General features: G+C 46.0%; 57 protein-coding genes and 1 pseudogene (2 of these 58 cut by a window edge). 46 read left to right on the forward strand and 12 right to left on the reverse strand.

Annotated features, from left to right (window positions below):
• Positions 1 to 1712: the 3' portion of a thiol reductant ABC exporter subunit CydC gene (gene cydC / locus LOS79_RS25325; protein ID WP_315413282.1), read on the forward strand. It extends 196 nt beyond the left edge of the window; 1712 of the gene's 1908 nt are visible here — the last part of the coding sequence; its start codon lies beyond the left edge, outside the window; it ends in the stop codon at positions 1710 to 1712.
• Positions 1713 to 2351: 639 nt separating this feature from the next.
• Here cydC and LOS79_RS25330 read toward each other — a convergent pair.
• Complete coding sequence (locus LOS79_RS25330; RefSeq protein ID WP_315413283.1) at positions 2352 to 3689, reverse strand: DUF2252 domain-containing protein; 1338 nt, start codon at positions 3687 to 3689, stop codon at positions 2352 to 2354.
• Between the two features lie 232 nt (positions 3690 to 3921).
• Here LOS79_RS25330 and LOS79_RS25335 point away from each other — a divergent pair, with 232 nt between their 5' ends.
• Positions 3922 to 5712 carry a M3 family oligoendopeptidase gene (locus LOS79_RS25335; protein ID WP_315413285.1) on the forward strand — a complete coding sequence of 597 codons (1791 nt, stop codon included), beginning with the start codon at positions 3922 to 3924 and terminating at the stop codon, positions 5710 to 5712.
• Positions 5713 to 5815: 103 nt separating this feature from the next.
• On the forward strand, positions 5816 to 5983 hold the full coding sequence (locus tag LOS79_RS25340) for a CxxH/CxxC protein (RefSeq protein WP_082452016.1): 168 nt from the start codon (positions 5816 to 5818) through the stop codon (positions 5981 to 5983).
• A 79-nt stretch (positions 5984 to 6062) separates the two neighbouring features.
• Here LOS79_RS25340 and LOS79_RS25345 read toward each other — a convergent pair whose 3' ends face one another.
• Complete coding sequence (locus LOS79_RS25345) at positions 6063 to 7475, reverse strand: MFS transporter (RefSeq protein ID WP_315413288.1); 1413 nt, start codon at positions 7473 to 7475, stop codon at positions 6063 to 6065.
• Between the two features lie 470 nt (positions 7476 to 7945).
• Between LOS79_RS25345 and LOS79_RS25350 the strand changes: the two genes are divergently transcribed.
• From LOS79_RS25350 to LOS79_RS25380, 7 genes are all read left to right on the forward strand, one after another.
• The gene (locus LOS79_RS25350; protein WP_315413290.1) at positions 7946 to 8305 is read left to right on the forward strand and encodes an ArsR/SmtB family transcription factor; all 360 of its coding nucleotides are present in this window, start codon (positions 7946 to 7948) and stop codon (positions 8303 to 8305) included.
• Between the two features lie 178 nt (positions 8306 to 8483).
• Positions 8484 to 8963, forward strand: a complete 480-nt coding sequence (gene rlmH, locus LOS79_RS25355) for a 23S rRNA (pseudouridine(1915)-N(3))-methyltransferase RlmH (protein ID WP_315413291.1) — start codon at positions 8484 to 8486, stop codon at positions 8961 to 8963.
• A gap of 232 nt (positions 8964 to 9195) precedes the next feature.
• The gene (locus LOS79_RS25360; RefSeq protein ID WP_315413293.1) at positions 9196 to 10413 is read left to right on the forward strand and encodes a hypothetical protein; all 1218 of its coding nucleotides are present in this window, start codon (positions 9196 to 9198) and stop codon (positions 10411 to 10413) included.
• The gene (locus LOS79_RS25365; RefSeq protein ID WP_315413294.1) at positions 10406 to 12184 is read left to right on the forward strand and encodes an ATP-binding protein; all 1779 of its coding nucleotides are present in this window, start codon (positions 10406 to 10408) and stop codon (positions 12182 to 12184) included. Before LOS79_RS25360 ends, LOS79_RS25365 begins: the two co-directional genes overlap by 8 nt.
• 242 nt (positions 12185 to 12426) lie before the next feature.
• Complete coding sequence (locus LOS79_RS25370) at positions 12427 to 14265, forward strand: DUF4365 domain-containing protein (RefSeq protein WP_315413295.1); 1839 nt, start codon at positions 12427 to 12429, stop codon at positions 14263 to 14265.
• Positions 14266 to 14736: 471 nt separating this feature from the next.
• A complete protein-coding gene (locus LOS79_RS25375) occupies positions 14737 to 15066 on the forward strand; it encodes a hypothetical protein (RefSeq protein WP_315413297.1) in 330 nt (109 codons plus the stop codon).
• Positions 15067 to 15788: 722 nt separating this feature from the next.
• On the forward strand, positions 15789 to 17540 hold the full coding sequence (locus tag LOS79_RS25380; protein ID WP_315413298.1) for an AIPR family protein: 1752 nt from the start codon (positions 15789 to 15791) through the stop codon (positions 17538 to 17540).
• 669 nt (positions 17541 to 18209) lie between these two features.
• Here LOS79_RS25380 and LOS79_RS25385 read toward each other — a convergent pair.
• Positions 18210 to 18467, reverse strand: a complete 258-nt coding sequence (locus LOS79_RS25385) for a helix-turn-helix domain-containing protein (RefSeq protein ID WP_315413300.1) — start codon at positions 18465 to 18467, stop codon at positions 18210 to 18212.
• A gap of 215 nt (positions 18468 to 18682) precedes the next feature.
• Here LOS79_RS25385 and LOS79_RS25390 point away from each other — a divergent pair, with 215 nt between their 5' ends.
• The 8 genes from LOS79_RS25390 (at position 18683) to LOS79_RS25425 (ending at position 25922) form a co-directional block, all read left to right on the forward strand.
• The gene (locus LOS79_RS25390) at positions 18683 to 19489 is read left to right on the forward strand and encodes a DNA-binding protein (protein ID WP_315413301.1); all 807 of its coding nucleotides are present in this window, start codon (positions 18683 to 18685) and stop codon (positions 19487 to 19489) included.
• A gap of 153 nt (positions 19490 to 19642) precedes the next feature.
• The gene (locus tag LOS79_RS25395) at positions 19643 to 20407 is read left to right on the forward strand and encodes a helix-turn-helix domain-containing protein (protein ID WP_315413303.1); all 765 of its coding nucleotides are present in this window, start codon (positions 19643 to 19645) and stop codon (positions 20405 to 20407) included.
• A 29-nt stretch (positions 20408 to 20436) separates the two neighbouring features.
• Positions 20437 to 21135, forward strand: coding sequence for a transglutaminase-like domain-containing protein (locus LOS79_RS25400; RefSeq protein ID WP_397386813.1), 699 nt, complete (start codon positions 20437 to 20439; stop codon positions 21133 to 21135).
• Positions 21136 to 21250: 115 nt separating this feature from the next.
• The gene (locus LOS79_RS25405) at positions 21251 to 23515 is read left to right on the forward strand and encodes a U32 family peptidase (protein WP_315413305.1); all 2265 of its coding nucleotides are present in this window, start codon (positions 21251 to 21253) and stop codon (positions 23513 to 23515) included.
• A 52-nt stretch (positions 23516 to 23567) separates the two neighbouring features.
• Positions 23568 to 23855 carry a hypothetical protein gene (locus LOS79_RS25410; protein ID WP_315413306.1) on the forward strand — a complete coding sequence of 96 codons (288 nt, stop codon included), beginning with the start codon at positions 23568 to 23570 and terminating at the stop codon, positions 23853 to 23855.
• Positions 23856 to 24283: 428 nt separating this feature from the next.
• Positions 24284 to 25036: a creatininase family protein gene (locus LOS79_RS25415; protein WP_315413308.1), complete on the forward strand. Its 753-nt coding sequence runs from the start codon at positions 24284 to 24286 to the stop codon at positions 25034 to 25036.
• The gene (locus LOS79_RS25420) at positions 25037 to 25360 is read left to right on the forward strand and encodes a DUF2834 domain-containing protein (RefSeq protein ID WP_315413310.1); all 324 of its coding nucleotides are present in this window, start codon (positions 25037 to 25039) and stop codon (positions 25358 to 25360) included.
• A 193-nt stretch (positions 25361 to 25553) separates the two neighbouring features.
• A complete protein-coding gene (locus LOS79_RS25425; protein ID WP_315413311.1) occupies positions 25554 to 25922 on the forward strand; it encodes an SMI1/KNR4 family protein in 369 nt (122 codons plus the stop codon).
• 447 nt (positions 25923 to 26369) lie between these two features.
• On the opposite strand, the gene LOS79_RS25430 is transcribed toward LOS79_RS25425, so the two are convergent.
• On the reverse strand, positions 26370 to 26996 hold the full coding sequence (locus LOS79_RS25430) for a pentapeptide repeat-containing protein (RefSeq protein ID WP_315413312.1): 627 nt from the start codon (positions 26994 to 26996) through the stop codon (positions 26370 to 26372).
• A gap of 99 nt (positions 26997 to 27095) precedes the next feature.
• On the opposite strand from LOS79_RS25430, the gene LOS79_RS25435 reads away from it, so the two are divergent.
• From LOS79_RS25435 to LOS79_RS25480, 10 genes and pseudogenes are all read left to right on the forward strand, one after another.
• Positions 27096 to 27668 (forward strand): hypothetical protein, encoded by a 573-nt coding sequence (locus LOS79_RS25435; protein WP_315413314.1) that lies wholly within the window; start codon positions 27096 to 27098, stop codon positions 27666 to 27668.
• A gap of 27 nt (positions 27669 to 27695) precedes the next feature.
• Positions 27696 to 28361, forward strand: coding sequence for a hypothetical protein (locus LOS79_RS25440; protein WP_315413316.1), 666 nt, complete (start codon positions 27696 to 27698; stop codon positions 28359 to 28361).
• On the forward strand, positions 28327 to 29334 hold the full coding sequence (locus tag LOS79_RS25445; protein ID WP_315413318.1) for a hypothetical protein: 1008 nt from the start codon (positions 28327 to 28329) through the stop codon (positions 29332 to 29334). The genes LOS79_RS25440 and LOS79_RS25445 overlap by 35 nt, the downstream gene beginning before the upstream one ends.
• A gap of 99 nt (positions 29335 to 29433) precedes the next feature.
• A complete protein-coding gene (locus LOS79_RS25450) occupies positions 29434 to 29778 on the forward strand; it encodes an Imm44 family immunity protein (RefSeq protein WP_315413320.1) in 345 nt (114 codons plus the stop codon).
• Between the two features lie 33 nt (positions 29779 to 29811).
• Positions 29812 to 30270 (forward strand): SMI1/KNR4 family protein, encoded by a 459-nt coding sequence (locus LOS79_RS25455; RefSeq protein ID WP_315413322.1) that lies wholly within the window; start codon positions 29812 to 29814, stop codon positions 30268 to 30270.
• Positions 30271 to 30393: 123 nt separating this feature from the next.
• Positions 30394 to 31314: a helix-turn-helix transcriptional regulator gene (locus LOS79_RS25460; RefSeq protein ID WP_315413324.1), complete on the forward strand. Its 921-nt coding sequence runs from the start codon at positions 30394 to 30396 to the stop codon at positions 31312 to 31314.
• A 94-nt stretch (positions 31315 to 31408) separates the two neighbouring features.
• A pseudogene (locus tag LOS79_RS25465) lies at positions 31409 to 32302 on the forward strand (DUF2785 domain-containing protein).
• A gap of 21 nt (positions 32303 to 32323) precedes the next feature.
• Positions 32324 to 32992 (forward strand): type 1 glutamine amidotransferase family protein, encoded by a 669-nt coding sequence (locus LOS79_RS25470; protein ID WP_315413326.1) that lies wholly within the window; start codon positions 32324 to 32326, stop codon positions 32990 to 32992.
• A 296-nt stretch (positions 32993 to 33288) separates the two neighbouring features.
• Entirely contained in the window at positions 33289 to 34074 is a 786-nt protein-coding gene (locus LOS79_RS25475) for a MerR family transcriptional regulator (protein WP_315413327.1), read from the forward strand.
• Positions 34075 to 34155: 81 nt separating this feature from the next.
• Positions 34156 to 34878 carry a CPBP family intramembrane glutamic endopeptidase gene (locus tag LOS79_RS25480; protein ID WP_315413329.1) on the forward strand — a complete coding sequence of 241 codons (723 nt, stop codon included), beginning with the start codon at positions 34156 to 34158 and terminating at the stop codon, positions 34876 to 34878.
• Positions 34879 to 34981: 103 nt separating this feature from the next.
• On the opposite strand, the gene LOS79_RS25485 is transcribed toward LOS79_RS25480, so the two are convergent.
• Entirely contained in the window at positions 34982 to 35461 is a 480-nt protein-coding gene (locus LOS79_RS25485; RefSeq protein WP_315413330.1) for a pyridoxamine 5'-phosphate oxidase family protein, read from the reverse strand.
• 81 nt (positions 35462 to 35542) lie between these two features.
• A complete protein-coding gene (locus LOS79_RS25490; RefSeq protein WP_315413331.1) occupies positions 35543 to 35782 on the reverse strand; it encodes a hypothetical protein in 240 nt (79 codons plus the stop codon).
• Positions 35783 to 36019: 237 nt separating this feature from the next.
• On the opposite strand from LOS79_RS25490, the gene LOS79_RS25495 reads away from it, so the two are divergent.
• Positions 36020 to 36967: a helix-turn-helix transcriptional regulator gene (locus LOS79_RS25495; protein ID WP_315413332.1), complete on the forward strand. Its 948-nt coding sequence runs from the start codon at positions 36020 to 36022 to the stop codon at positions 36965 to 36967.
• Between the two features lie 64 nt (positions 36968 to 37031).
• Positions 37032 to 37577, forward strand: a complete 546-nt coding sequence (locus LOS79_RS25500; RefSeq protein WP_315422452.1) for a DinB family protein — start codon at positions 37032 to 37034, stop codon at positions 37575 to 37577.
• Between the two features lie 74 nt (positions 37578 to 37651).
• Here LOS79_RS25500 and LOS79_RS25505 read toward each other — a convergent pair whose 3' ends face one another.
• Positions 37652 to 39346, reverse strand: a complete 1695-nt coding sequence (locus tag LOS79_RS25505) for an ABC1 kinase family protein (protein ID WP_315413333.1) — start codon at positions 39344 to 39346, stop codon at positions 37652 to 37654.
• A 181-nt stretch (positions 39347 to 39527) separates the two neighbouring features.
• On the opposite strand from LOS79_RS25505, the gene LOS79_RS25510 reads away from it, so the two are divergent.
• Entirely contained in the window at positions 39528 to 39926 is a 399-nt protein-coding gene (locus tag LOS79_RS25510) for a GNAT family N-acetyltransferase (protein ID WP_315413335.1), read from the forward strand.
• A 131-nt stretch (positions 39927 to 40057) separates the two neighbouring features.
• On the opposite strand, the gene LOS79_RS25515 is transcribed toward LOS79_RS25510, so the two are convergent.
• On the reverse strand, positions 40058 to 40798 hold the full coding sequence (locus tag LOS79_RS25515; protein WP_397386691.1) for a DUF421 domain-containing protein: 741 nt from the start codon (positions 40796 to 40798) through the stop codon (positions 40058 to 40060).
• 192 nt (positions 40799 to 40990) lie between these two features.
• Positions 40991 to 41395 (reverse strand): DUF3997 domain-containing protein, encoded by a 405-nt coding sequence (locus LOS79_RS25520; RefSeq protein WP_315413337.1) that lies wholly within the window; start codon positions 41393 to 41395, stop codon positions 40991 to 40993.
• A gap of 301 nt (positions 41396 to 41696) precedes the next feature.
• On the opposite strand from LOS79_RS25520, the gene LOS79_RS25525 reads away from it, so the two are divergent.
• From LOS79_RS25525 to LOS79_RS25535, 3 genes are all read left to right on the forward strand, one after another.
• Positions 41697 to 43736: an ABC transporter substrate-binding protein gene (locus LOS79_RS25525; RefSeq protein WP_315413338.1), complete on the forward strand. Its 2040-nt coding sequence runs from the start codon at positions 41697 to 41699 to the stop codon at positions 43734 to 43736.
• 156 nt (positions 43737 to 43892) lie between these two features.
• The gene (locus tag LOS79_RS25530) at positions 43893 to 45014 is read left to right on the forward strand and encodes a YgdI/YgdR family lipoprotein (protein WP_315413339.1); all 1122 of its coding nucleotides are present in this window, start codon (positions 43893 to 43895) and stop codon (positions 45012 to 45014) included.
• Between the two features lie 185 nt (positions 45015 to 45199).
• Positions 45200 to 46723, forward strand: a complete 1524-nt coding sequence (locus LOS79_RS25535) for a malate:quinone oxidoreductase (protein WP_315413340.1) — start codon at positions 45200 to 45202, stop codon at positions 46721 to 46723.
• 54 nt (positions 46724 to 46777) lie between these two features.
• On the opposite strand, the gene LOS79_RS25540 is transcribed toward LOS79_RS25535, so the two are convergent.
• A complete protein-coding gene (locus LOS79_RS25540) occupies positions 46778 to 47146 on the reverse strand; it encodes a DUF1304 domain-containing protein (protein ID WP_315413341.1) in 369 nt (122 codons plus the stop codon).
• Between the two features lie 206 nt (positions 47147 to 47352).
• Here LOS79_RS25540 and LOS79_RS25545 point away from each other — a divergent pair, with 206 nt between their 5' ends.
• From LOS79_RS25545 to LOS79_RS25580, 8 genes are all read left to right on the forward strand, one after another.
• Positions 47353 to 48615 carry an acyltransferase family protein gene (locus tag LOS79_RS25545; protein WP_315413342.1) on the forward strand — a complete coding sequence of 421 codons (1263 nt, stop codon included), beginning with the start codon at positions 47353 to 47355 and terminating at the stop codon, positions 48613 to 48615.
• A complete protein-coding gene (locus LOS79_RS25550; protein WP_315413343.1) occupies positions 48612 to 49157 on the forward strand; it encodes a P-loop nucleotide/nucleoside kinase family protein in 546 nt (181 codons plus the stop codon). The genes LOS79_RS25545 and LOS79_RS25550 overlap by 4 nt, the downstream gene beginning before the upstream one ends.
• Before the next feature lie 85 nt (positions 49158 to 49242).
• Positions 49243 to 49638, forward strand: a complete 396-nt coding sequence (locus LOS79_RS25555) for a collagen-like protein (RefSeq protein ID WP_315413345.1) — start codon at positions 49243 to 49245, stop codon at positions 49636 to 49638.
• 288 nt (positions 49639 to 49926) lie between these two features.
• Positions 49927 to 50817, forward strand: a complete 891-nt coding sequence (locus LOS79_RS25560) for a DegV family protein (protein ID WP_315413347.1) — start codon at positions 49927 to 49929, stop codon at positions 50815 to 50817.
• Positions 50818 to 51040: 223 nt separating this feature from the next.
• Complete coding sequence (locus LOS79_RS25565; protein ID WP_315413349.1) at positions 51041 to 52330, forward strand: helix-turn-helix domain-containing protein; 1290 nt, start codon at positions 51041 to 51043, stop codon at positions 52328 to 52330.
• A gap of 89 nt (positions 52331 to 52419) precedes the next feature.
• On the forward strand, positions 52420 to 52926 hold the full coding sequence (locus LOS79_RS25570; RefSeq protein ID WP_315422454.1) for an ABC transporter substrate-binding protein: 507 nt from the start codon (positions 52420 to 52422) through the stop codon (positions 52924 to 52926).
• Positions 52927 to 53075: 149 nt separating this feature from the next.
• Positions 53076 to 53633, forward strand: a complete 558-nt coding sequence (locus LOS79_RS25575) for an RNA polymerase sigma factor (protein WP_315413351.1) — start codon at positions 53076 to 53078, stop codon at positions 53631 to 53633.
• A complete protein-coding gene (locus tag LOS79_RS25580; protein ID WP_315413352.1) occupies positions 53630 to 54574 on the forward strand; it encodes a hypothetical protein in 945 nt (314 codons plus the stop codon). The genes LOS79_RS25575 and LOS79_RS25580 overlap by 4 nt, the downstream gene beginning before the upstream one ends.
• 127 nt (positions 54575 to 54701) lie before the next feature.
• Here LOS79_RS25580 and LOS79_RS25585 read toward each other — a convergent pair whose 3' ends face one another.
• Positions 54702 to 55349 carry a glycosyltransferase gene (locus tag LOS79_RS25585; RefSeq protein ID WP_315413353.1) on the reverse strand — a complete coding sequence of 216 codons (648 nt, stop codon included), beginning with the start codon at positions 55347 to 55349 and terminating at the stop codon, positions 54702 to 54704.
• A gap of 164 nt (positions 55350 to 55513) precedes the next feature.
• Between LOS79_RS25585 and LOS79_RS25590 the strand changes: the two genes are divergently transcribed.
• A complete protein-coding gene (locus LOS79_RS25590; protein WP_315413354.1) occupies positions 55514 to 56020 on the forward strand; it encodes a hypothetical protein in 507 nt (168 codons plus the stop codon).
• Here the strand turns inward: LOS79_RS25590 and LOS79_RS25595 are convergent.
• On the reverse strand, positions 56013 to 56462 hold the full coding sequence (locus LOS79_RS25595; protein ID WP_315413355.1) for a VOC family protein: 450 nt from the start codon (positions 56460 to 56462) through the stop codon (positions 56013 to 56015). The two genes, LOS79_RS25590 and LOS79_RS25595, sit on opposite strands and share 8 nt — an antisense overlap.
• Before the next feature lie 146 nt (positions 56463 to 56608).
• Between LOS79_RS25595 and LOS79_RS25600 the strand changes: the two genes are divergently transcribed.
• From LOS79_RS25600 to LOS79_RS25610, 3 genes are all read left to right on the forward strand, one after another.
• Entirely contained in the window at positions 56609 to 57043 is a 435-nt protein-coding gene (locus tag LOS79_RS25600) for an Lrp/AsnC family transcriptional regulator (RefSeq protein ID WP_315413356.1), read from the forward strand.
• Between the two features lie 118 nt (positions 57044 to 57161).
• Positions 57162 to 57479 (forward strand): DUF6442 family protein, encoded by a 318-nt coding sequence (locus LOS79_RS25605; protein WP_315413358.1) that lies wholly within the window; start codon positions 57162 to 57164, stop codon positions 57477 to 57479.
• A 1-nt stretch (position 57480) separates the two neighbouring features.
• Positions 57481 to 57671 carry the 5' portion of a helix-turn-helix transcriptional regulator gene (locus LOS79_RS25610; RefSeq protein WP_315413359.1) on the forward strand. It continues 16 nt past the right edge of the window, so only the first 191 of its 207 coding nucleotides appear in the window; the start codon lies at positions 57481 to 57483; the stop codon falls past the right edge of the window.

Below are 57671 nucleotides of genomic sequence, written 5' to 3' on the forward strand. Positions count from 1 at the left end.
TCGGGACAAGCCGGGCCGTCATCCATTATGTAGAGCGGCTGGTAGGACATGATACCATTCTGCGCATTCTCTCGAAGATGCGGGTCCGGCTGTACAATATTCTGGAGCCGCAGGCGTTGTTCTTATCTTCACGCTTTCGTACCGGGGATATTCTCGGCATGCTGGCTGATGATATTGAATATTTGCAGAATGTATACCTCCGTACTGTCTTTCCGAGTATTATTGCGCTCTTAATCTATGCTGCTGCAGTGATCTCGCTGGGCACATTTGACCTGGCGTTCGCCCTGCTCATGGGGCTGTACATGCTCGTACTGGTTGTTGTTCTGCCGCTGATCTCGCTGCTGTTCACCCAGAAGCGCCAGCGGCTGGTGAAGCAGGAGCGCAACCGGCTGTATCAAAAGCTGACCGATGCCGTGCTCGGCCTCGGTGACTGGGTGATCAGCGGACGGCAGAGCCAGTTCGTGGACACGTATGAGGCCGACGAGCAGGCGGTTGCCCGCACAGACGGTGCGCTGCGGCGCTGGGCCCGGCTGCGGATGTTCATCGGCCAGGCCGTAGTTGGCTTTGGCGTATTGTCCATGCTCTACTGGGCAGGCGGCCAATATGCTGACGGAGCGATTGCCGGAACGCTGATTGCCGCGTTCGTGCTGGTGGTGTTCCCCGTAGCGGATGCCTTCCTGCCGGTATCGGAGGCCGTAGAGAAAATTCCGCAATACCGGAATTCGCTTGAGCGTCTGGAGGGCGTGGGCGCTGCGGAAGGGGCAGGCGGAATTGCGGCAGCCGGAGGGAATACTGGAGCTGGCGGGAAAGCAGGGGACGCGGGAAAAGCGGAGACTGCCGGAGTTAGAGGAGCAGCAGGAGCTGCTGGGAATGCAGAGGCTGGCGGGGAAGCAGGAGCTGCGGGAGATGCAGAAACAGCGGCTCAGGCGGCCGCTGCGGTCTTGGCGATCCAGGCCAGCGGCCAGGCGCAGATTGAGCTGAAGTCGGCGGCCTACCGCTATGCGGCGGGAGACGACTGGTCTGTTCAGGATCTGACGCTGCATATCCCGCAGGGGCGGAAGATTGCTGTTATCGGCCGCAGCGGAGCCGGCAAATCGACGCTGCTCAAGCTGGTGCAGGGCGTAATTACGCCCACCAGCGGCTCAGCTACGATTAACGGGATCGATGCTGCGGCTTACGGTGAGCGGATTCCGCAGCTCATCGCCGTACTCAACCAGAGCCCGCATCTGTTCGACACCACAGTGGCGAACAACATCAGGCTCGGGGACCCGGCCGCCTCGGAGGAGGCGGTCAAGGGGGCAGCAGCGCTCGCGAAGCTGGATGCGCTGATCTCTTCGCTGCCGGAGGGCTATAACACTCCGGTGCGCGAGGCCGGGCAGCGCTTCTCCGGCGGTGAGCGGCAGCGGATGGCCCTTGCGCGTATTCTGCTGCAGAATACGCCGGTGGTTGTGCTCGATGAGCCGACGGTCGGCCTCGACCCGCGCACGGAGCGCGAGCTGCTGGCCACCATGTTCGGTGCGATGGCGGGCAAGACGCTGATCTGGGTTACGCATCATCTGGTCGGTGCGGAGCAGATGGACGAAGTGATTTTCATGGAGAACGGCCGGGTGGAGATGCGCGGTACCCATGCTGAGCTGATGGAGCGGGAGCCGCGTTACCGCAAGCTGTATGAGCTCGACCGGCCAAGCCAGTTCATGGATGCAGCCAAGTAGAGTAAATATAGGCATCTGTTCCGGCTGCCAGGGGGGATACTCCATGGGAGTGAGGGCGTATCCCCGCCAGTCAGGTCTGCCAACGGACACAGCAGCTCTTATTTCTCGCCAAAACCAACTTTCTGCAGGCTAACGGACTCCAGCGCACTTATTTGGAGATTAAGCCCTCTTATACGCATGCTTGAGGGTAAATAAGTGCGCTACGGTCCGTTAACCGGCTAAATAGCTCATTTTCGCTAAAATAACGGCGCTGTGGTCCGTAAGGATCGGAAGAGTAACATAATTCATTTGAAAGCAAGAAAGGCTTAGATCCAGTAAGCAGCAAGCGTACAGTTAGATCTTAAGTTCAGGGTGTGCGCTAATTAAAGAAGCTCTTTCCGTCCGGTTCCGGGCAGAAAGAGCTTTTTTAAATGACGAAGCCGGAAACCGGCTAATAGCTGTATTCTGTGCATTTAAACCGGTGAAGGGGCGAAAATGGCAGCTGATAACTGTAGTTCATACAACTAAATCGGCCCGAAGTCTTTCAAATGCTCTGTATTGCGACGATTAATTGCACGAAATACAACTAAACAGCTCCGGCGCAGGAAATCAGACATTTTAGTTGTACGAAGTGCAGTTATGTGCGGTAGATGGGTTCACTTATATACTATACCGCTCAGAAACCCACTCTGTGAACATAGCGTAGTCCTTCTCCACCTGTCCGGCATAGCCATAAGCCCACTCTGCAAGGTAACGGGCGAAGGCTGCGGAGTCAGCACCCATGGCTTTGGCAATTTCCTGCTCGCTGTGATAATCGAGAATACCCAGGTCGACGTCGGCATCGGCGCGGGCATGCATTTTGGCGGTCAGGCTGCCCATCTGCCGGAGAACCACGGCCAGCTCATCGGAACTGGTAAGGTTTTCTGATTTAAGGCTTTTTTTATAGGGGGAACGCTCCCGGATATAGAATTCCCGGCCGTCCAGCGTCAGGAAGCCAAGATAAGGGTCAGCCTTGTGGTGCATCGCCTGCTGGGTGGCGGATACCCGCTTGCCCTGATGGGCAAAGGATTGCCAGAATGATTCGGAGTAGGGCAGGAAATAAGCCGGAACGGGAACCCGCACTTCTTTTACCTCCAGAACGGTGTCGTCGGTCCCCGCCTGCTCCATGCCGCCCTCAATAAGAATATAATAACGGTCCAGTCCGATGGAGGCTGTGCCCGAGCCGCGCTTCACCGCGATATCCTTGATCCGGAAATGCTCCTCAGTGAGCGTACGCGAAACTACCGTCCGGGTATATAAGCTCCAGCCCTGCTCAAGCATTGCCTGCTCAGCGGCTCCGGGAATCAGCAGCTCCGTGGTCTCCAGGAAGACCCGGTCGGTCTGCATCTGGGCCGTGACCTTCTCCAGAAAATGGCTCTGCCGGCGCTTGTCCAGCTTGCGGAGCAGCTTTTTGACCGGACCTTTGGCGGTATTCCCGTCTATAGTGAAGCTCCCGGGATCATCCTTGTGTTCACAGAAACGGCGGATCTGCCGGTAATAGGCCTCCGCATAGCCCTGGATAAGCGCATGCTGCTCGCCCGGAACGTACCCGAGTGCCCTGCCGACAAGCGCAATACTGACCGCCATCCGCAGCAGATCGTAGAGATAAGAGCCGACATAGCCCTCGTCGAAATCATTCACATCATACACCAGGTCCCCGTCTTCACTGCGGAAGGCACCGAAATTCTCGAAATGCAGGTCACCTTGAATCCAGGTAGGCCGCTCCGGCGAGCTGTGGTAAGGGAAGTACTGCCGGGTAGTATCGAAATAAAACAGATAAGCGCTCCCGCGGTAGAAGGAAAAGGGACTTAGCGCCATTTTGCGGTACTTCTCTGCTCTGGCATCACGGGTGAGGGCCATAATGCTGCCGTCGAATTCATCAAAAATCGAAATCAGCAAATCTCTGCGCAGCTTCGAACGGGTACGGATGACGCCTTCAGTAATCGACGGGTTGACCATGGCGGTGCTCCTTTCGGGAAATCGGTTATGGCTGTTACAGCCGGACTGGTGCGGGCGGAAGATGTCCGGGCTCCGGTACAGCTTGATTATATCTATTATTTCCATGGGCGGCCGGAATAGCAAGCGTGATATACTGGAGAGGATTTGGTGTAATGGAAAAACTTGAAGAACGGGGTGGAAGCATGTGATACGGAATTGTTCCTGCGACTAAAAAATAAGGGGATGTTACCATATGCAGTTAACTTGGAATCTGGACAGTATCTATCCTTCCTTCCAGTCGGAGCAATTTCAGCAGGACCGCATGCTTGTGGAGACACTCGCCGGGGAGCTGGAGGCATGGTCAGCCTCAGCGCTGAATACGGTGCAGAATGCAGCCGGAGTAATGGAAGAGTTCCTTAGACAATATAATGCTTATCAAAATATATATCTGCGCCTGTTCAGCTACGCAGAGTTAAGGTTCAGTGCGGATAACAGTGATGCCGGAGCGGCTAATACGATGGACGAGCTGGAGGAGGTCACCTATGGTGCGGCAAAAGCACTGATCAGCTTCAGCAAATGGCTGGCCAAGGTGAGCCCTGAGGAGCTTGCGTCATGTGTCGCCTCCAGTGAATATCTTCAGCAGCATGGCTTCTATCTGCGCGGGCTGCAGGATAAATCCCGGCATATGCTGAGCGAAGAGGGCGAGGCGGTCATTGCCCGGATGCAGATGAACGGCTCCAAGGCGTGGGAGCGGCTCTATATGCAGACGCTGTCTATGCTGCGGGCTGATGTGGAGCTGGACGGCATACAGCAGAGCCTGTCGCTGGCGGAGCTGCGCAACCTCGCTTATGATTCCGATCCGGCGGTACGGAAGGCGGCAGCCGAAGCTGAACACATAGCCTGCCGCAGCGTGGCGGAGCAGAGTGCAGCCTGTATCAATGCTGTAACCGGCGAAGCGGCAGCCGTCTATGAGCTGCGGGGTTATACATCACCGCTGCACAAGGTGCTGGCGGCCTCGCGGATGGATGAAGAGACACTGCAGGTGATGCTGCAGGCGATCCGGGAGAGCCTGCCGGACTTCCAGCGCTATTACGCCAAGAAGGCGGAGCTGCTGGGGGTTGCGGGAGGACTGCCATTCTATGATGTTATGGCGCCTGTGGCGGGAACGGCTGCGGAAGCTTCTGCCGGCCGGATCAGCTATGAAGAGGCCCAGGCGATGATTGTGGAAGGGTTCGGCAGGTTCAGCAAGGAGCTTGGCGGTTTCGCCCGCAAAGTGTTCCGGCAGCACTGGATCGATGCCGAGCCGCGGAGCGGCAAGGGCAACTTCGGCATGTGTGTCGATATTATCCCGATTGGGGAGAGCCGGATCATTACCAGCTTCAATGGCAATTATATTGATGTGAGCGTGCTGGCCCACGAGATTGGACATGCGTATCACAGCAGCCATCTGGCCGGACAGACGATCGTTAATACGGATTATCCGGTGCCGATTGCCGAGACGGCTTCGATTTTTTGTGAGAGTCTGATGAATGTTGAGCTGCTGACCAGCCTGCCTGCGGAGGAAGCAGAAGCCATACTGGAGCGGAGCCTCGCCGATGCCGGATACTATGTTGTCGACTTCTATGCCCGTTATTGCTTCGAGAGCGGGTTGTATGCCCGCAGGAAATCCGGCAATCTGCTAGTGGAGGAGCTGAACGGGCTGATGCTGGAATCGATGCAAGCCGCTTACGGCGACAGTGTGCTGCCGGGCTCCATTCATCCGTACCAGTGGATCAGCAAAGCCGGATATTATATGGCAGGCAATGAGTTCCTGAATTTCCCGTATTCCTTCGGTCTGCTGTTCTCCAAGGGACTGTATGCGCAGTACAAGAAACGGGGCGAAGGCTTCGTAGCCCGGTATGAGCAGTTCCTCTCGGCGAGCAGTACGATGAGCATTGCGGAGGCCGCGAAGCTGATGGATATCGATGTGCATTCGCCCGCGTTCTGGCAGGATGCGCTCTCGCTGATCACCGGGGATATAGATAAATTTACGGGGCGGAAGTAAGGACGGATTTTTGCGCGGCGGAAGGTTCCTTTTTGCGGGGAATTGTGGTAGAACAGTAGTAGAAGTATACACCGCAGCGGCACAGAAAGGGATGCTTGATTGAATGTATGTAGTGTGTAAGGAACACGTAGAGCTGGCCATCGACAAATTTGTGGACGAGTACGAGGATGCACCGGATGTTGTGGATCTGAAGGAGACGGAATTCTCGGACTGGGACCCGCCGGCGAAATGTGCGGAATGTGAGAAGAATGCGGAATATCTGGTGGTCTGAGGACTGCCTGGATTAGAAAAAACACCCTGTAGCCGTGAATGGCCGCGGGGTGTTTTGGCGTTGATTATGAGTAACAGGATCAGGCGTCTGCCGCTTCTGCCATGTCGGGAAGTGACCGGCCCGCTCTGCCCCGTCCGTAGATAAAGGCGGAGACAATCGCAACGATTGCCGCAATCGACAGTCCCCAGTAGATGTTGGAGTAAGCGGTCTGAAGCGGCAGGCTGCGCTGCCACTCCAGGGCACTTGCGGCCATCGCTACGCTGAAGGCTCCGCTGAAGAACTGCAGCAGCTGGAACAGGCCCATCCCGGAGCCAATCTGCGAGGAAGGCAGAATCCGGGAGATCTCATTGGATACGCTGCTGGACAGCACGGTGAATGAGAGGCTCATAATCATATAGACGAGCATGACAGCCACCCACGATTGTCCGGCGAATAAGGCGAACAGTACGGTCGCGGCCAGCACCAGCAGCGGTGCGAAGCGCAGAATACCGCCATTGCCGTAGCGGTCAATGACCCGGCCAACTGTGCGGGAGACGAAGATCGCCAGCAGCGAGCCCGGAAAAATAACGAGACCCGCATGGCTCGCGCTGAAGCCGAAGCGGTGGACCAGAATCTGCGGCAGCAGGAATAAGGTCGCGAAGCTGCACAGATAAGAGGCGACCCCGATCAGAGCCAGCACCAGATAAGACCGGTTGCTGAAGAGCGCAGGCAGTACGAACGGGTCCGCTGTGGTGCGGATGCGGCCGACGAATAAGGCAATCGCTACAATTCCGGTGAACAGGGCGAACCATAGCCCGCTGGTCAGGAACAGCAGCAGACCGGTGGTTCCGATGCCGAGGAATATTCCGCCCAGAATATCGAAGGAGCCGCGTGCCGGCACCTCCTTGGGCAGCAGAATCAGGAACAGCGGCACGAGCAGCAGAATCGCTGCCGTTACAGCGAACAGCCAGTTCCAGCCGAGGTACTCTACAATTGAGCCGCCTGCTACCGGCCCAAGGCCGAGGCCCAGGGAGACGGCGGACATAATGGTGGCCATGGCTTTGCCGCGGCGGGCCTGCGGGACATAACGGGTGAAGAGCACCAGCGACAAGGACATAACCGCGCCCGCACCGGAAGCCTGCAGGATGCGCACAATCAGCAGGAAGATGAAGTTCGTACTGAAGAAGCCGGCAACTGCGGCCAGCCCCAGCGTCAGCAGCCCGATTACCAGCAGCCTGCGGATTGGCAGGAAGTCAGAGAGCCGGCTGTAGGTAATGGAAGCGATAGAGAACATGATCGAATACCCGGTCACGATCCAGGAAGCGGATGCCGCCGTGATTCCGAAGGTCTCCGTTACATCCGGCAGTGCCAAATTGAACATCGCTGTATTCATAATAACGAGCACGACAGCAACGCTGAATAGCAGGGTTAAGAGGCCTTCACGGGGAAGGCCCGGTTCCGGAGCAGCGGTTGAATCGTTTGAATTATCCTCAGATGTATGTAATGAGGTCATGAACGGCCACTCCTTTTAATATAGGTTGTGCCTGGAATGATCCAGACTAATGATTAGATAGTTCGATTACTTACGAACAATTGAAATATAGCATGGGCTGTTGTAAAATGCAATTATATAGATTGAACTGAAGAGCCTGTGGGACTTCCTGAGGTTACTGTTGCTAAGGAGTCCTCATTATAACGGCTCTCGGGGGAATGGTCAGGCAACTTCACCAGAAATCCTGCACAAAATACAACATTTCCCTCCTAAAATCGGCTCAAATCCGAAATTGTTGCAAGAAATGCAGGATTTCACCTGCCTCAAGCGGTTTTTCCGGAGATTTGTTGTATTTAGTGCAACAATCCTCCCGAACACGTAACGAGCTATGAACCAAAGTTGCAAAATGTACAACATTCACAGTACCTAATATTCAGTAAAAGTCCAGACAGAAGATATATTTAATTCTGTACTCCAAAGGAGTCTTACTTATGAAGCAGCTCCATCACCCGGACCGCAAGGATATTCAGCTCGCCTCCGTATTGTATGCGCTTAGCGACCCGGTCCGTTTATATGTTGTGTCCGAAATCCGCAAGCATGGCGAGCAGGCCTGCAACAGCTTCAAGGTGCCAATTGCTAAGTCGACACTGACCCACCATTCCCGTACGCTGCGCGAAGCAGGCGTTATCAATACGCGGGCACAAGGCACGCAGCGCATTCTGTCATTGCGGACAGAGGACCTGGACGAGCGGTTCCCTGGACTGCTGGATTCGATCCTGCAGGCTTACGAGAAGTCGGGGCAGGCTGAAGGGTTCGGGGAGCAGGGGGAATTGGGAGAAGAGCAGAGATAGAGGGAGTAGCGGGAAGAGCGAAAATATGAGATAAATATAGAGGATGAGTTGAAGCAGAAAGGACGTAGCGGATACGTCCTTTTGCTGTTTCTATAATGTAATAACGATGATTGAACGGTGGACGTAAATTCAGTGAAAGCCACAGTTATATATACAAGCATAGTCATAGGAGGAAGTTATGTTCATTCAAATTATCGGTGTAGGCAAATTGAAGGAAAAGTACCTGGTCAGCGGCATCGCAGAATATGCTAAGCGGCTTACGCCATACCTCAAATTTCAGATGATTGAGGTGGCGGATGAGAAAGCACCTGACAACCTCAGCGATGCAGAGGTGGATCAGGTGAAGGTGCGCGAGGGCGAGCGTATCCTCGCGCACATCAAGAGCGAGGCGCATGTCATTGCGCTCGCGATCGACGGCAAGCTCTGGAGCTCCGAGGAGCTTGCCGCCGAGATCGACCGGCTCGGCACCTACGGGACGAGCCATGTCGTCTTCGTCATCGGAGGTAGCCACGGGCTCTCCGATGAGGTGATGCGCCGCGCGCAGCAGCGGATGAGCTTCGGCCGCATGACGCTGCCCCATCAGCTCATGCGGCTGGTGCTGGTGGAGCAGGTTTATCGGGCGGTGAAGATTAATCGGGGGGAACCTTATCATAAGTAGGGCGAAATTAATTAGGAGAGGTCTGTTGAACTCTAATTAGCAGTGTTTTTTCAAATTGTATAATTATTTTATGGCATCCGGTGGGGTGCCTTTATTATTTTCAACTCAGTTGCCTCCTCAATTAAATAGGCAGAATTAAGTAAAAGTATGTCGAAACAAGAAAAAATTTATATACAATTTTAATATGGATTCTATACAATAGGAATATGGTGGAAAATTAGGAAGATAGGTTGTGGGCACCTTGTCGCGAAGCGCTGACTATACAATACAAGGGTTTATTTATCAATTTAATAAGACACTACTAGAAATTTTAAATGATGAAGATGATGCAGTTATTTCAATAGAAGGTATCATTGAAGATATAGAAGTCGCTACTGCCCTTACAACAAGGGCAATACAGTGTAAATATCATGAGGAACAAGAGATTTTTACCCTAGGTAACGTGTACAAACCTATTCTTCAGATGATGGAACATTATTTTGATAACGCAGATAAGGACATTGAGTATAAACTCTATGCGCATTTCCCAAACGAAAGAGAGGGTAGCAATTTCGAGATAAATGAGGAGCAGATAAAGACAATACTCCAATCACGTGATCAGAGGTTTCAAAGAATCATCAATAAGATAAATGGAAATGTTGATATTCCGGGTTTTCTTGAACGCTTTACTTTGGAATTTGGTGCTTCTCTGCAGGTGATTATTGAACGTATTACGTTGTCTTTGGAGAGAAATGGCCTACCAAGAGATGATATTGATACTTTATTTTATCCTAATGCCATTCAGATGATTGCAGACCTGAGTATACTTCATGAGGCCCAACAAAGAGTAATTAAGAAAACATCAATGTTAGAAAATTTGCAGCAAATTAGGAAAACTGCAATCACAAGATGGACACGATCATTACGAACATTGGATAAAATATTATCCTCCAAAAGAAAACAGTTAAAAACAAATCTTGACAAGAACTCAAGGTTGCGATACTTGTTTTTATCCCAACAATCTATTAATAATTTCAATGATGAAATAGTAAATTTTATATGTGACTTTATGAATAAGTATCATTTTAAAGAGGTACACGATAAAACACCATTAATTTGCATTAATTGTTCATTGGAGGTTTTTAAAGATATTCGAATAAGGTTGCACAAAAAGAATATTAGTTATAATGATGGATTAGTGACTGATGAATATTTTGATAAGAATAAATTTCTGACAGGACCTGTACGAGCCAGACTAGGAAAGCAACTTTATTCTGACTTTCAATTACGACTTCTACGATTTGATGAGAATGAAATAGGAATACTAAATGAAACAAAATGTGATGATTTTTTTCTGTTTTCAGATATAGTGCCTGACTTTGATTTTCAAGACGTAAATGTTGAACATATAAATCTAAACGAAATCGATCAAATCAAATTTGTTATGGGAATGGTGGACACGTATGAGTAATTTAATCGGTAAAGTATTGTCTAGCTCCCCTAATAGTATTGTTGTTACAATACAAAATTTAAAGGCCCTTGAAGATAACAAGGATAAATTACAAATTGGACAATATCTAAAAATAGCAGATGGAAACAGCAATTATATTGTGAGCGTGATAAATAATATCAAAGCAATTGATTACAATATTGAGGATGACATTAAACTAATAATTGAAACGCAACCGATAGGCAGTATAGTTGAGGGAGATTTCCGTAGGGGAACTAAAAATTTACCTGTTCCAACTGAACCGGCATACATATTAGATTCTGGAATGCTTGATCGTATTTTTGGGGCAGGTGCAGAATATAATTTTCCTATTGGCGTATTGTCCCAAAATGAGAACATTCAAGTAAAAGTAAATGGTGATAAGTTTTTTGGGAAACATATTGCTATTGTAGGCTCTACTGGTGCAGGCAAATCATGTACAGTTGCAAAAATACTACAAGAAGCCGTAGGTATTAATAATTCGTTAAATATAAATTCAGAGGACCAAAAAAATTCTCACATTATAATTTTTGACATACACTCTGAATATTCCGCTGCTTTTACACTAACACAAGAGCAGAATTTCACATTAAACAATCTATCCGTGGATAAAATGAAATTACCTTATTGGCTTATGAATTCAGAAGAGTTGGAATCATTATTTATAGAGAGTAATGAAAATAATTCCCACAATCAGATTTCAATGTTTAAAAATGCCGTTATCTTTAACAAGGAGAAACATAATCCTACAATCAACGACATTACATATGATACGCCTGTCTATTTCGATATTAAGGAAGTATTTAATTATATCGAAAACATGAATAGAGAAGTGATCAGCAAGCTTGAAACCGAAAATTGCCCTAAATTAGTAGACAATACGTTGGTAAGAGATCGTAAACAGTTCTACTTTAATAACGTATATGAATTTGTGTCACAGTCTACAGCCGCTGCGACCAAAGCTTCTAATGGTCCATTTCATGGTGAGTTTAATCGGTTTTTGTCCAGATTAGAAACGAAACTAACTGATAAAAGATTGAATTTTTTGTTGAATCCTACCAAAGAGAATGGTGAACTATATTCGACTAATGATTTTGAAGAACTCATGAAGCAGTTTTTAGGATATCTAAATAAAGCAAATGTCACAATTGTTGATCTTAGTGGAGTACCCTTCGAGGTTCTTAGTATAACAGTTAGTTTGGTCGCAAGATTAGTATTTGATTTTAGTTTCCATTATTCAAAAATCCAACATGATAGAGAATTACTTAATGATATCCCTGTAATGATTGTTTGCGAAGAAGCCCACAACTATATTCCGCGTAACGGTGGCGCAGAATATAATTCATCAAAAAAATCTATTGAGCGAATCGCCAAAGAGGGGAGAAAATACGGGTTAAGTTTAATGGTTGTAAGTCAAAGGCCTTCTGAAGTATCGGAAACAATACTAGCGCAGTGCAATAATTTTGTTTCACTTCGTTTAACAAACCCTAATGATCAAAATTTTATAAAAAACCTTATGCCAGATAGTACAAAGAATCTTGGAGAAATACTTCCAAATCTTGGGCAGGGTGAATGTATAGTCGTAGGTGATTCAATAATAATGCCTACAGTTATAAAGATGGAAAAACCGGTGCCAGAGCCGAAATCTCAAAGTGTTCCATTCAGTCAAGAATGGGAGCAATCATGGAAACAGATAACCTTTTCAGATATTATTAAGCGTTGGAGAAAAGAAGAAGGATTATTAGAACAGTAATTATAAGTTAGGGGTGCGAATGCATCCCTTTATTTATTCCAATAATACCTAGTGGCTCATGATATTCTTAAATAGCTTTCTTTTTTTGAGATAATCTACTCTGAATACGACAAATACGCTCAGTCGGTGTTTCCGACTTAGATGTTTGAAGATGGCTGTCCGAGTGAGTTTTAATAAAATATTATCTAACAACTTTAATCTGTTAGTACCTCATTAAATATTAGGAATAGGAGAACGTAATTATGCGTGATAATCTCCCAACGCGATTGGCAACATTTGATCAGGAAGAAGACAGTGTACTGAAATTTAAGCTCCTTGTCCCTAAGAGTAAATATCTGGTTCGCACGGAATCGGGAGGTGATTATGGGGTTGACTTAATTCTCGAACTTAAAAAAAACCAATCTATGACTAATTTCCGAATACATATGCAGTTGAAAAGTAATTCAACGGGAAAGGTAAGCAACGGTGGTACTTTTGGGTTTTCAGTACCCGTCACTACGTTAAATTATCTGATGAACCAGCCGCGGTCTATCTTTGTTGTATATGTAGAGAAGAGTAATTGCTTTCTATGGGAATGGGTTGCCGAAATCAATAAAGCCTGTGTAGATAAAGGTATAGAGTTATCAAGCACAAGCCAAAGAGAAGTGAAGCATGAGTTCCAGAGAGAACTTACTTATAAATCTTTTGACGAGATTTTTGATATGGTTATAACGCATGGGGATTTTACACGTGAGATATCCCTCCGCTTAATGAATGGTTTTGAAGTGGTTCCGGGCATTGGAGGACAAGTCGTTGATGCAATCGACTCTTTTAGAGAAGAATACGATCAGGCTCAGGAACTAGAGAAGGATTTTGAATTTGCGAAAGCTCTAGAAAAATATGACGCTCTATCTAAATTTCTCAGAACCGAGGGCATTTACGTAAAATGTGCTATTTTATCTGAAAATGTAAATGATTATAAGAGAGCGATTAGTTATTGCGATAAAATATTAAATAACAATACTCGCCATTTCGAAGCAACCGTAATAAAAGGAACAAGTTTAGGACAGTTAAGAAAATATAGGGAATCCATTACGGTTTTAGAGAAAGCCCTTTCGCTTGAAGAGAATTTCATTGTTCTTAATAATTTGGGATATTCATGGTGGATGAACAACGATCCAGAGAAAGCGACTAAATACTATTTAAGAATCCTACAAATTGAACAGAGTGAAACAGTACAGACTCATATAAACTTGGCTCTCTGTTATGATCAGATGTTTAATTTTTCTGAAGCCTTTCGACATATTAATATAGCTCTCAAAAATGATCCTTCAAGTTCTAAAGCCTTAGCGATTGTCGGCAAGTTTCATCGTTTTTTTGGCAGGCACGATATCGCAGAAAAGTATTTTAGGAGATCACTTGACATTAATCCACATAATTATGTAGCAATTTCGGGATTAGCTTTGATTCTTGTTGAGAGAAGAGAAGATTTTGAAGCGGCACATTACTTTGGGATGTGGATGAAAGATTATGGACATACACTCTTCAAGGATAAACGAAAGAAAAAGCAAAATGTTATCATTGTAGATATGACGTGGAGAAGCTTTAAACCTATTCTGTTAAAGCAGCTTTCGAAAAGGAGATTTATGGTTAGTTTCGAAGATGGGGAGGAGCACCACCTTGAGGTTCAAAAAAAGGATTGGGTTGGAATCGGTGCCATATTAGAAAAGGATGAAGACGTGGAAACTCCTATAGTACCGTATTTATTTAAAGTATACGAGCAAGAACAAGATGCCGTCCAGACCATTAAGCAAATATTGCAACAGGTTTCGTTAGCCCGATATGTTTTTATACCAGACACATATGTAGATGCAAATTCCAGTATACAAGTAATTATAAAGGAACTAGAAAAATCTGTTTTTTTCACGATCGTATTTAACGATTTCAGAATTACGGGTTCTACGAATGCCTCAGACAAAGCCGGGTTTAAGCAATTTGTTAAATCATTTTCAACTTCAAAAGAGATTCAAATCCATATACGGGATGAAAATGAACGAAAAAATTTAATTATCTGGGGCGTAAAAAATGTAACTATTTCTTAGGCAATTTGTCTCAAATCGTCGTTTCATAGATTAGAATTTTAGAAGATGAACTTTAGAATATGAAGGAACGCGACAGAACCCTTGCCGCGTATTTAAAAGGGGAGCGGTGAGCTTCGCAAAGCGATAAGCATCATTATATACTATTTTGAGTTCAGGCACCGACATCGGCGTTCGCCCTACTTATGTTACGGTGAACCGTATCACAAGTGACGGCGAAAAGTCGGGGTGTTGGATATGGCAGGGGAGTGTGACATAAGAATTTGCAGAGCCTCTGAGTTCTTATGTTTCAGGAGTTCGTAGTTCTTTTTGATTAGGTGATCACCCATTATTTTCTAAAAATATGATATTATGAAGAATGGGCAATTGGTTTCGGATACAAGGCCATTACGAAGATATTGAAGATATTAATGAAGTTCGTCAATACAAGAACGTTATGCTGAATTACTGTTAATAGTAAAGGAGACATGAAGAATGAAAGAAGACAATCGTGGAATTGCAATCTACCATGTAGTTAAAAGAAAAGAAGGGTTTGAGAAATCGGCGGAAATTTTGTTTACTTTAGTTAAGAATGCTCAAGAAAAATACCCAAACAAGAACAGAATGATTTACTTAGATATCGAGGGACATAAGAATAAAGATGGCGGCTTTGATCATGATTTGTTTGAATTGCAAAAAGAATTTATCCTTGGATTTTTAATGCAGTTTATATCAGAAGTAAGTATGCCATTGGGAAGATTTAAAAATGAAAATCAAAAAAATGATGTCCCAGATGGATTAAATATAATGCCTGCAAAGGATTAATTGAAACAAGAATAACTACAGTGCATTCGAAAAGGGCATTAACTACGCGTAACACCCAATGCACTATCGGCCATAGAGCCCTCGGTCGGTAGCAGTTATTTAAGGATTCAACAAGGCATTTCTGAAGCAGTAAAGCATTAACAACCGAACACAGTCGCCCACCTACCCGTATCAGTTGATGCGGGTGTCACTGTTGGTGGAGCAGTTTTCAAACGACTAGATTATTGGGGGATAACTCTAAAAGTGACGGCAAAAAAACTTGGTAGAAAAGTTCGTCTCGCCATATATTCGCCCTGTTATTGATCTTTGTGATGAAGGATAATTAACATAAAAATATGGCTAATAGGCTAGAACAGGCTATATCGTGAAGTTCGTCAGTGTCAGAAACATTACTAAGAAATCTCCGCAGATGAGTACGAACAAATAAGGTTAACGCAATTTCTCACGGAAAAAACTGCTGAAAAAATGGAAGAACATAAACGAGATGAAAGTTAATTATAATCCATAGATAGAATTCAAAGCATATGCTTCAAAGTCAGACACCACTTAATACGCTTTCACGCATTGGGCAATTTTTGCCTCGGTCCGACATAAATGCTTTACCTGTCGCGTAATGTTTAAGGCATCAAAATGCACAAAGTAAATAAATAACTAAATTTCAAGTTTTAATAATGTGTTATAATCCAAATATTACATGAGATGTGTTATGGGGGAGAAACAATATGGTCTTTATGGATAACTTTTTAGGTAGACAAGATTTAATTAGTAAATATAAAGACAATGCTCTTTTATTATATTCTTTAGAGCTTCGTTTACAGTTAGAGGATATTCAAAGTGTTGCATCTGATGCTTTGACTGATGGAAATGATGATAAAAAGTGTGATCTTGTATATATAGATGAAGAAGAGGGTCTGGCAATAATTGCACAGGGTTATCATTCACAAAAAGATAGAAACTCCGCTCCAGCTAATAAAGCTTGCGATTTAAATACTGCAGTGACATGGTTGTTTAATGAAGACATTGAGAATCTGCCGTTAGATATAAGAGCCGCATCAATACAACTAAGACAAGCTATTAATGATGGGAAAATACATACCATTCAAATTTGGTATGTTCATAACTTACCAGAATCAAAAAATGTGTCTGATGAAATGAACGCAGTAAAGCTTTCGCTAATGAGCGCCCTAAAGTCATATACTGATAATCCAAAAGATATAAATGTAATTTCATTAGAAGTAGGTAAAGAGACTCTAAATAGATGGTATAAATCTTCATCTGTTCCCATATTGGTAAATGATCCTTTTGAAATTAGCACCCCCAATGGAGGTTACCAAATAGTGGGAGATAACTGGACTAGTTATATGACGGCTATTCCTCTAACTTTCTTATTTGATAATTATAAAAAATATAAAGATGACCTTTTCTCGTCTAACATTAGAGGATATTTAGGAAGTCTAAACAAAAAGAATAATATTAATAACGGTATTAAAAGGTCAGTAGAGAGCACACCTTCAAATTTTATGATTTATAACAATGGTCTTACAATTCTTGTTAATAATTTTGAAGAGGTTTCTATAAAAAATATTTCAGTGACAGGAATGTCAATTGTAAACGGGGCACAAACAACTGGAGCTATAGGATCTGTCCTTAACAGGCCGAGAGAGGATGCACTGGTTTCTGTAAGATTTATTAAATGCGATGATCCTAAAATACTCAGAGATATAATTGAATTTAATAATAAACAAAATGTGGTAGCCTCATCTGATTTTAGAAGTACTGATGAGATTCAGGACAATCTTAGAAGACAGTTTAATGAGATACGCAGTGTTGTATATCTCGGTGGGAGAAGAGGTGGAAGTGAGGATAAGATTAAAAGATACTCGAATTTGATTCCTCATGATTTAGTAGCCCAATGTCTTTCTGCATTTCATCAAGATCCTAACACAGCATATAATAGAAAAAAGGAAATATGGGAAAATAATACTTTGTACTCGAGTATATTTTCAGAAAAAACTACAGCAAGGCACATGTTTTTCGTGTATTCACTATACCAAGCAATTGAGAAAAAGAAAGAGAATCTTAAACTGAATAAAACTAATCTGAGTACTACAGAGCAAGATATTTACGAATATTTGTCCGTTAGAGGTTCGACCTGGGTCCTACTTGCTGCTATAGCAAGTAGTATGGATAATATATTAAATAAGCCACTGAGAGATCTCTTCGATTTAAAGTTCAAGCAGGAGATAACCTTTGAGGAGGCTGTATTAATATGGGAACATCCTTTGGAAACAGCGCTTCCATTTGTAAGTTCATTGTTACCAGCTGTTAAAAACGGTGTAAAAACCAAAGATGTTATTAATAATTCAGTAAAAGATTTTAAAGAAAAGACTGCTTCAATACTAAAACTTCTTTGGGCAACTCCAGGTTTGAAAATTAATTTTGAAGAATTTAGTAGTCGGACTGAGACTAACTAGAAATATAAAAAATTAATTCTGAGTCGTGTTCATTTCATAAAAGAAGTGTCTAGTTTTTTATAAGATGTGTGAATATTATCCCCTTGGGTAGACAGTGGTAAATGCGTATATCCGCATCACTGTTTGTTCAAGGGGATTTATTTAAATCTATAAAGCGCGATTGTAGTTTTCTCGCGGTTAGAATAATACGGTGAACCGTATCACAAGTAGGGGCAAGTTTAAACTAAAGATTAGTAATGAATTTACGTGTGTTTTCTCTAAATAAGGTAATAAGCACGGTTTGTGAAGTAGTCAGACTTTTAGTAGAAATTAAATCCTTATTATTAACTTACTCAAAAATATCTTTTAACTGATCTACATTTATATCTACAATTTCTAGATGCTTCAGGAAAAGAAAGATTTGATATTGGTTAAGTTGCTGACTCAATATGGTGCGGATGTGAGCGGGGGTTACAAACAGCTGTTACGTATTGTAGAGAAATGTGGTTCGGTTGTTGCTGTAGCGTGAAAATTATTCACTATTAGAGATTTATAGATTGTTGTGATTGCTATCTATGAGGCGTCTTAATTTATATTGGGGGAACTATGGGGAATTCACAAAATATGCCCCGAAATAACAATAAGAGCGGAACATAAGCTAACAGCTTCATGCCCTGCTCTTATTTATATTCACTCGTTTTCCTGCGCTTTCTCATACTCTATTTCAATCAGCTTGAAAAAATCAGACGGTTTGATTTTCAGCCCCTGGCAGAGATCAAATATTTTCGTGACAGAAGGCTCGTTTCTGCCAACCTCAATCATGGAAATATAGGATCGGTCGACGTTGCATTCATGGGCTAGATCTTCTTGGCTTAGACCTTGCTTGATACGTATAGCTTTAACGGTTTTTCCGATTATCTGCTTAATGATGTTGGACGGATCGCTCAAGGAAAATAACCCCTTTTAAGTCCATTATCAATCTGATATAATGGTCACAACAGATAAAGTATTCAACAAAAAGTAAAATATATACATATTCTTACCTGTTCTGCACTCCTCTGTAGTTTCTCTATAATTCAAATTTACTCAACCCAAAACTTACCGCACAGATAATGTACCTTCATAAAATAAAAATTATTCATAGTCTAAAGGAGGCTCTACCCGTGCGCCCTTCCTTTCTGAAATCATTCAACCTTGATGTTATTGTGGAGATGATAGAGATGGCTTGCCGACTGGAGAAATGGGACAAGGCCATTGAGACATCGGAGATTTTGTACGAATGTGTACAATGCCTGTATCAGGAGCAGCAATATCGGAAGGCTAAGTCTTCGCCACTGTTAACAATCGAGCTTGAGCATCCACTGGTTTATTATTACGGATTCAGTTATCTGACTCGGGGAATGGCTTATCAAGAGAAGCGGGAGTATGGAGAAGCACGGGCATACATTGATAAATATGCCGAGTTGGGATGGTTAGAGGATTTAGGTGAGGACGGGCTGGAGGTTGTAGAGGAATTCCGATTTCTGGCCCAAGTGAACGGATATGCACTTGAGCTTCTGTCTGGCGGGGTGGGGGTTCTGACTTCTTATACTGCTTTTCTGCGAGAGAATCCAGAAGAAGTACTGCCGGGATTGGATGTGATTCTGCAGGCTGCGCTGCGGTATGGGCTGGACGTGGACGAGTTGCTGATAATGTTCGCGGAGCATACAGCAGAATTCAGCACATATGAGGATGAGGGAAATCTAGAACACTTTTATCGCTTCACTCATCATTTGGCGCTGTATTATAAGCAGGCCGGAAGAATGATGGAAGCAATGGAGCAGATAGTGCAAGCTGTGAGACTAGCCTATCGGTCGGGGAATGAAAGTCACTCTACTAGAAGTCTGGCGCTCTTCGAATCGTTGCGCGATTGGGCAACGGTGGAGCAGGTGAGCGAGGTTCAGGCGTTAATTAAGGGGCTAATACCGTGATGGATAAGAAAAAGAGCGTGGTGAGAATAACCTCTCTTTATTGAATTTACATAAGATAGCGGAATCGCTTGAAGTTAATTTAGTTCAGTAACGGTACGTCAGCTAAGCTGATATACTTAGTCCATAAAGAGATGAACATGGAGTGATTAGGGGATGATGAATTTATATGGAGCGGAGCATCACTTGATGGTGGTGTCAGACGCGATTGATGCGGAAGAACACCGGCATTCCTTTTTACAGGTGACGATCTCATTAACAGGAGAATTTGATATGGAGGTAGCGGGGCAAAGCTTGAGTTGTCCAGGGATCATTATCCATTCGAACGTCGTTCATCGCTTAAAAGAGGCGGGACACCCGCTGATGCTTCTTCTGATAGATAGCACCTCTGAGATGGCGGCAAGCTTTAGGCGGGTTCTGGAGGGACAGCAGGTTCATGTGTTTCCGCAAGGCATGATGAAGAGCATTCGCGAATTTGTGCAAAAAGAATATGCTGGCGTTAAGGACCCGGACAGCTATCGTTCTTTTCTGGGACAACTCATGGCGCTACTCGGCGTAGAACAGGTGAGTACAGCTATTGTTGATCCGAGAATAAGAGAGTTTATTCAGCGCATCAAAGATTGCACCGACTCCGAACACTCCTTAAGCCAATACGCCCGGCAATTTGGTTTATCGGGCAGCAGATTGTCGCACCTCTTTAAAGAAAATACCGGCATTTCGCTTAGCGGGTACATGGTGCTGCACAAGCTGCAGAAGGCAACCTACTTCATTTTTGCGGGGCACAGCATTACGGATGCGGCCATGGCAGCAGGATTTGACAGTCCGTCACATTTAGCCGCCACCAGCAAGCAGTTGCTGGGAATGACGGCGAAGGGGATTCGCAAAGATAGCGTCTTTTTAAAAGTTTCTTGCCTGTATTAACCGTACAATGGGTGCAGGAGGTGTGTTCCATGAGTGCATACTTGAAGGAAACTGAACTACTGAACTATTCTCACCCGTTGATCCAGCAAATTGTTCACAGCCGCCAGTGGGATTCGATGCCCAGGAGGGAGCAAATTCTCGGCATATACAACTACGTGCGTGACGAAATCCGGTTCGGCTATAACCGGGCGGATGATATTCCGGCATCGGAAGTATTACAGGATGGCTACGGTCAGTGTAATACAAAGGGTGTGCTTTTTATGGCGTTGCTAAGGGCTGTGGGAGTGCCATGCCGTATGCATGGATTCGCCATTGATAAGAAGCTGCAGAAGGGGGCCATGAAAGGGTGGTATTATGAGCGGTCTCCCCAGGAGATCATTCATAGCTGGGTTGAAGTGTTATATGAAGACAAGTGGCTGAATATCGAAGGGTTTATACTGGATATTCCCTATTTGACCAAGCTTCAGCAAAAATTTGAACAGTGTACGGGTTCATTCTGCGGGTATGGCGTTGCAACCGATAATTTTCAAAAGCCGGATATCTATTGGAACGAAAATGATACCTACGTGCAAAAAGAAGGAATCGTTCAGGATTTCGGGATTTATGACAGCCCTGATGCCTTCTTCAAGGCTCATCCGCAAGGGCTCGGTCCATTCAAGAAAATAATCTACAGCAGGGTGGTCCGGCATCTGATGAACCGGAACGTCGGTCACATAAGGCAGGGGTAGCTAACTGATGCTAAATGTGGAAAAGCGCAAGCCATTGGTTTGTGCTTTTTGCCGTAGCTTAAGTGCAGTTCTTATTTTATGATCAATGGTGCTGAGTTTGACTAGCGTGTAGCTTATGGATCATAAGGAGGAAGAAATGACGGAATTATTAGCTCCAGCAGGAAATATGGAAGCTTTAAAAGCTGCAATATCTAATGGGTGTGACGCAATATACTTAGGAATGCAAAAATTTGGTGCGCGCGCATACTCCTCTAATTTTGATGTAGAATCGTTAAAAGAGGCTGTTACGTATGCGCACCTGAGGGACGTTAAAATCTATGTTGCAATGAATACCATCGTTTTCGAAAACGAAGTTGAAGAGATGAAGGAACAGATACAAGAATTAAATGAAATCGGGGTGGATGGCGTTATTGTCCAGGACCTGACGGCTTTCGATTATATCGTTAACAACTTTCTTGATCTGGAAGCACATTGTTCCACTCAAATGGGAATAGACGATGTAGACGGAACTTTATTATTTAAAGAGCTTGGTGCAAAAAGAGTTGTTCTGTCCCGTGAGGTGGAGATTGAGAAGGTAAAAGAGATCAAAAGAGTGGCTGACATCCCTTTGGAGATTTTCGTTCACGGTGCGTTATGTGTATCTTATTCGGGAAACTGTCTAATGTCAGGATTACTCGGCAACCGATGCGCAAACCGCGGAAGATGTGTGGGTTCATGCCGTAAAGAGTATGAACTAATGGATGTGGCAACAGATACATCTTTAGGGAAAAGCTATATTTTGTCTACTAAGGACTTAAACACAATCGATTATATCCAGGATCTGAAAGAAATCGATTCTTTGAAAATAGAAGGCCGAATGAAAGCACCTACGTATGTTGCTAATGTTGTATCCAAATATCGCAAAGCCTTAGACAATAAAATAACCGAAGAAGATAAGGAAAACCTGAAAAAAACATTCAACAGGACATTTACTAAAGGATATTTGTTCCGCGAAGACAGGAGGAATATTACAAACATCGTAAAACCTAATAACTTTGGTTATGAAATTGGAACCATCAGCAAGATTATTAAAGATACGTATGAAATAACACTTTCACGCCCTTTAAATCAGAACGATACCATCCGAATAAGTCACAACAATGAAGATGTTAATTTAACGGTTGCCAAACTGTACGACAAAGATGGCGAATTAATCAACAAAGCAGAAGATGTCTGCTATATCAAAATCACAGAAAAGATGTCTACGGGAGATTTGGTATATAAAACGAAGGATTATTACTATTACAAAGAATTAGAAGCCTCACTGGAAAAAGAATTTAAGCGGTTTAATCTAGATATAAGAGTATATGCATATCCAGATTCAAAGCTCTTCATAGAGGCGGAGGGCTTAGGCTTTGGTTATACCTATGAAAGCGAGGAAATACTGGGCGAAGCCATTAATAATCCAACAACCAAAGACCAGGTAATCAAGCAATTCTCAAGATTGAATGATACGATATTCGAACTTCATCAGGTCGATTATGAGGAATGCAATGCGTTTATTCCAGCTAAATTGTTAAATGCAGCCAGAAGAGATATTGTACTGGGCTTATATGACTTAAAGCTTAACAGCCAGCAGAAAAGAACCAAGGCGGTGAAAGCAAAAGAAAAAATAAGCTTTACCCCTGAACAGCCATACCTTACGGCCTCTGTAACGAATCAGGAACAGTATGATGCCTGCGTGAGCTGTGGAATTAAGGAAATCTATTTTGACAATGTGGTTAGAAGAAATCAGAATGATTATAAGGAAAAAGAAGGGCAGCTGCTAATTGGAGGATATGGCGGGATTCATCACTACAAAGAAACAAACCCGTTTGTTACGGACTATTCTCTAAACGTTATTAATGCTACGAGCTGCTATGAATTATATAAATTAGGTGCAAAACGAGTTACTTTATCTCATGAATTGAATAAGAGCCAAATTGAAGATTTAATGAATGCCTATGTTGAAGAAAATGACGGCTATCCTGCACTGGAAATGATTGTTTATGGCAGGGCCCCTTTGATGTTTACGAAATATTGCCCCATGAAAAAAATGAATCAATGCAGAGTCTGCGAAACGAAGAGCTATGAGTTAAAGGATGAGCACGGAACATTCCCTATCCTTTCCCATGAGGATTGTACAACGACTATTCTTAATGGGAAGACGCTTAATCTTCTAGATGAGCTACAGAACATCAAAGGAATTGAGGCATTCCGATTAAACTTCACAGTTGAATCCAAAGAGCAGGTTGTGAACGTAATTAGTATGGCCTCCGGCAAATTAAATGGCTCAATGAGTCATGCTGTCTTTAATCAGGAGACTGATACAAGAGGACATTTTAATAAAGAGATTGTGTAGTTAAAAGAAGGCCATTCAATGGAGACATCCCGAAAAAGAAGGAGAAGCGGCCTTGCTTAAGAAGAAGCATGTTGGTATATCCTCAATTACACTGATTGTGATTATGGTCGTTCTATTCTTCAGTATGAGAAATATTCCTTTCGACGGCTCTTCTAACAAATCAGAGGAACCAGCAGCCACAATAGCGGACAAGGGAACCTATGAAAAGAAGAGCCTAACCGCGACCGAGGCACTGCGCCTTGGGTACTCAGAGGCGAAGAAGCTGACGGAGGAAGAGCCACTACTTCTTAACATAACAAGCATATTGATCCTAACTCCTCCAAAACACGTCTGCTGCTAAGAGTTATGGGTATCTCGCCGAATTCTCCTAATCGTGAGAATGACAGTTTGAGAATGAGCGCTTTCTTTGATGTCAAAACTGGCGAAGTGATAAGCGCTACCGAGATGACAGGCTACGACAAGGATGGGAATACCATGTGGAAGAATATTGAGCTTAAATACTGATTCATAATTGATGGAACTTACTGTGCGTTACTGCTCATGGGCAGACGCAGGGTAAGTTTTTTTTGTGTAAAGGTGTTAATGATTGTCTTTAGCTTTAATTCATAAATTAACTCTGTATTTTCTAAAAAAAAAATTACGGCCCAAAGAAAAAGACTCTTCAAAAAGGGTGCTGAGTACTAGATCACGAATATGATATATGTGCCAAATATTTACTGATGGTTAAGAACTATCTGGTTGCATAGATCAACAACGAAGGAGCTAGTCATGTTAAATTATACAAACACCACAACAGAATTATCAGATAGCGGCATTGATACTGTGGTCATATCCGTCGGGGCTACAGAGCAATTCGGTCCTTATTTGCCAATGCATATTGATACTTTGATTGCTGAGCTTTACGCCAATGAGTATGGTAAAGCACTAAATGCATACGTATTGCCTGTCTTGCCCTTTAATACCTCAGAAGAACATGCAGGGTTCAAAGGAACAGTTACTGTCAGTCCTAATATTTTGACTGCTATGCTTGAAGATATAATATTGGGTTTAAGAAGACAGGGTTTTAAGAAATATCTCTTATGTTCAGGGCATGGGGGAGCATATTGGTATAACGCGTTTATTAAACATATGAATTATAAATATCCGGATATCATTGTTATTTACCCCGGATATAACGGTTCGTGGGAAAATGCAGTGAAAGCAGCAGGGTTAGATGGACGCAATGAAATGCATGGCGGGTTAACCGGTGTTTGTACGGCAATGTGGTTATGTCCTGAGCTTTTAAAGTTAGAAAATATGGGATCTGAAGTACCGGAAGAAAACAACCGATATTCCGATTATATTGGCTGGGACAAGCTCACAGAGGATGGTAACTGGGGATTGTTTAGCAAAGGACAATACAGTAATGAAGAACTTGCTGAAAAAGGAAAAATCTTATGGATGACACTGATAAAAGGTCAGTGTGATGGATTAAAAGAATATCTCGAAGATGCCTATCTCAGGAAAATTGGAGGGATATAAATGAAGTACTTTTACGGAATATTATCTTTTTTGGGACTCGTCTTGCCCTATTCGCAATTCATCCCTTGGATCGTGCACAACGGCCTTGATTTAAATCTCCTACTTGCGGCCATAACCAGTACACGTATCGGAGCTTTTGCATGGATGGATGTTTTGGTTACCGCGATTGTGCTTGTGGGATTCATTCTGTTAGAAGGCACCCGAAAGAGAATGAAAACTTTATGGCTGCCGGTTGTCGGTACGCTATTGGTAGGTCCTTCACTGGGGCTTCCCTTGTTTTTGTTTCTTAGGCAGTTACATTTGGAGAAAAACGTTCTAAAATAGCATCAAAGTTGGGAACGGATAACCCAGCTGGAGGAGACATCTTCTGACTGATAATTATGAAGATGACCGGGGGTGGCCTTTCTGAGCTGCTGCGGTCGTCTCCCTTCTAACAAGAATGGAGAGTCTTTTAAGAGATGTGATGTATTGGATATTGTCTATTGAAGAGTCTATTACTGTGAAATGAGGCTATTATATGCCATTATTTAATGAAAAAGACGAGTGCCGCTTAATTGAGGCTTTAAAAATACATATACCGGATATCGGGGAGCTGTTGAATTCGCCAGTGGATGAAGCAGAAATAATCGCAGCAGAGAGCCTGATTGGCTTCCAATTTCCTCATGAGTTCAGAAAACTATATTTGAAGCATAATGGAGAGGGAGAGCAGGTCATGGGCGTCATGGCCGGATTCAGCTGGATGACCCTGCAATCAGTAACGGGTACTTGGAGAACGCGACAGGACCTACCTTATGACATTATTTCCGGCAAACCTGATGCAGTAAGGAAGGCGGATATAAAAAGGGCTGGGTTCCTTTTGCTGAAGATGGCGGAGGTTCGTTATTGATAATGGATTTGGAACCCGGCTGAATTCAGTAAATATTTTAATCTTAACTCTTATGGATGGTCGGCAATGTGAAAGAAATGAAGTTGTATTCACAACAGATGGAATCTGAATAAAAGGTCTCATTAATATAAGTTCATGTAAGCCTGATGAAGAAATATATTATTCCACTCAACAAGCTATTTTACAGCATACTGAAAGAAGGTAAATAATAGATGCCTAAACTAAAATGTAGATGTGGTTTTATTCACAATCTAAGCAATATCCCTGATAATGGATTTCTGGTAATAAGTGATAAGGACTACGAACCATTACTTGAACTAGAAAGTAAAAGAGAAGTTCTTGGTTCTAGGCATCCTAGAGAAAGAACAGTTTGTTAATGAACTAGTGAGAAAGTCAAAGGATTGGGCAAAGTTACAAGGAAACTAAATAAAGAGAAGTTCTATAACCCTATTCCTGGATTTTGACGTTATCCACGATTGTATTTCCCCAGACCGGGAGCAAGCCCGGCTCCCCCACAAAGCGGCTTCCGGCTAATGAGCCGTCTTGAAACACAGCTCCTTCAAAGCTGCAGTCCTCAAACCGGCAATAGGTGAGTATAGCTCCGCGAAAGTTGGCGCCCTCAAAGCGACAGCGTGTAAATGATACATCGCTTGCTATGGCTTTACTTAAGTTGCTGCCTGTAAAATCGCAATCGGTAAACTCCTTGCTGATCCTGGCATGATTCAACTTGGCTCCCCGGAAAGAACAGCGGCTGAAGGTGTGAGTTACATAACGGCGATCTAATTTAACCCCGTCAAAGCAGCAATTAGTGAAGGTCGAGGTGTTCAAGCTTGCCGAATCCTCGAAACGGGCATAAGACAGATCGGCATCCTGTACGCTCAGGTATTGTATAGTCTCGGTCAAGGTAACTCCCTGGAAATCCGCCCGTCCGGCCTCCGTCAGTCCGTAGAGTGATGCTGGGAAGGCGCGGTCTTGCTGGTGCAGATTATGTTTGCCGGTAACCGCAGCGAGCAACCGGTTCACTTCATGAAGCCGGTCTTCATTCCATCTTGCAACAAGTGACTTCTTATCCAAGATCAGTTCCTCCTTATATTCATTTGGTAAAAGTATGAATTGAAGTTACTATAATAGTATGATAAATATTATTGAGAAACCAGCCGGAGGAGGCATCTTATGGGAAGATCATTCGCAAATCTGCATATCCAATCGGACGACCTGGAGAAAATTATTGAAGCTTTAAGAGAGCTGAGCACCAGACATGGTGAAGTATTAGGTTATTCTAAGGGTGAGGCTCCAGAGAGCAAGCCTGTAATGTACGTAAGCCAAAGCAACGGGGGCTGGATCAGCGTGCTTCATGAATATTTCGTATGGGGTACGGTGAAGAAGATTGGGAGAACGCTGTCCCGGCTAATTGAAGCGCCAGTCATGACGGTGGGATATATGAATGAGGAAATCTTCGAGCTGTCGTTTTTTGAGCATGGGGACATTCAGGCCGAACGAATCTTTTGTGAGTCATGGACCCGGGAGGAGTATGAACAGCTCCGGGAAGAGCGTATCGATGACAGTTATCTGCAGCAAGTGCTGGGTATGAACGATGAGGCGGCCGGCGAATTCATCAGCATGACGAGTCCGGAACAAGCGGTAGAGAAGCTGTCAGAGATTGCAGGAATGTCTGTGTGGTGCGACTATGAGTGGGTGCCTTATGAAGAGACAATTAGAGAGCGTTTCCAGGCCTATTTTTTATAGAACAAGCCATAGAAATGGGGGACGGACATGGACCGACTGAAGAACAGCGGATTCTATACGCTCAAATTTCTCATCACGCCGGAAGAGTTCCGGAGTGCGCTGAAGCTGCTGGAGCCTGCGGCGGCACAATTCTACCAGACTAACTTCTCCCGCACTGAAGATACTTCAGAGCAGGTGGCGGAGGGGTACCGCAGCTACTATGAATATTTCATGACAGCGGAGAAAAGGGAGGGTCATTGTCCACTGTTCGTATACGCCATTGCTGTGCAGCCTGGGGATGAACAATCGGGATATCATATAAAGCCGGAAGACATCTCTTTCCCCCGCTACGGACAGTGGGCTGAGGACAGTTTGCCGTGTGTGATGGTCTCCTTTCCCAAAGGGTTCCAGATTGATCTGGAGGACGAACGCGGGAAGTATTATATCTACGGGGACATCCGGGAGCATAAGCCGCTTACCTATGCGCTGTTCCAGAAATTCACCGGCGCTATCCGGAAAATAACCAAGCCGCTCCGCTTCTCGGCGCAGGACGCTGAGGCCATGAAGGAACAGAGGCCTGCTGTTCGCATCAGCCTGGGTGCAGCTCAAGACCTTAGCCACTCGTGGATGTTCAGCAAATACGGACTGAGGCTCCAGGGAAAATGGGGAGGAATAACAGATGCGCAAAGTGTGGAAAAAAAGAGTTCTATTTAACAATCCTGATACGCTGGACCCGGCTCAGATTGAGCAGGAGCTGCGCAGCGGCCACCAGGTTATTGTCCAGTTCTCCCACCCGGAGTTCTATGAACCCGTCTTGGAGGAAGTAGACGAGCTTTGCGCGCGCTATAATGAGGATTTCGGAGTGCGGTTCTATGCCCACTATTCCTTGTCGTTTGATTGCCGTACCCTCTTAAGGATCCCCCATGTCAAAATGCTGCACCTTGATCTCGCTCAGGCTCATCACACGGAGGCTTTAGCCCATTCGTATTTCCTGCACAGCCTGAACCTAGGAATCTACGAGCTAGAGAATTCGGAGATTCTGGGCTTAGACTCGCTAAGCTCGCTGAGAATCCTGACCATCGTCTCGGACAAAAGAATGCTTAATCTGCAATATTTCAAGGAGATTCCTTACCTGGAGGAGCTGCATGTAGGGGGAAAGGTCAAGAATCTGGAGGCTATAGGGCATCTGGAGAACTTGAGTTACCTGGCACTGCATTCGATCAGCAAGCAGCCGCTGCATTTCGTCAACCGGCTGCGGAAGCTGAGGCATCTGCGCATTCTGCTGGGAGGCCGGGAGCATATTCAGGAGATTGAACAGAATGAAATTGGGAGCTTGGAAATCACCAGAGTCCGCGGATTCCATGATCTGGGCAATATTACAGCCTTTCAGGGACTGAAGAGCCTGAAGATTGAAGATCAGATCAAGCTTGTGGAGATCAAGGTGGATCAGGAGATGAAGGCGCTAGAGGAGCTGACGATCAGGAATTGCAAGGGCTTGACCCGTCTGACGGGAATGGACCGGATGCCCGCGCTGCATAAGCTTAGTATTCTCCAGACCGCCATCGATTTCGAGGCCTTCATCCAGCAGAAGCTTCCCGGGTCATTATCCTCTGTGGAGTTTGCTACGTTCAAAACGAAAGCGGATCAGAAAATCCAAGAGACCTTAGTGAACTTAGGTTATCAATAAAAGTTTCCCTATCCTAACTTTGTTGTATTCCGCGTGTTACCTGAAAGCTATGAGAGAAGAACGTCAAGGCGGTTCGATTGCAGGGATCATACTCTCTATTTGGATATCAGCCTGAGCTATGAACAATACCAGCGCATGTCTATGAATGAGCAGCGGGAGGCCTTGGGTATTCACCTATACAGCTATCTGGCAGAGTCCATTGCTAAATATACCAAGCATGCAGATAAGACCGTCCAAGATCAACTGCTGCAATTGGTGAAAAGCTGGATGCTGGCTAATCACTGGCTGGAAGGAAAAATTCATCAGGCGCGAATCCTCCTCTCACAAGAAATGGGACTCTATGAAGTCATCCGGACCTTGAAGATGCCACTAGAAGAGATTGAGTATATCTTGCTGCGCATGAATGACGATGCGCCTGCTGCTGTTCATCCTGATCATTTATAATCATCCCTTAGCAGGGAGATAGGGGGCACACGTATGTATGAACGTCTAACACAGAAATTGAGTACGACTTCCACTATCCGATGGTTTCCCGGCCATGGGGCCGAAGAGAGCTGGATTACCGAAGCCGAGGAGGAATTAGGCTTCAAGCTACCGCCGTCTTACCGCTGGTGGCTGACCCACTATGGGAATGCCGGTCTAGGGGACGGGAATATTCTGACGCTCGTCCCCTCCGAGCATAGAGAGTATTCCGACAGCGACCTTCTGTATATCCACCGGCTGAACCTTGCGGAGGATTGGTGGGTCAGCCGGTTTCCACACCGGCTGGACCTGTTCGTACCGGATAGCGATGAGCTGTATTACTTCGATACGTCTGCCCGGAATCAACAGGGAGAATTTCCGGTCATGCGGTATGATCTGATGAATGATCTGATCGACGAGTATGCCCCCACGTTCGCAGCATTCCTGGAACAGCTAATCGACGAACGCTCCTAGAACCCCTTAGCTGCCGGCCAGGATAGAGAGGAAGGATATGTTGATGAATGTGGCACAGGAATCCGAATGAACAAATGAATTCCACCCAGAGGAGGAGACGCTACTTTAGCGTCGCACATAATCATGCGAGTCGACCGATTGCTCTCCATGCTGCTGATCATCTCCGGTAAAGGTACGGTAACAGGCAAGGAGCTTGCCGAGCATTTCGAGGTATCCTTGCGGACAATCTACCGGGATATTGATAAGATAAGCGAAGCCGGTATACCGGTTGCAGCGTCCAGCGGCAAGGGCGGAGGCTACTATATTATGGACAGCTATAATATAGGCAGCCTCTTTCTGAACCGGGATGAAGCGCACACGTTCGTAGCTGTAATGAAGAATTTACACGGCTTGTTTGGCAGGAATGAAGCTTTTAATGACATCATACTAAAGCTTGAACATACCTATAGGCAGGAGCCTGATAAGGACAAACTGACGCTGGATCTGTCCCATTTCAGCATGGAGCAGGAAATTAAAGAGTACCTTGGGATCATCAGCAAGGCCATCACGGATAACAGGCTGCTGGTGTTCAGCTATATCAACAGGAATATGGAATCCCTGGAGCGGACGGTAGAGCCAGGCTGGATGGACTTCCGCCACGGCCATTGGTATATGATCGGCTTTTGCCGGGTCAGAGGGGACTACCGCAGATTCAAGCTCGTGCGGATCAAGCATCTGGAGCAGGGACCGTCTTTTGCCCCAAGAGAGCTGCCGGATGACCGGATCGCTGAGATTATTGAGCACAGTTATTCGCAGCGGGAAATACAGGTTGTGCTGAGATTCACTTCGCGAATCGGTGCGCAGCTAACAAAGTATTTCCAGAAAGAGAAGATTAGCCGGGATGAAGATGGCTTCTATCTCGTATCGGATACTTTTCCGTATGAGGAGGGTCTGCTGAAATTCATTCTAAGCTTCGGCAAGGAGTGCGAGCTGCTGGAGCCCCGTGAATTACGGGCAGAGCTGCAGCAATATATGCAAAATATGCTTCGATCCTACAATGACTGACCCCCTGGTGTCAGTCATTGTGTTTTATAGTAGGGATATCGCCGGGAAGAATACATAACGCCCGCTATAACTAGGCTAGGAGTGAAATAATTAGATGAAAGCCAGCAATATACATGATAATTTCAATAATTTCGGTACGGAGGACTCGCGAACAGAACTGATACAGAGGCTGCAAAGATTGGAGGAGGCACGTTATAACCTGCGGGAGAGAGAAAGCTTGCAAGACCATACCTGTCTGATGCTGCGGTATATCGGCGATCCTGAGTCTGAGCTACGTGAGCAGATCTATTCCACGTTTCACGTATGGCTGAAGCGCGATAATAAGTTCTCAGATGCGGAGATGCGTCAGCTGTTGGCTGTCCTGCTGGATGACCGGCATTTGTTCTACCGGATTGGAAGCAACGGCGACCATAGCGTACTCACCAGGGCGTTTGCGGTTCTGCCTGTTGCTTTGATTGTAAATCGGCACAGGAACCATCCATTCCTGACTCCGGTTGAGTTCCAGCATCTGAAGCATTCGCTGCTTCGCTATTACCGGGAGGAGAAGGATCTGCGAGGTTATCTGGAAGCCGAAGACTGGGCTCATGCCGCGGCTCACGGGGCAGATGCCCTGGACGAGCTGATCCGCTGCCTTGAAAGCGATCATGCATTGCAGCGCGAGGTGCTGGGGGCGATTACAGGAATGCTGCATAATGGTGTTCGCATTTTTGACGAGGAGGAAGACGAGCGCATGGCCACGATTGTGGAGACGATGATTAGCAAAGCGCTGCTTCCCCAGCAGGAGATTGCCGGCTGGATTTATAGGTTGTCACAGTGTACGGAATGGCCGGATACGCGCGCATAGAGAGTCGCTAGAGTAAACGGGAAAAATCTTGTGCGCAGCCTGTATTTTAGAACAAGAGCCCGCAATGACGGGGAGAAGCTTATGCTTACCGGCGCCATGCTGACGGCTGAAGCTAAATTAAACCGCTTTACAGAGGGGAATTAACACATATGGAGGTAATTGAGTTTGAGTACTCACTACTATTTCAGCTGGTTTAATGATTTTTTTCCAGAGAAGCTGGCCCGATGTTTGCATGAGGATATCCAAGACCGGAAATCGCTGGTTATGATTAGCGCTGACCCGTCTGGTTATACAGATGAGCAGATTAACTATAATGACATTTCGGAATGGACATGGCTAACTCAGGCTAACCTTATTTTTGATGACTATCATTTTATTGATTACCGTATGCAGAAGGAAGAGGCCCGGCGGTTCATTCAGAACGCATCTGTCATTTTTTTATGTGGCGGGTATCCTATTCTGCAGCATGAATTACTGGCGGAATATGAATTATTGGATGGGATTAAGAACAGCAATGCCGTTATAATGGGCGCCAGCGCCGGTGCGTTAAACATGGCTGCCAAATGGTTAAACGTGGATGACATTGACGATGACGCTGAAACGGGTACCATTTATAATGGGATTGGGTTCGATTATTTCGCCTATGAATCTCATGCTAAACGCGATTACGCCACATTTGTTCAGGGCTACCTGTTCCCCTTGTCTGAAGAGATTGATATATATGCGGCAGAACAGGAGAGCGTTATACGGGTAAAAGACGGCATTATAGACATAATGGGTCCTGTATATTTAATCTCCCGTTCCAAGATTCAGAAATTGGCTGAGACGCTCTAATTAGGGCAGAAATGCTCAATCCGGATACGCACTTTAAGGCAAGAGTGGGGTACACAACTGGGATAATTTCAGGTTTGACGGTCCAGTGTGAGTGATTGATCCCTTAGCCGCAGGCTTGATTGCACGGAAGGCGGGAGCATTGAGTTGTCATGTACAAGTGGTGCCTGATGGCATCCCTAGTGAACTCTATGGTGAAGAGGCCGTATTCACAACACCTGGAATCTTCGATGATCTCTTGACATTATTGCGTATGGAATCAGAATAGGGAGAAGAGAACAGAAGTAAGGAGAAGGACTATGTACACAATAGGTGAACTCGCTAATATCATGAGAATTTCTAAGGATAAATTAAGATATTATGAAGAAAAAGAGATTTTGACACCCATCCAAAATGAAGAAAATAATTATAGACAATATGATTTTAAGGATATAGATACTGTACTGGCAATAGAGTTCTACAGATCACTGGATTTGGAATTTAAGACGATCCAGAAGCTTTGCAAAGAAAGTGATATAAAGGATATGCAGGGTATTCTGGATGACAAACACAACGAAATCATTCGAAATATAGCCAGATTAAATACTATAGCACTTAGAATTGAAAAGGCTAAAAAGGATTGCGATGATATCGAAAAACACTTGAATAATTATTCAATTAGGCCCATGGCACCTATAAAAAGTTTGGGGGAAATATCAGATTTCAGGGCCTATAAGGAATTTGAAGTGATACATAATAACAGGGATCAATTAGTTGAGGAACCCATTTTCAAGAGTCTAAAACGGTATATTACTTTTAACGAAGAGGGAATACAGTCGAATACAATGCTAGTCACCAAAGATGTAGAGGTTGATAATACCGTAGACGAAAAGGATATTCTAGACTATAAAAAATGTATATATACTGTCGTTGAAGATGGAATGCAGTATGAGGGCGTGATGGAAGATAGCTTTATAAAGGGTCAACGGTGGATGGCTGCCAATAATTATAAACATATAGGCGTAGCAATTATAGGCATGTTATTAGTAGGCTACCACGAAGGAATATTAAAGTCATATTTAGAAGTGTATATCCCCATTGAATAAGGAGGTTCACATCATACATTGACCTTGGGACGGCCCCATAGTTTAAGTTATAGAAGAATTAAATTATGGGGGGAACAGATTATGAATAGCGGGCATGAGATCAGAAGTATATGGAAGCTTGTAGCACTTCACTTATTTCCAGGAATAGTGTTAAGCATAGTGTATATATTTTTATTGAATAGCGAGAGTTTAACAGAATACCCCAAAGTTGTTACGCTAGGTATAGCCGGGTTTTTCTCGATATTGCCTATAGAACTGGGATATTTATTGTATGTTGCCAAAAAAGAAACGGGAAAATTCAATATCTTTAAGGTGATGGGCCTAAAAAGTAAGATGAAGGTTAAAGAATATGCAGTTTACACTCTTTTATTGCTCTCAGTGGCAGGAATACTTATGAAGGCATTACAACCCTTTTCAAATTACATATTGAATACAGTATTTCATTGGCTTCCAAATGACTATAATTATGTCCAGGATATGAGCCTATTCAGTAAAAACTTCATTCTAATTGCAATAGCAGTAAGCTTCTTCTTTCTTACACTTATACTACCCATAACGGAAGAACTCTATTTCCGGGGATTTCTACTGGCACGTATGAAATGGATGGGCAAGTATAGTGTGCTGGTCAATCTCTTATTGTTTGCAGTTTATCATTTCTGGTCTCCGTGGCTTATAGTTGCAAGAATTGTGGCCTTCTTACCCTTATTTTATTTGGTATACAAAAAAGACTCTTTAAAATTGGGGATTGCCGTACATTGCTTGGCTAACTTTACAGATGTAGCAGCTTTAGTGATGTTACTATGAATTCTATTACAAGTAGCCACGAAAAAAGGAAGTGTCTGCACACTCCCCTCAAGTTAACATTCTCTATCATCAACGATCTACTCCACATTACTCATAAGGTGAATTACATAACGAGACTTGCCGTCTTATTGACGAAATCAATCTCATTTCGGATTCCTTTATGGGCGTCATTCCACAAGCCCTTTGTCAGGCGAACGCGCAGCAGGCAGGTGTTGGGGTCCTCGTCGTTGTTGGCATCGTAATACCAGTCGGCGAAAATGGTGCGCAGCTTGGTCATCATCTCCGCATTCTTCTCGTCACATACCCAGCCCAGATTCTCACCGATCCCATCGGCTGTAAAATTCTCAACAATGATGCACACGGCGACTTCGGGGTTGCGGGCAATCTGCTGCATCTTGCCTGAGGTCGCGTAAGTGACAGTGTAGAACGCACCGTCCTCATAATAGGCGTCCACAATGCGGGAAGCAGGACGGCTTAGGCCACCAGGCCCCGGTTCCAGCGCGATGGTAGACAGCGTGATCAGCCCGTCCTTGTTACCCGCTTGTTCATTCAGCAGCTTCATGGCTTCGTCGTAATTGCTCATTATATTACCTCCTCAAAAGTCGTAAGGCATACATAACTGAGCATATCATTGTAAAATCCTGGTGCATGTGAAGAATGATACTTACCCTACACCATCACTTTCTAACAGGGAGTAGAAATTATCGCGGTCTTCATTATCGAATTTGCCCAGCGCCCGTACCCGGACAACCTCATGTCCGCCAAGCAGGTCGACTTCCTCGCCGTAACTGTTGTAGAGTGCGATCATATTACCCTCCTGATTCAGCTCCATATACCCGTAACAAGCTGCCTCCGGCACCTCACCGTACAAGAGCAAAAATCTGATCTTATCCACGCTGTGCATACATGCAGAGCTCCTCTCTTACTTCCTTATCAATCTGAAGAATATTTTACGTGACCCCGGGCAAATTGGAAAAAGCGGTATGGTTCTGCATACCCGGAAATTCATTGCTATTTAGCGAGCATAAGGGGGAGAACCCTCGCTGTGCCGCTCGTACACACATTATTTCTTGACGGGACGCGATTTGGGGAGTATTATAACGTGCCAGTGAAATGGGCGAGCCGGGAAAGGGTGCAGTGCATGAATAAAACAGACCGTTTGTTAGCCATCGTGCTTGAGCTGCAGCGTAACGAAGTGTTACGGGCGGAGGATTTGGCTGCTATATTTGAAACAAGTGTGAGAACGATCTATAGGGATATTCAGGCTTTAAGTGAAGCTGGCGTATCCGTAATCGGAGCACCCGGTCAGGGATATTCCTTAATGGAGGGGTATTTCCTGCCGCCCGTCAGTTTCACGGTGGAGGAAGCGGTGACGCTGCTTATCGGTACAGATTTCATCGAGCAGTCGTTTGATGCTCACTATGTCAGTAAGGCTCGAACTTCGAGGGGGAAAATAGAAGCGATCCTGCCGGAAGCGGTCCGCAGTGAGGCATCCCGGATTCGTAAAGGGTTTCGTTTGTTTTCATCCCCTGAAGAAGTATCCCGGACACAAGCTAAGGTGTACCTTGAAGCTATTCGTGAAGCCATGCTCGAGGAGAGGAAGATAAGCTTCACCTATGCAAAAGGCATCGCCGGGGCTGACGGGAGCCGTCAAAGTGTCCGTACGGTTGCCCCTTATGGAATTGTACTTCATCAAGGGTCCTGGATCCTTATCGCATGGTGTGAATTGCGTCAAGGTATCCGGCATTTCCGGCTGTCCCGGATGACGGAGCTTATTATACTGGAGGCGGGGTTCAAGCTGCCTGCAGATTTCAATTTGGATAACTACCGCCCGCCAGACGACCGCAATGTTCTTGTCCGTATCCATGTCGATTCTGACATTGCAGATAAGGTGAGGGAAGCGAACAATTTCTTTACAGAAACCATAGAGGAACATACGGATGGGCTGTTTATCACTTTTCGTGTAAGGCAGCCAGAGGAATTGCTGCACTCGGTGCTCGGCTGGGGCAGCGGCGTAATGGTGATGGAGCCGGAATCCTTCCGGCACCGGGTTAGAGATGAACTGGAGAAGATGTTGAAACGCTACTGACATAAGGGTGTCAGTAGCGTTTTTGTATACTTGGATAAAAAGTTAATTAAGGAGCTAATACATGATGATCACAACAAAAGAAGCATTAGAGCGTTTCGAGAAGACCGCAACCTACTATATTCATGAACTCAATCAATTCAGTCTGGAACAGCTGCAGGCTAAGCCCAGTGACAATGAGTGGTCCATGGGGCAGATGATCCGGCATCTCATTAACTCGGCGCTATACATGCAGCTTCGTAATATTGAGCAGTGCTTAGCATCAGATCAAGATCAGCAGGGGCTTCAATTGGAGAAAACAGAGAGAGGGGCTGCCGCATTTGCCCAAGGAAGCTTCCCGCCAATCCGGATTCAGGTTCCGCCTTCCCCGGAGTATACACCGGAGCAGCCTGAAACTAAAGAGCAGCTGAGCCAAGGGCTACAGACAGTCATTCAGAGAATGAAAGACATTGAACCTGACCTTGAACAAGCTTCGAAACTAAATACAATAGCTCATCCGTCATTTGGCGGACTGTGTGCGGAGGAATGGTTCCTGCTTGTTGAAATGCATTACCGTCATCATCTTCTGCAGTGGGACCGGTTGAAGCAGGGGCTGGTGCAGGGAGCACGGTGAGCCCTGCCTTAAGTATAAGGAGAGGGCTCCGGCCCCTCCTATTCGCTTAGCTGATATTAATCCGACCTACGCCTCTACCGCTCCAGCTTACTGCGCTCACGCATAGCGTCCATCTGCCGGGCATGTCTTACCGCACGGCGATTTCCCCGCGTTCTGAGCTGAGTGAGCATAATGAGCAGCCCGGCACCCCCCAATACATAAGAAATGATATGACTTACTTCATTCCACATATTTGAAGCAGCCAGGACGAATACCGCTCCAATAAGGGCAGTAATGATTCGCCCTGTATTTTTATTTTGCGTATCGATCAATTTTTTCTCAAAAGAGCTCGACAGCTTTACCCGTAAATCTCCGCTATCCATTTTATCTACTGCAGACATGAACTTCTTGGTCGTTGGAAGGATGCCCCTGAGAAGTTTCTTGCCTTCATCTACAACGGTGGAGAAGACAGTTCCCCGCAGATCTTTAAGCACAACCTTTTGGATATAAGGCTTAGCAGTCCCGATCAGATCAATCTCAGGGTCCAGTCCCAGACAAAGCCCATAGATCGTGCCTAAAGCTTTTCCCAGAAATGTTGTATTTGCCGGTAGCTGAAAGGGCTGTGAGTAGAGGAAATTACGCAGATCTTCAGCATTGTCGCCTGACGTCACAAAACTAAGGTCGAACGTATCCCCGTTGATTTGATCGAACAGTAAGGAAAGATTCCTTGCAAACACCTCTAAATCTGTATTCCGTCTTAGAAATTTCAAACGGGTAAGGGCATCGATGGCGCCGGGGGCATCTTTTAAATACACCGCCATTAAAAGGGCTACCATTTGGTTCTTCATATCCCCGGGAATTCGCCCGACCATTCCGTAATCGATTAATGCGATGGTGCCGTCAGGCTGCACGAGAACATTACCCGGGTGCGGGTCTGCGTGAAAGAAGCCTTCTATTAGAACCTGTTCCACGAAAATTTCCATGAGTGACTTCGCTAACCGGGTCCGGTCCACCCCCCAGGCATCGAGCTGGGCGAAATTGTTGATCTTCACACCCTCCACAAACTCCATAGTTAATACTTTGGAAGTGGTGTAGGCCCAATGAATGTCTGGAACCACGATATCCTCCCGGTGGATGAACTGCAGCTGGAACTGTTCGGCATTGCGGCCTTCTTTTCGATAATCGAGCTCATCCATAACGGTCTCGTAGAACTCATCATATACCACATCGAGATCCATGAGTGCTGCAATCTGGGCCTGGCGTTTCAATAACCGGACAGCAACCTGTATCGACTTCGAATCAATTTCAATAATATCCTCGACCCCGGGACGCATCACCTTCACTGCGACTTCTTCCCCTGTCCGCAAGGTCGCCCGGTGTACCTGCCCCAGGGAAGCTGCAGCGACAGGAACCCTAGTAAATTCAGCAAAAAACTCGTTAATGGACCCGCTGAGTTCACTCTCAATTCTGTATTGTATCTCAGCGAAATCTACCGGAGCAACGGAGTCCTGCAGCTTGGACAGCTCATCAAGAATTTCCTTCGGCAAAAAATCCGCCTGCGCACTCACATGCTGCCCAAGCTTGATAATTAATCCGCCCATCTCCATGGCGGTCTTCGTAAAATAGGCTGCCTGTTTCCGGTATAATGCTTTGGTTTTCGCTTCTAAGCGCCGTCTTGGCATAAAATACTTCTGCCTGCCCAGCCACCAGAAAGCCCAGGCGAACTTGAAAATCATCCGCATGGTTCTTCTGAACCGGGCATCCTTCAATAATTTCAGGAATTCGCTCATTCTTTTTTATCTACCTCCGGCCCGCTTTCATCCACGTACATTAGTATGATATTTCATACTAATCATATTTTCAAATGTGGCAGAAGAAATTCAACTTTTTACAATTTTATCTAGTCAGCAGGCAAAAGCTATGCTAATATCGTCTAAAATTAATAGATATTTATGGAGGGGGATTATACATATGGAAATCATCTATAAGCTTGATGAGATTGTAACCGCTGAACAGGTAGCGGAATTATTCCGGAAATCGGGAATTAAGCGGCCTGTGGACGATAGTGACCGTATCCAAAAAATGATTCAGAACGCAGATGTAATTGTTAGTGCATGGTATGAAGATAAGCTTGTGGGCATTGCCCGTGCTATAACCGATTTCAGTTACTGTTGTTATCTGTCCGATTTGGCTGTGGATAAAGACTATCAACAAAATGGCATTGGCCAACGGCTTGTTGAATTGACACAAGAAAAATTAGGAGACGAGGTTTCTTTAATCTTGCTTTCCTCGCCAACAGCGTTGGAGTTCTATCCCCGTATTGGGTTTGAGAAATCGGATAAAGCTTTTATTATTCCCAGAAAAAAATAAGCAGAGACAATAAGATTAAGCAGCTTGCAGTACAGCTGTCTAAGAGTAAGTAGCCGCAAATAAACAGCACCATGCTCTTCATAGTTGAAGAGTACGGTGCTTCTTCCTCAAGTAGACCCTACTGTGCGGCGCTAGTCGATCGGATGATTAATGTGGTCCTGATAATAGTCGAAATATAACTGGTTCTGCGTACCCCGCACAGCATAGAACACTTCGGAGACTGACTTGCCCCGCTGTTGCAGCATCTGCTCGAGCCACTGGGCGGTCAGCCCGTTGTGTGCAAGGTTGTCTTCCATAATCTTGCCGTCCATAATCAGCTCAACAGGGAAGGATTGAACGGCTGCGGCTTGCAGCTTCAGATCTTTGCGTGTCACCCACTCGTATTCGCTTTTCTTCTTGACGGACAGCTTCCCGTGGTCTTCCAGGCAGGCATACTCCACTTCCTCCATATTGAAAATATCCTTTTCGCGCAAGGATTGGGCCAGGGAGTCGAGCGTGTAGCGGATTTTTCGCATGTTGTCATCGAGGATTTTACCGTTCTCAATTACGACGGTCGGAGTGCCGGAGACGAGCCGGTTCCATGTGCGATTCTCGAGCGCGATCTTGGACACGAGGAAAGAGATACCGAAGAAGATCAGCAGCGCTACGGTGATGAGTGAGTGGCTGAGCTTATAATTAAACGCCAGATTCGCCGCAATGGAGCCCAGGGTAATGCCGCTCACGAAGTCATGGAAGGTCATATTGGATATCGTTTGCTTGCCGAGAATCCTTGACGTGAACATGAGAAGGATGAAAGCGGCAACCGTTCGAAAGATAACTTCTACATATGTTTGCAATGGATGTACTCCTTGTTCTGATTTCTGGGGCTGCAAAAAAAGACCATATCTTAAGAATGGCCTTAACCTTGTTTTTGTAGACGACGAAGGGATAAATTAAATAATTTTCTGAAACGAAGTGGGTTACATTCTGGAGTTTCATTAGTATTACAAAAAAATCTGCACCTCGGAAGGGTTATTCCGAAGTGCAGGAGGGGTTTAATCTAAGGGAAGATGCATTTAGCTCGTTTATTTCTTTTTGTGTTCAAGTAAATCTTGTACATCTGTCAGTTTAAGAGAGTCTAATTTCAATTCCTCTAAACGGGTATTTAATCCAGCCTCAGAAGTATACGTCTGGCTCGTGCCATCCTCCATGTTGAGAATTCCCCATTGATTTATATCTCCAGATTCAACCCGCTTATATACAATATAGTTCTCGTTCCAACCAATCTGGATGATATCCGAATCAATGGCAACGGGAGAGCTGTCTTGCTTCTTGGACACATAGTTTAGTTCCCCGTCACTGCTAAAAAGGCGATAGTCGTGAGGAAGTTTGAGCACGTTGTCACTTTTGTCATCCCGGTAATCATAAAGCATATTTGAACAACCGCTTAGAAGAAAAACAACAGCAAGAAGAAGAACAATTTGTTTCAAGTAAAAATCTCCCCTTTTCAAGCTGGTTGCCTATATTTACTTCCATTTTACACCAGAAACGGGGTATTTGCTAAATTATTTTGTATCTTGTGTAAACACTGATTCTTTTGAACTAATTTCTTTATATTCCATTTATTGAGATTTTTATCTGAGATATGAAATTCATATCCAGTACTAATTCACACAGTCGTTTGCGAGCACGGTTTTGCTGCTAGGCGTGTTCGCTGTCTAATCTATCGTTGATAATCATTATCATTTACTTTACGATACAGATAGAAGATTCAGCCAAGGGGGAAGGCCGATGCAGGGGGAGCGGGGAACGACCAACTATTTTACACAAGAGATGCTGGATATGGCCGTGCGGCTGTGGTCCCGGTCCTCTATTTCATTAATGGATGTCCGCCGCCAGGTGATCCGCATGGATCAGCCGCTGCTGAATTACAGGCTGCCGGCCAGTACACTTATGTACACCAGCGGGGAAAGGGCAGCTATCCAGCTGAATGAGCATTTGTTTAACACCGGGAAGTTCGGGATTGTTCATGGCGGAAAAGGTACGGAGCTGTCCATTCATCCAAGCGGCACTAACTTAGAAATGTACATGGTGCTGTATAAGTCCGAGACGGCTCCATTCTATAAAAGAGAGATCCGGCGCTTGCTGGAGCATATCAACCCATTTACACAAGTGTACGGGTTCGCTCCGGAGAATCCTGTTTTTTTCAAGGAGAAGTGCCGGAGTATGTTTGATTACTGGAGCAGTCCTTCCGAGCAGAATCTGTTTCATGCCAAGATCATGCTTTATCAGCTGGTTCATGAAATATACCGGGAGCTCGGACGCGGGAATATCCGTTACTTCGAGACCGATTATGTGGAGCTGGTTAAGCAATACCTGGACCGCCATTATACGGAGCCGGTATCCCTTCAGCTGCTGGCCGATGGCCTGCCGATCAGCCGGAGCCTGCTTGGCAAGCTGTTCAGGAAACGGGAGCATAAGAGCCTCCAGGTCTATTTGAATGAGAAGAGGCTGGAATCGGCCAGGCACTATTTGCAGAACCCGGGTTTAACGTTGCAGGAGGTTGCGCTGGGCTGCGGCTTTACGGATGAACTCAATTTAAACCGGATGTTCAAGAAATACATGTATATGACACCGGGCGATTACCGGAGAAAAATGATAGTTAAGCATACCAAAAACGATATTGATAACGATTCTCAACGTCTTTACAATGGGGTAGGACTAGACGAACTAGCCAAAACCACAGGAGACGGGGAGTTAGTAATGTTTGGACAGGCCAGAAGCAAGGAAATTCTATTACCGGCTGCTTTATGTCTTATGCTGCTTTTAACCGCCTGCGCGTCCACCGCGCCTGCAAATAATGCTTCAAGTACGGCTAAGCCGCAGGTGCAGGCCCAGGCATCGCCAAGCGCAGAAGCAAAGGAGACCGTAGCCGTGGCACAAACACGAGTTGTAACAACAGAGCATGGGGAAGTCGAGGTTCCGGCGGACCCGCAGAGGATTGTATATCTGGTAGGGAATAATGTGGGCGACATCCTGCCGTTCGGCAAAACGGTTGTAGGCGTCGATCAATATGGTGATCCGTCGGTGCGTCCGGAAGCGTGGAAGCAGGAATGGGGCGCACTGGTGTCAGCAGTATCAATTGTAGCGGGAAATGACCCCGAGAGCATACTGGCGCTGGAGCCGGATCTGATTATCGGTTCTGCTACCTGGTCCTCCCTGCCGATGGATCAGTTAAGCAAAATCGCTCCGACGATTTTCTATAACGAAATGTCCCCGCTTGATGAACGGATGACGTTCTTTGGCGAGATGTTCGGCATGCAGGACAAAGCACAGGAATTGATTACGCAGTATGCTGCAAAGGTCGAAGCTGCCAAGCAGCGCCTTATAGATGGGGGCATTTATGATAAGAAAATTGTGTTTCTGCAAGGGGTAGAGGATGGCACTCCAGGCTTGCAGGGAGATAAAACCAGAGGCATAATCTATGAGGACCTGGGTATGCATGCTCCGGAGATCATTGAGCAGGAATTTTTCAACCGTGAGAATAAGAATTCGGAAGGTTATTATTCACCCTTTTCCATGGAGGTTATGGGCAAGTATCTGAGCGAAGCTGATATTATCAGCTATACGAACTTCGGCTCTTCAGTGGAGAATCTGGAGTCGCAGTTAGCCTCAGTCGCCATTTGGAAGACGATCCCCGCAGTGCAGAAGGGCAATATTCAATATCATACTGCCACTGATACGCTAATTGATTATGACTATGCCAGCCGGATGGTGTCGCTCGACACATTTGTGGATGCTTTGCTTGAGCTTCCTATTGCGCAGAAGTGAAGTAAGGAGGCTTCCCCGTTGTCTGTACATCTGGAGAGATGTGCAGCGGCGGGGCTTTTTTATGAAGGTAAGTTTGTTAAAAGAAGGAAATTACGTACCATCTAGAGAATACCTGTTTCTGGAAGTTAAGTGAACAGGAAAGGTTGATACTCATTTATGAACGGTAACAAAATTCATCTGCGCCCTCTGCTGTATGCCCTGATCCTTATACTTGTGGCCACCAGCCTTACCGCCTGCAGCAGTAATACCCCCGCAAGCAAAGCCGCAGGTCAATCCACACAGCCAGCCAAGGATACGCCAGTGGTAACACAAGCAACCGGCCGTATTTATCTGTACGGTGAAGCCCATGGCAATGCCAGGATTATGAATAAGGAATATGAATTGTGGTCTAATTATTATCATAATGAGGGAATGAGACACTTGTTCATTGAGCAGTCTTATTTCACTGCTGAATACTTGAACTTATGGATGCAGTCGGATAATGACGATATTCTGGAGGAGCTTTATAAGGATTGGGAGGGGACAGCAATTCACACTCCAGATACCAAGACGTTCTTTCAGAACATAAAAAGCGGATGTCCGGAGACCGTCTTCCACGGTACAGATATCGGACATCAATATGATACTATCGGGAGCCGGTACTTGTCTTATCTTGCGGCCAGTGATCTTACCGAATCAGAGAAGTACACATTAACAACCGAAGCAATTCAGCAGGGCGAGCTATATTACAGCGAAGAGGCTGACGTATACCGGGAAAATAAGATGACGGAGAATTTTATCCGCGAGTTTGAGCAGCTGGGCAGCGAGGACGTCATGGGTATCTACGGATCGGCACATACCGGGCTTGATGGAATGGACTATAGTACCCAATCTGTCCCTTGCATGGCTAATCAATTACATAAGCACTATGGCAGCAGCCTTCTTTCAGAGGATCTGAGCTGGATTACTAAAGATATTGAGCCGCTGAGAGCGGATGAAATCACCTTACTGGGTAAGAAGTACACTGCATCGTATTATGGAAAGCAGGATTTGAGCGGGTTCAAAGATTATGCCTACCGGGAGTTTTGGCGACTAGAGGACGCCTATGAAGATGTCAAAGATCTGCCGCAGGTAGAGAATGTTCTTCCATACAATAACTACCTGATGCTGATTGAGACAGGCCAGGTCTTTATGATCAGCTATACCAGGACAGACGGTTCAGTGGAAAAAGAATATCATTTGTCTAACGGCAAGGTTTGGGAGGGCATGCAAGTAACCCAACAGTTCAGGGCGGAGTGACGGCCGTAATGCTTTTCCATTAATATTGTTCTTATAAAAAATTAGATAAATCTTAAAATTTATATTCATTAGTGATACACTAGGATCAGGATTGATCCCAAGCAGGTGTGTGGCTAAGTCACAAGTGCCAGAGCAGGAGTGCCTGCATCCTTCCTGCAAATCGTAGGGTAGAAGGACGGTAGAATATGAGCAACCAACAAACCAAAACAGATGTTATTTTAATCGGTGCTGGAATCATGAGTGCAACACTTGGTTCACTGTTAAAGGAATTAGTGCCTGACTGGAAAATCACTGTGTTTGAGCGGCGTTCAGGTGCCGGCGAGGAAAGCTCGGGCGAGTGGAACAATGCGGGAACGGGGCATTCTTCCCTTTGTGAACTGAACTATACCCCTGAGCGGCCGGATGGATCTGTCGATATTAGCAAAGCAGTCATGGTCAATGAAGAATACCAGCTCTCTAAGCAGTTCTGGTCCTATCTGGTGAACAGCAAACGGATACAAGATCCGCAGGATTTCATCGTGCCTGTTCCCCATATGAGCTTTGTAGAAGGGCAGAAGGACATAAGCTTTTTGCAAAAAAGATTTGAAGCGCTTTCAGGTCATCCGCTGTTTCAAGGCATGGAATACTCTGATGATCCGGAGCAGCTGATGGAATGGATTCCGCTGATGATGAAGCACCGGGCACCGGGCCAGCGGGTAGCGGCTACAAGAGCCCTGTCGGGGACGGATGTTAACTTTGGCGCTCTGACACGCATCCTGTTCGATCACTTAAAAAACAATAATACCGATATCAGATTCAACCATCAGGTTGAGGATCTTAAGCGTACTAAGGACGGCTCCTGGGAGCTGAAGGTACGAAATGCCGGCAGCGGCGCTACTCAGCGCCATACGGCTAAATTTGTCTTCATTGGCGGCGGGGGAGGCAGTCTGCATCTGCTGCAGAAATCCGGCATTCCGGAGGGAAAAGGGGTTGGCGGCTTCCCGGTGAGCGGACTGTTCATGGTGTGCAAGAAGCCGGAGATTGTGGCGCAGCATCATGCCAAGGTATACGGCAAAGCAGCGGTCGGTGCACCCCCAATGTCTGTGCCGCATCTGGATACGAGAGTAATCAATAAGCAGGAATCGCTCTTCTTCGGACCTTTTGCCGGCTTCTCGCCGAAGTTTCTGAAGTTCGGGTCCATGTTTGATCTGATAACCTCTGTTAAGCCGGACAATCTTGTGACCATGCTCGCGGCAGGCGCCAAGAATCTCTCGTTGACCAGATACTTGATCGGGCAGGTCATGCTGTCGAAAGAGCAGCGCATGGAAGCATTGCGGGAATTTGTCCCGGATGCGAAGGCTGAGGATTGGGAGCTGGTGGTGGCGGGCCAGCGCGTGCAGATCATTAAGGATACAGCTGCCGGTAAGGGGACGCTACAATTCGGTACAGAAGTGATCAGCAGCGCTGATGGCTCGATAGCCGCCTTGCTTGGCGCTTCTCCCGGGGCTTCAACCGCCGTTTCGGTCATGCTGGAGGTCATCAGCAAATGCTTCCCGCAGCATCTCAAAGCCTGGGAGCCGAAGATTAAGCAAATGATTCCTTCTTACGGTGTCCCGCAGTCCGGTAACGCGGAGCTGTTAAACAAAATCCACGCTTCAGCAGCAAAATCACTCGGTCTGACTCATGGAGTTGAGGAGAAGGTCCAGCCGGTTAAAGTAATGCATTCATAGGAGCAGATGAGAACTTTCCCGGCCGGGAAGGTTCTTTTTTTACCTTCATAAGAATTACAGATTCGCCAGAACTACGGCGATAATGGCTGCGAAAGCCGGCAGGCCCTGAACGAGCAGGATGGATTTCTTGGCTGTGATGCCGCCATAGACCGCAGCAACCCCGACACAGATCAGGAAGAACAGCTGAAGCTGATAAGCGAATGCGTTATCCGGATGGAGCAGGCCCCAGATTAAACCGGCGGCGAGAAAGCCGTTGTACAGCCCTTGGTTAGCTGCAAGCGATCGGGTCTCCTCAGCGAACTGTCGGGTGGTTCCGAACGCCTTCTGCGCTCTTGGGGTCGTCCACATGAACATTTCCAGCGCCAGAATATACACATGCTCCAGGGCAACAAGCGCTACGAGTATTGTACTTAGAATCATCATTACAATCGCCTCCGCTAAATAAATTGCACAAAATCTAATTTAACAAAACTAAATATACCTGTATACGGACTATTAGTCAATCGTAATACGCAACATTTGGTTTTTTTTGTAACGGATGAAGGATTTTTCTAAGATCTATTGAAAGATATGAGTACCTGTGATGGATATGTCCGGGAATTCATTTGTGAGAAGAGGAATTTGAGCTGATGTCCAAGATTCAGTTAGGCAGTACCCGATTAGCAGGTGCAGATGGTATTCGTGCAATCGCCTGTCTGTCCGTTATCCTGCATCACTTGTCTCAAAAGCTGGCGATGCCGTTACAAAAGCCTTGGCTTCAAGAAGTGCAGTCAGTGCTCCTGCTGGGAAACAGCGGAGTTAGCCTGTTTTTTCTGTTAAGCGGTTTCTTGTTGTCCTTCCCCTTTTGGAGCGCCTATCTAACAAATGAACCTTATCCGAGTATCAGGACGTATACTGTGCGCCGTGCTGCGAGAATTATGCCCGGTTTCTATGTATCCTTCCTCGTCAGTCTGCTGCTCGTATGGAGGCTGGACATTCCTGTGGATTTCCTGTGGCGGCGGACCATTACAGGCTTAACGTTTACATCGGGCTTCCACTATACAACGTTTTTTCCGTCAGAGCTGAACGGACCGTTATGGTCGATCAGCTTTGAGGTATTTTGCTACATGCTGATGCCTTTGTTTATGGCTCTATTGTTTGTAATCAGCAAGCGGCGCTCGTTCGGAAAAGCGATCCTGTTCTGGGTTGCCGTGTTCGGACTAATGCTTGCCGCAAACCTCCTCATTCACCATTGGCTTACACCAAGCGGGCAGAACAGGGGCTGGCAGTATGGCCAGATTGGCGGCGCCAAATTCTGGATGCCCAATTACAACCCGGTCGGCTTCTTCGGCCACTTCAGCATCGGCATTCTGACAGCGGGCATAATGATCGCTATGATGCAGCGCGGAGCGGCGATAGAGCGGTTGCGCAAGCTCGGGCTGTTCGATGCTGCCGGAGCGGCGGCACTGGCGCTGGCCGGTCTGTTGATCTGGCGCATGCGGCATCAGGGTGAATTCGATTTCAGTCTCCAGCAGCAGCCCTACTTTTTCCCGGTGTATGCCATGTTGTTCGGTATTGTGCTGTTATCGGCACCCTTCAGCCTAATAATCGGGCGCTTGCTGGATAACCGCTTTTTCCGGTTTACTGCTACTATTTCGTTCGGCCTGTATATCTGGCACTATCTGTTCATTATTCTGATCGAAAAGTACGGCATACAGGATTATCACCATTCCGGGGTCAGTGATGTCTGGCGCTGGCTGGGCATCAGTACAGCTATTCTTGTAATGTCGTATGTAACGGCAGTAATCTCCTATTATGCCATAGAACGGCCGTTTATAAACTGGTCGAAGGGCAAGCCTTCTGTGAAGAGTGGACGGGAGATGAATATGAACAGGTCCGGGAAGAGCGTATGAATGATGGCTGCCTGCAGGAAGTAACGGATTTGCTCGGTGAGGATTTTGACCGCGATCCCGATAAACCGTTAGTTGTATTGATGTGCGGGATAGCCGGCTCGGGGAAAACGACTTTTTCGCAAAAAATGGAGCATTACGGGTACGTGCGTCTGTCTATTGATGAAGAGGTATGGTCGGTTAATGGGCGTTATGGAATAGATTACTCCCTTGAAGCGTACAGGGACAAATTGGATGAAGCACATATAAGATTGCGCCGTAAAATTGTACAGTGCATTCAGGACAAGAGGCAGTCTGTTGTTGACTCCAGTTTCTGGAACAGGGAGGAAAGAAATGAATACAAGCAGCTTATCGAAAATGCCGGAGGACAGTGGAGACTTATTTATTTGAGGGTCGATCCGGAGCAATTGCGGGAGCGTCTTAAGCTGCGCAGTCAACGCTTTGATGCTAATGCTGCCTTTACGATTACAGAGGAGCTGTTAACGGCGTTCATTAATGGGTTCGAAGTGCCTGAAGATGAAGGGGAAATCGTAATAGATAATTAGGGCCGTATACCGGCATCCGCCCAGGCGCCCGCTCCGCAGATGCATATGATGATTATGCCTATTCAATGAAAAGGAGCGATCACATATGGGATTTTTTCCAGCGCCGGGACCCGGCGGCGGATTTCCGGGATTTCCGGGCGGACCTGGTGGACCGGGAGGACCAGGAGGACCAGGGGGACCTGGCGGGTTCCCGGGAACTCCAGGCATACCGGGAGGCGCACCCGGAGGTGCCCAGCCGCCGAGCTCACCGCCGCCGCAATTCGTACCGCAAATGTCGGCTACCGCGTATGCCGTTGATCCGGGCGGGATCAGACGCTGCCTGTTCCGTAACACCTACATCTGGCTGAACAATGGTGAGCAATTCTGGTTCTACCCGGTATTCGTCGGACGCAATTCGATTGCAGGATTCAGATGGTTCGGTTTCTTCTGGGGCTACTTCGGCATTGATTTGAATCAGGTCCGCTCGTTCACCTGCTTCTAGGAGGGACGGCATAAGAGAACAGCCCGCGGGCTGTTCTCTTTGTTGTGCTGATGGAATTAATATGTTGTGGGTTCCCTGCGAAGTGCACCTTTACATACCATAACCAGCCTAATCTTTAACAGGTATATCTATCATATAAAATGTGAATTTATGTCGAATTTAGTAGAAAAAAAGTATAGTAATTATTACGAAAGCGCTATACCGGCGCGTGGCTTCCTGTATAATTTACGAATATAAAGCTGCTGATTCCTGATCGTAGCCAATCCCTCACGAAAGAGAGTAGTGACTATGAAATCCATCGCCTGGGTGACCGACAGCACCAGCACAATTGATTCTGAATTCGCTTTGAATAACCATGTGTATATTGTTCCGCTTCGCCTAATCGTCAATAATGAATGCTATAAAGAAAATATCGAAATTAATGCCGGGCAATTCTATGATAAAATGCGGGAGCAAGAGAAGGTGGGCAGCTCCCAGCCGCCGATCGGTGAGTTCGTGGAATTATACGAGCGCCTGAAGGATGAATATGATGAAATTATTGTGATTCATTGTTCTTCTGAGCTTAGCGGTACTTTCCACACCTCGATGCAGGCGGCAGACATCGCCGGAGTGAATGTAATCGGGATTGATTCCAAGGTAGGTGCATACCCGATCCGCGAGATGATTCTGCGCGGCATTCACTGGCAGCAGGCAGGCTGCTCCGCACTGGAGATTAAGAGCAGAATCGACAATATTATTGAAGAGATGTCGTTCTACCTGATCCCCGCCAGCCTGAGCCAGCTGCACCGCAGCGGGCGGCTCTCCGGCTCGCAGTTTCTGCTGGGCCAGCTGATGCGGATACATCTGCTGCTGAAGTTCGATGAGGGCAAAATTGTCGTCGTCGATAAAATCCGCACCTTCAAGAAGACAAAGCAGAAGCTGCTGGAAACCATCCATCAGGATATCGGACGGTTTCAGGAGGTATGTATTATGCATGCCAACAATATGGAGGAGGCACTCAGCCTGGAATCAGCTATTAAGGTCATGTCCCCTTCTGTGCGTACAGAGATCATGACTTTTGTTCCGGTGGTAGGCGCCCATATGGGCGAGGGAACACTCGCGCTGTCCTGGATTAACCGTACCGCCATGAACAGTATCACTGCCCAGGATGATGTGCTTGAGCTTGCGCTCGAGGGCTGAGCCTCACCCGGTGAAGGTGCCCGCAAAGCAACTGAGTTAAGCTCAAAGCCAAACCCCCACTTTGTGGGGGTATTTTCTGTTTGTTGACAGTATTAGCCGTATTCGTTATTGTGGGTAGAAACATGATCCAATTGAGAATGATTATCTATTAGATCATTTAGAGGGAGCTTGCGAATCCGCTATGGACGTTCTGAGACTTATTCAAATATGGAACCAGGTGATAATGCGCGTGCTGGACGTGCGGCTGAAGCAGGCGGGAATGGACGGCGATCTGAATCAATACTGCTTGCCGGCAAGTGCGTTTATCTTCGCTTTCCGGGGACAAGGCGAGCTGTGGGTTGATGATGAGGTATGGCTGTGTGATCGTTTCTATGTGCTGCACGCCGGTAAAGGCTCCCAGGTAACGGTCAGGAGCAGGGGGCCGCTGAGTGTATATATTGTACTCTACAAAGCGTCGCTCCCCGCCTCGGCCCCGCGTGAATATCTTATGATGCTGCAGACATCCGACCCGTTTCAGGATAAGTGGGGGTTCTCACCTGGTGAGCCTCTGGCCATGCTTGAGCTGCTTCAAACGATACACAGCGGATTCAAAGCTGATGATGAATTGACCCGGCTGTCAGCCAAGGGAGATTTCATCCGCTTCGTTCACGCTGTTCTGAGAGAGCGCCTGTTAGGAGCGGGTGAGCTATCCTTACCGGAGCAGGTTATCCGGTATTTGTCCAGGAATTACCGTAATCCAATCTCGCTTGAGGAGCTTTCACGGCAATTGAATTACAGCCAGCAGTACATTTCAAGAAAATGTAAAGAACAGACGGGGCTCAGCCCGCTGGACTACGTCATTCGTTTCCGGATGGAAGATGCAAAGGCGCTGCTGGCCGGTACGATGGCCACGCAACAGGAAATTGCGTCACATGTCGGTTATCCGGATCTTATGTATTTCAACCGGATGTTCAAAAAGTATGCAGGCGTCACGCCGGGGCAATACCGCAAACTGTTCGGCCAGTCCGTTTCAGATTATGCAAGGAACAGGTCACAATCGTCCGTTGCTCCAAGCCGGTCATTACGCTATCCTTTTCATGTGAGTGATATTGATTATCAATTTCAACAGGATGGGGCGAATAAAATGACTAGAGCAACCAGAAGTTTATATGCAGTGATGCTGTTATGCTTAACCGTGATGTTAACGGCTTGCGGGGGGCCGGCAAACAACGGAGGCACAGCGCACAGCCAAGTTGCTGTCAGCGCTTCTCCGGCCGCGATCGTCCAAGAGGCAGAGAACACGGCATCGCCGGTGACCAAGATTGTCAAGACCGCTTTCGGTGATGTCGAGGTTCCGGCACATCCTCAGCGTGTAGCGGCAATCTCTTATCTCGGCACTGTGCTTGCGCTGGATGTCAAGCCGGTTGCAGCCGAATCATTCTTGATGTCGAGTCCTTATCTTGAGGGAATGCTGGATGTCGTGACGGATGTAGGAGACTCACTGGAGAAGCTGCTGGAGCTGGCTCCGGACTAATCATAACGCATAATCCACAGCCTGAAGTAGTCGAGAGTTATCAGAAGATTGCACCTACGGTATCTGTTCCTTACAATCAGTTCGCATCCATTCAGGAAGAAATGCTGTATTTCGGCGACTTACTGGATAAAAACGAGGAAGCGAAGAAATGGAACGAACAATTCGAGCAGGAAATTGCCGACATCCGGGAGAAGGTCCAGCAAGCCGTTCCCGAAGGAAAGACACTCTCGATTATGCAGGAGTATGATGGCAACGTGAGCCTGTTTGGTCCGAAGTCGGGACGGGGCGGCCGGCTAATGTATGAAATCATGGGGCTGAAGCCGCCGGCGGCAGTTCCCGAGTATATGCTTAAGGAATCCTACTATGAATTCTCGCTGGAGAAGCTTTCAGAGTACATGGGTGATTATCTGATTCTGACAACGGATGCCAGCCTGGAATCGCTGCAGGCTGATCCGATCTGGGGATCGCTTGCACCGATCCGCGACAACCGGGTATTCCTGTGGACGGAGAACCAGTCCTGGTACCGTGACCCGATCGCGGTGAACAAACAAATCAACGAATTGACCGACTGGATCATCGAGGCTGCAGGCCGGTAATTATCAAAGTTAAGTAGATCGAACAACGGCAGAGCCATCCCATATGGGATGGCTCTTAAATTTGCCGGTCAGCAATTACAATTACAGGTGCAACCTATCCCGCAAATTTCCTACTATATAGATAAGAGTGTTGCAAAGGAGAATAACGGATGGAAGACCAAGGGATAATCCGCCTATACTTACAGCGTTCACAGCAGGCTATTGTTGAGACGAAGAATAAATACGGGGCATACTGCAGGGTGATTGCCAGAAACATTCTTCCCAGTAATCCGGATATTGAGGAATGTGAGAACGATACCTATCTGGCGGCATGGAATGCCATCCCCCCGAATCTGCCCGAGAAGCTTCCTGTTTTTCTGGGGAGAATTACGCGGAATATTGCGCTGGATAAGCATAGTTATAATACAGCGAAGAAGCGCAGCCGGGAGTTTGAAGTGATTTTGACGGAATTAGAGGAATGTATAGCCGGCCCGGCGACGGTAGAAACAGAGTATGAAGCAGGAGAGACGGCAGGTTTAATCAATCAATTCCTGTATGGCTTAGATGAGCAGAACAGGAATTTGTTTATCAGGAGGTACTGGTACGCCGATTCCATTAAAGAGCTCTCCAGAGAATTTAAGATGAGCAGCAGTAAAGTGAAGTCCATTCTGTTCAGGCTGCGGAATAAACTTAGAAGTCATCTGAAGCAGGAGGGGGTAGACCTATGACAAGAGAAGAGTTGTTCAAGGCAATCGGGCATGCGGATGAGGCGTTGATTGAAGCGGCCGGACAGAACAGAAGTCATCCAAGGAAAAAAGGCTTTTCAAAAAAGTGGGTGGCCCTGGTCGCCTGTCTGGTCCTGTACAGTTCAACTGCTTCAGCCTTACTGGCAACAGAGTATTACAAAAAAAATCAGAATTCCGAGCCATACATCCGTTACTTAAGACCAGAGAATATGGAGTTACAGCCGGCCACCCAGTACGATGCACTGAAATTTCTGCAGGCCTTGAAGGGTGACAATGAAGAGCATATCTACATCGCCATTAATCGACTGGTAGAGGGCTTCAATGATCCCAGCCTGAGGGCAAAAGCTTTAAAAATGATTCAGCCTTTTGCAAATGATGCCAACCCCAAAATTGCCGATGCAGCTGCCTTCGCCATAGATATTCTGTCGCAAAGTTACCGGAGCCCTTATATTGTAAAGCTGGCAGACGGGAGCATGCTGTTTACGTTATTTAACAACTATTCCGATTATGGAAGCCAGAACGTGCTATGGAGAATTCAAGATAATAAGCTAAAAGAGTATTTAAGCTTCTCTGCACCGTCGATGTATATTACAGACATTATACCTTCACCGGATAAGAGGTTAGTTGCGGTAGTAACCTGCTCTAATAAAAGCGATTTCGTGGAAATCATTGATGTGGAGGCAGGAAGGCACAGTCCCGAGCTAATCGAATCCGCAAGGGTCAAATATGGTGCGGAGCAAGGCATCGACACCTGGATCCGTACGGATCATGAGAATTACAGCTATGCCGATAAAATCGTGTGGAAGAATAATGACACCCTGCAGTTTGAGGGTTCTCTTGCTTATCAGGATACGGAGATCATTGAGAATGTCACTGTAGCGTACCAGTTCAGTAAAAGGGTAATAGAAGTAAGAAAGAACTAAGAAGCAGGCGTGGTACGGATGATTGCTGGTGGAGCACGGCGTTAACCGGAATGCCGGCAGGCAAACAGCCTTTCAGTTCCCTCCCGGGAGAGCTGAAAGGCTGTTCTGCATGGCTTCGTCCGCTTCCCTAGAACTTCTCCGGAAACTGTTTGATAATGCCCGCTGTCAGCATATCCGCGAAATGGATCATATGCTCCTCATTCTTGTCCGTTGCTGCGATAGAGGCTTGCCAGTCACCTTTGATCGTATCAAGCACGATGTCTGTAACTAACTGAAGATGCTCATACAGCATGTCCTGCAGGGTTTTGAAGGACCAGTTCGGGTTCAATTGACTTAAGTAAGCGGCGATATCGTCAGCATTCTTATGCCATTCAGCCTGCAGCTTCTTCACATCAGCCTCGTTGCCTGCTTTGGCAGCAGCTATAATCTTTCCCCCAATTACAATATGCTCTGTTAAAAGAGCGGCCAGCTTATTGCCTGCGGCCTCCCCGTAGTATGGTTTGAATATATTACCGATGTCCTGCTGGTTTCTCAAAAGCCGGTCTAATACGTCCTTCTGATCCGGGATATTAGCGATGGCGCTGACAATGTAGCTCCGTGTCCATATCGTATGGTCAATCCACACCTTCTCCATATCGCCTTTCAGCTGCACCATCTTCGGGCTTAGGCAAATGGCTTGTTTCTTGCCGCCTGCCTGTGCCTGCACGGGTCCTGCTGCTTGCGTCAAGGCGAGAACGAGCACTAAGGTTAACGCCAGCAACCATTTGTTCTTCAAGTTTATCTGCTCCTTTATAGGGGTGAATGGGATAGCTCGTATTATTATGTCTGGAGCGGAATTATATATTCAGAGAATATTGCCTCGCAATTGTTGTTGTACAATCCTCTATTTACAAATATCATAGATTCATATACTCCTGAAAGGGTCAGGCAGGTGGAGCTATGGGTCGCAGCAGAAACGTCCTTGTTGGCATTGCAGTTACACTGATACTCGCGGCGGCAGCTTTGGTCGTCAGCTACAATAACTCCAAGGCAAAGTATGATGTTTTCCGGGAGCACAGCGGGTTGTTTGAAGCCGTGAAGGATGGGACCGGGCTTCTTATGACCCGCCTGGATAACCGGAGCGATATTAGTAATACCTTTATCTACTCGAATAACGGAAATGCTATAGGCCATCAGTTCCTGGAAGGTGTGGGGGCGGGCCTGCAGGGCAAGGTACAGCAGATTATAGCATCATCAGCAGACAAGCTGAACTTTGTGAGATACAGCAGACAGGACGGGAAGAGCCTCATTAGGTTCGTGTTTGACTGGGAAGGCGAGAACGGCAACACCTATCATATAGTGTATTGTGACAGCCGGGATCTGGTCGAGAAGACTTATAGTGAGGAGGCTGTTAAATACGGGCTGGATAAACTGGCAGATGGCTGGTACGGGATAGAGATCAAGTGATCCTGCCGAAATCAACCTCTTCAATAAATTCGATGACTTCCCCGTTAGGACTGTGAATGAGTGCGTTCTTCACCAGCAGCGGCGGTTCGCCAAGTGAAAGGGTATCCGGTGCTACGAAAGTCCTTGCTCCATGAGCAAGGGCTTTTTGATATATTTCCTCCACATTATCCACGTAGAATGCGAAATGTAATAACGCTCCGTGAGCAATCTGGTCTTCGGATGCTGCTTTCTTGCCTTGAGCCGGGATTACAGCTTCATTATCAAAAATCTCAAGGCAGGTTCTGCCGTCAGGTGAAATCAGCATCGAAGCTTCCTGGATGCGGAAGAGCGGCAGGCTCCAGTGATGCCCCCGTTTAAATCCTAAAACCTCAATATAGAAGGCAATGGTCGCTGAATAATCTCTGGCTTGAATCGCTACATGTGCTAGTCCGTTTACGCTCATTACTTGGCCTCCTTGCCTGATATGTACTTAATTATAGTTGTGATAAAGCATAAACCATATGCAATTACCAAGGTGTTTATAGTAATATGATTCATAAATGTAAGGTTATTTCGGTAAATTGTCTTATGAATTAAGGAGGTATATGAATGGATTATCCTATCGATGAGACTGATAAAAAAATCATGGCTCTGCTCCAGTACAATGCACGAATGCCGATCTCCCAAATCAGCAAAGAGGTTGCTATGTCCCAGCCCTCGGTCAAAGAGAGAATCACGAAGCTTGAAGAAAAGAATATCATCTCCGGATATCACACCGTTTTTAGTCTGCAGGAGCTGAACCGGGGAACGACAACCTTCATCCTGCTCAAAACAGAGCATTGCCAGGCACTGGCTGATTACTGCCGGGATGCCAGTGAAGTAACGGATGTGTTCCGCATCAGCGGGGAGTACAACTATCTTCTTAAGGTTCAGACCTCATCGATTGAAGAGCTTGCCGGATTCCAGGATTCGCTGATCAAGTTCGGACCTTCCAAGTCTCATATCAGTATGAAAAATATACTGGAGAACAGGGTTTTGCTGTGACGGGATAAATAAAACTTCTTCTTTATTTTTTTTATTTGCCAATAAAACTTGGCATGTTATAATAATTATGCCAAGTTTTATTGGCAAAGGCTTGCGAATCCGGGAGGAGGCGTTTTTGGTGAATAAAGAAGAAATATTGGAGAGAAGCAGAGGAGAAAAGAGGGACGAAGGCAAGGAGTTTGTGTCCCATTCAGGCAGAAAAACCGGAGTCATGGCAATGGTAATTCTATTTGTCATTCTGGCAGTGTTCAGCTTGTATAATAACCGTCAGGAAACTACCTATGCGTTAATAACGATGTTCTTCGGGTATCTGGGCAGTGAGAGCTTCGGGATGTATAAGTTAACCCATGCGAAGACAGATTTACTTAAAACGGTTATAGGATGCATTGTATGTATTGTCTTTCTAGTGTTGTATATTAACGGGGTGGCGAATTAAGATGACCGGATCTCTGGTTCTAAAAAATAAACTGCGGGAGGCGCGAGGGGAACACAATCTGTCCCAAACGCAGCTGGCAGAAATGGTTGGGGTGTCAAGAAATACAATAAGCTCGATAGAAACAGGGCAGTTTAATCCCACTGCAAAATTGGCTTTAATTATTTGCATTGCGCTGGATAAAAAATTCGAGGA

Source organism: Paenibacillus sp. MMS20-IR301 (assembly GCF_032302195.1).
Taxonomy (GTDB): domain Bacteria; phylum Bacillota; class Bacilli; order Paenibacillales; family Paenibacillaceae; genus Paenibacillus_AQ.

Bases quoted from the DNA above. Each gene is read 5' to 3' on its own strand.
- LOS79_RS25545 (WP_315413342.1), top strand. From the start codon at position 47,353: ATGTCCAAGATTCAGTTAGGCAGTACCCGATTAGCAGGTGCAGATGGT.
- LOS79_RS25510 (WP_315413335.1), top strand. From the start codon at position 39,528: ATGGAAATCATCTATAAGCTTGATGAGATTGTAACCGCTGAACAGGTA.
- LOS79_RS25335 (WP_315413285.1), top strand. From the start codon at position 3,922: ATGCAGTTAACTTGGAATCTGGACAGTATCTATCCTTCCTTCCAGTCG.
- LOS79_RS25345 (WP_315413288.1), bottom strand. From the start codon at position 7,475: ATGACCTCATTACATACATCTGAGGATAATTCAAACGATTCAACCGCT.
- LOS79_RS25555 (WP_315413345.1), top strand. From the start codon at position 49,243: ATGGGATTTTTTCCAGCGCCGGGACCCGGCGGCGGATTTCCGGGATTT.
- LOS79_RS25415 (WP_315413308.1), top strand. From the start codon at position 24,284: ATGTTAAATTATACAAACACCACAACAGAATTATCAGATAGCGGCATT.
- LOS79_RS25425 (WP_315413311.1), top strand. From the start codon at position 25,554: ATGCCATTATTTAATGAAAAAGACGAGTGCCGCTTAATTGAGGCTTTA.
- LOS79_RS25460 (WP_315413324.1), top strand. From the start codon at position 30,394: ATGCGAGTCGACCGATTGCTCTCCATGCTGCTGATCATCTCCGGTAAA.
- LOS79_RS25440 (WP_315413316.1), top strand. From the start codon at position 27,696: ATGGACCGACTGAAGAACAGCGGATTCTATACGCTCAAATTTCTCATC.
- LOS79_RS25445 (WP_315413318.1), top strand. From the start codon at position 28,327: ATGCGCAAAGTGTGGAAAAAAAGAGTTCTATTTAACAATCCTGATACG.
- LOS79_RS25500 (WP_315422452.1), top strand. From the start codon at position 37,032: ATGATCACAACAAAAGAAGCATTAGAGCGTTTCGAGAAGACCGCAACC.
- LOS79_RS25505 (WP_315413333.1), bottom strand. From the start codon at position 39,346: ATGAGCGAATTCCTGAAATTATTGAAGGATGCCCGGTTCAGAAGAACC.
- LOS79_RS25395 (WP_315413303.1), top strand. From the start codon at position 19,643: ATGATGAATTTATATGGAGCGGAGCATCACTTGATGGTGGTGTCAGAC.
- LOS79_RS25480 (WP_315413329.1), top strand. From the start codon at position 34,156: ATGAATAGCGGGCATGAGATCAGAAGTATATGGAAGCTTGTAGCACTT.
- LOS79_RS25455 (WP_315413322.1), top strand. From the start codon at position 29,812: ATGTATGAACGTCTAACACAGAAATTGAGTACGACTTCCACTATCCGA.
- LOS79_RS25490 (WP_315413331.1), bottom strand. From the start codon at position 35,782: ATGCACAGCGTGGATAAGATCAGATTTTTGCTCTTGTACGGTGAGGTG.
- LOS79_RS25580 (WP_315413352.1), top strand. From the start codon at position 53,630: ATGACAAGAGAAGAGTTGTTCAAGGCAATCGGGCATGCGGATGAGGCG.
- LOS79_RS25535 (WP_315413340.1), top strand. From the start codon at position 45,200: ATGAGCAACCAACAAACCAAAACAGATGTTATTTTAATCGGTGCTGGA.
- LOS79_RS25330 (WP_315413283.1), bottom strand. From the start codon at position 3,689: ATGGTCAACCCGTCGATTACTGAAGGCGTCATCCGTACCCGTTCGAAG.
- LOS79_RS25405 (WP_315413305.1), top strand. From the start codon at position 21,251: ATGGATCATAAGGAGGAAGAAATGACGGAATTATTAGCTCCAGCAGGA.
- LOS79_RS25595 (WP_315413355.1), bottom strand. From the start codon at position 56,462: ATGAGCGTAAACGGACTAGCACATGTAGCGATTCAAGCCAGAGATTAT.
- LOS79_RS25340 (WP_082452016.1), top strand. From the start codon at position 5,816: ATGTATGTAGTGTGTAAGGAACACGTAGAGCTGGCCATCGACAAATTT.
- LOS79_RS25525 (WP_315413338.1), top strand. From the start codon at position 41,697: ATGCAGGGGGAGCGGGGAACGACCAACTATTTTACACAAGAGATGCTG.
- LOS79_RS25380 (WP_315413298.1), top strand. From the start codon at position 15,789: ATGGTCTTTATGGATAACTTTTTAGGTAGACAAGATTTAATTAGTAAA.
- LOS79_RS25400 (WP_397386813.1), top strand. From the start codon at position 20,437: ATGAGTGCATACTTGAAGGAAACTGAACTACTGAACTATTCTCACCCG.
- LOS79_RS25485 (WP_315413330.1), bottom strand. From the start codon at position 35,461: ATGAGCAATTACGACGAAGCCATGAAGCTGCTGAATGAACAAGCGGGT.
- LOS79_RS25495 (WP_315413332.1), top strand. From the start codon at position 36,020: ATGAATAAAACAGACCGTTTGTTAGCCATCGTGCTTGAGCTGCAGCGT.
- LOS79_RS25370 (WP_315413295.1), top strand. From the start codon at position 12,427: ATGCGTGATAATCTCCCAACGCGATTGGCAACATTTGATCAGGAAGAA.
- LOS79_RS25540 (WP_315413341.1), bottom strand. From the start codon at position 47,146: ATGATGATTCTAAGTACAATACTCGTAGCGCTTGTTGCCCTGGAGCAT.
- rlmH (WP_315413291.1), top strand. From the start codon at position 8,484: ATGTTCATTCAAATTATCGGTGTAGGCAAATTGAAGGAAAAGTACCTG.
- LOS79_RS25600 (WP_315413356.1), top strand. From the start codon at position 56,609: ATGGATTATCCTATCGATGAGACTGATAAAAAAATCATGGCTCTGCTC.
- LOS79_RS25375 (WP_315413297.1), top strand. From the start codon at position 14,737: ATGAAAGAAGACAATCGTGGAATTGCAATCTACCATGTAGTTAAAAGA.
- LOS79_RS25560 (WP_315413347.1), top strand. From the start codon at position 49,927: ATGAAATCCATCGCCTGGGTGACCGACAGCACCAGCACAATTGATTCT.
- LOS79_RS25475 (WP_315413327.1), top strand. From the start codon at position 33,289: ATGTACACAATAGGTGAACTCGCTAATATCATGAGAATTTCTAAGGAT.
- LOS79_RS25575 (WP_315413351.1), top strand. From the start codon at position 53,076: ATGGAAGACCAAGGGATAATCCGCCTATACTTACAGCGTTCACAGCAG.
- LOS79_RS25590 (WP_315413354.1), top strand. From the start codon at position 55,514: ATGGGTCGCAGCAGAAACGTCCTTGTTGGCATTGCAGTTACACTGATA.
- LOS79_RS25435 (WP_315413314.1), top strand. From the start codon at position 27,096: ATGGGAAGATCATTCGCAAATCTGCATATCCAATCGGACGACCTGGAG.
- LOS79_RS25565 (WP_315413349.1), top strand. From the start codon at position 51,041: ATGCGCGTGCTGGACGTGCGGCTGAAGCAGGCGGGAATGGACGGCGAT.
- LOS79_RS25550 (WP_315413343.1), top strand. From the start codon at position 48,612: ATGAATGATGGCTGCCTGCAGGAAGTAACGGATTTGCTCGGTGAGGAT.
- LOS79_RS25530 (WP_315413339.1), top strand. From the start codon at position 43,893: ATGAACGGTAACAAAATTCATCTGCGCCCTCTGCTGTATGCCCTGATC.
- LOS79_RS25365 (WP_315413294.1), top strand. From the start codon at position 10,406: ATGAGTAATTTAATCGGTAAAGTATTGTCTAGCTCCCCTAATAGTATT.
- LOS79_RS25420 (WP_315413310.1), top strand. From the start codon at position 25,037: ATGAAGTACTTTTACGGAATATTATCTTTTTTGGGACTCGTCTTGCCC.
- LOS79_RS25350 (WP_315413290.1), top strand. From the start codon at position 7,946: ATGAAGCAGCTCCATCACCCGGACCGCAAGGATATTCAGCTCGCCTCC.